Annotated in this window: 44 protein-coding genes and 1 pseudogene (2 of these 45 cut by a window edge); 19 read left to right on the forward strand and 26 right to left on the reverse strand. The window is 61.7% G+C overall.

Features of this window, described 5'->3' with window-relative positions:
• A protein-coding gene (locus PDR5_RS13560; RefSeq protein ID WP_064596246.1) for a LysR family transcriptional regulator crosses the window boundary here: on the forward strand, positions 1 to 172 show its end. The gene continues 806 nt to the left of window position 1, outside the view; the window shows 172 of its 978 coding nt (coding positions 807-978); its start codon lies off the left edge, out of view; its stop codon occupies positions 170 to 172.
• A 75-nt stretch (positions 173 to 247) separates the two neighbouring features.
• On the opposite strand, the pseudogene PDR5_RS30500 reads toward PDR5_RS13560, so the two are convergent.
• Positions 248 to 340: pseudogene (locus PDR5_RS30500) on the reverse strand (DUF6124 family protein); the annotation flags it as partial.
• Positions 341 to 467: 127 nt separating this feature from the next.
• Between PDR5_RS30500 and PDR5_RS13570 the strand changes: the two are divergent.
• Both PDR5_RS13570 and PDR5_RS13575 read left to right on the forward strand, forming a co-directional pair.
• Positions 468 to 977, forward strand: coding sequence for a GNAT family N-acetyltransferase (locus PDR5_RS13570; protein ID WP_064596251.1), 510 nt, complete (start codon positions 468 to 470; stop codon positions 975 to 977).
• Positions 978 to 1,092: 115 nt separating this feature from the next.
• Positions 1,093 to 1,584 (forward strand): hypothetical protein, encoded by a 492-nt coding sequence (locus PDR5_RS13575; protein ID WP_064596253.1) that lies wholly within the window; start codon positions 1,093 to 1,095, stop codon positions 1,582 to 1,584.
• A gap of 246 nt (positions 1,585 to 1,830) precedes the next feature.
• Here the strand turns inward: PDR5_RS13575 and PDR5_RS13580 are convergent, their stop codons facing one another.
• Positions 1,831 to 2,052: a hypothetical protein gene (locus tag PDR5_RS13580; protein ID WP_064596255.1), complete on the reverse strand. Its 222-nt coding sequence runs from the start codon at positions 2,050 to 2,052 to the stop codon at positions 1,831 to 1,833.
• A 15-nt stretch (positions 2,053 to 2,067) separates the two neighbouring features.
• Entirely contained in the window at positions 2,068 to 3,495 is a 1,428-nt protein-coding gene (ccoN, locus tag PDR5_RS13585; RefSeq protein ID WP_064600800.1) for a cytochrome-c oxidase, cbb3-type subunit I, read from the reverse strand.
• A 352-nt stretch (positions 3,496 to 3,847) separates the two neighbouring features.
• Between ccoN and PDR5_RS13590 the strand changes: the two genes are divergently transcribed.
• From PDR5_RS13590 to PDR5_RS13605, 4 genes are all read left to right on the forward strand, one after another.
• Positions 3,848 to 5,521, forward strand: a complete 1,674-nt coding sequence (locus PDR5_RS13590; RefSeq protein ID WP_064596257.1) for a nitrite/sulfite reductase — start codon at positions 3,848 to 3,850, stop codon at positions 5,519 to 5,521.
• Positions 5,518 to 5,997 carry a DUF934 domain-containing protein gene (locus PDR5_RS13595; RefSeq protein ID WP_064596258.1) on the forward strand — a complete coding sequence of 160 codons (480 nt, stop codon included), beginning with the start codon at positions 5,518 to 5,520 and terminating at the stop codon, positions 5,995 to 5,997. Before PDR5_RS13590 ends, PDR5_RS13595 begins: the two co-directional genes overlap by 4 nt.
• A gap of 129 nt (positions 5,998 to 6,126) precedes the next feature.
• Entirely contained in the window at positions 6,127 to 7,101 is a 975-nt protein-coding gene (locus tag PDR5_RS13600) for a hypothetical protein (protein WP_064381826.1), read from the forward strand.
• A 156-nt stretch (positions 7,102 to 7,257) separates the two neighbouring features.
• Positions 7,258 to 7,929 carry a DUF3313 domain-containing protein gene (locus PDR5_RS13605; RefSeq protein ID WP_064596259.1) on the forward strand — a complete coding sequence of 224 codons (672 nt, stop codon included), beginning with the start codon at positions 7,258 to 7,260 and terminating at the stop codon, positions 7,927 to 7,929.
• 49 nt (positions 7,930 to 7,978) lie between these two features.
• Here the strand turns inward: PDR5_RS13605 and PDR5_RS13610 are convergent, their stop codons facing one another.
• The 3 genes from PDR5_RS13610 to PDR5_RS13620 form a co-directional block, all read right to left on the reverse strand.
• Positions 7,979 to 8,974, reverse strand: coding sequence for a DUF3829 domain-containing protein (locus tag PDR5_RS13610; protein ID WP_064596263.1), 996 nt, complete (start codon positions 8,972 to 8,974; stop codon positions 7,979 to 7,981).
• 27 nt (positions 8,975 to 9,001) lie between these two features.
• Positions 9,002 to 10,630, reverse strand: coding sequence for a J domain-containing protein (locus PDR5_RS13615; RefSeq protein WP_237233847.1), 1,629 nt, complete (start codon positions 10,628 to 10,630; stop codon positions 9,002 to 9,004).
• 150 nt (positions 10,631 to 10,780) lie between these two features.
• Positions 10,781 to 11,206, reverse strand: a complete 426-nt coding sequence (locus tag PDR5_RS13620) for a YciI family protein (protein WP_064596264.1) — start codon at positions 11,204 to 11,206, stop codon at positions 10,781 to 10,783.
• A gap of 311 nt (positions 11,207 to 11,517) precedes the next feature.
• On the opposite strand from PDR5_RS13620, the gene PDR5_RS13625 reads away from it, so the two are divergent.
• The 8 genes from PDR5_RS13625 to PDR5_RS13660 all read left to right on the forward strand — a co-directional run bounded on the left by PDR5_RS13625 (position 11,518) and on the right by PDR5_RS13660 (position 25,086).
• A complete protein-coding gene (locus PDR5_RS13625; RefSeq protein ID WP_064596265.1) occupies positions 11,518 to 12,030 on the forward strand; it encodes a hypothetical protein in 513 nt (170 codons plus the stop codon).
• A 149-nt stretch (positions 12,031 to 12,179) separates the two neighbouring features.
• Positions 12,180 to 12,680: a thiol peroxidase gene (gene tpx / locus PDR5_RS13630; RefSeq protein ID WP_011333939.1), complete on the forward strand. Its 501-nt coding sequence runs from the start codon at positions 12,180 to 12,182 to the stop codon at positions 12,678 to 12,680.
• A 175-nt stretch (positions 12,681 to 12,855) separates the two neighbouring features.
• Complete coding sequence (locus PDR5_RS13635; RefSeq protein WP_064596267.1) at positions 12,856 to 14,163, forward strand: MdtA/MuxA family multidrug efflux RND transporter periplasmic adaptor subunit; 1,308 nt, start codon at positions 12,856 to 12,858, stop codon at positions 14,161 to 14,163.
• Complete coding sequence (locus PDR5_RS13640; RefSeq protein WP_064596269.1) at positions 14,160 to 17,264, forward strand: MdtB/MuxB family multidrug efflux RND transporter permease subunit; 3,105 nt, start codon at positions 14,160 to 14,162, stop codon at positions 17,262 to 17,264. Before PDR5_RS13635 ends, PDR5_RS13640 begins: the two co-directional genes overlap by 4 nt.
• On the forward strand, positions 17,261 to 20,368 hold the full coding sequence (locus tag PDR5_RS13645) for an efflux RND transporter permease subunit (RefSeq protein ID WP_064596272.1): 3,108 nt from the start codon (positions 17,261 to 17,263) through the stop codon (positions 20,366 to 20,368). Before PDR5_RS13640 ends, PDR5_RS13645 begins: the two co-directional genes overlap by 4 nt.
• On the forward strand, positions 20,365 to 21,834 hold the full coding sequence (locus PDR5_RS13650) for an efflux transporter outer membrane subunit (protein WP_064596274.1): 1,470 nt from the start codon (positions 20,365 to 20,367) through the stop codon (positions 21,832 to 21,834). Before PDR5_RS13645 ends, PDR5_RS13650 begins: the two co-directional genes overlap by 4 nt.
• Before the next feature lie 338 nt (positions 21,835 to 22,172).
• On the forward strand, positions 22,173 to 24,254 hold the full coding sequence (locus PDR5_RS13655) for a putative bifunctional diguanylate cyclase/phosphodiesterase (protein ID WP_064596276.1): 2,082 nt from the start codon (positions 22,173 to 22,175) through the stop codon (positions 24,252 to 24,254).
• Between the two features lie 85 nt (positions 24,255 to 24,339).
• On the forward strand, positions 24,340 to 25,086 hold the full coding sequence (locus PDR5_RS13660) for an SDR family oxidoreductase (protein WP_007955033.1): 747 nt from the start codon (positions 24,340 to 24,342) through the stop codon (positions 25,084 to 25,086).
• A 54-nt stretch (positions 25,087 to 25,140) separates the two neighbouring features.
• Here PDR5_RS13660 and mapR read toward each other — a convergent pair whose 3' ends face one another.
• The 3 genes from mapR to PDR5_RS13675 all read right to left on the reverse strand — a co-directional run bounded on the left by mapR (position 25,141) and on the right by PDR5_RS13675 (position 28,672).
• Complete coding sequence (mapR, locus tag PDR5_RS13665) at positions 25,141 to 26,550, reverse strand: GntR family transcriptional regulator MpaR (RefSeq protein ID WP_039772397.1); 1,410 nt, start codon at positions 26,548 to 26,550, stop codon at positions 25,141 to 25,143.
• A 247-nt stretch (positions 26,551 to 26,797) separates the two neighbouring features.
• Positions 26,798 to 28,228 carry a cytochrome c oxidase accessory protein CcoG gene (gene ccoG, locus PDR5_RS13670; protein WP_064596277.1) on the reverse strand — a complete coding sequence of 477 codons (1,431 nt, stop codon included), beginning with the start codon at positions 28,226 to 28,228 and terminating at the stop codon, positions 26,798 to 26,800.
• Positions 28,229 to 28,423: 195 nt separating this feature from the next.
• Positions 28,424 to 28,672 carry a DUF3203 family protein gene (locus tag PDR5_RS13675; RefSeq protein ID WP_064596279.1) on the reverse strand — a complete coding sequence of 83 codons (249 nt, stop codon included), beginning with the start codon at positions 28,670 to 28,672 and terminating at the stop codon, positions 28,424 to 28,426.
• 124 nt (positions 28,673 to 28,796) lie between these two features.
• Here PDR5_RS13675 and PDR5_RS13680 point away from each other — a divergent pair, with 124 nt between their 5' ends.
• Positions 28,797 to 29,333 (forward strand): MgtC/SapB family protein, encoded by a 537-nt coding sequence (locus PDR5_RS13680; protein ID WP_039768121.1) that lies wholly within the window; start codon positions 28,797 to 28,799, stop codon positions 29,331 to 29,333.
• Here PDR5_RS13680 and PDR5_RS29865 read toward each other — a convergent pair whose 3' ends face one another.
• On the reverse strand, positions 29,334 to 29,492 hold the full coding sequence (locus tag PDR5_RS29865; RefSeq protein WP_165369575.1) for a hypothetical protein: 159 nt from the start codon (positions 29,490 to 29,492) through the stop codon (positions 29,334 to 29,336). It abuts the gene before it with no gap.
• Between the two features lie 216 nt (positions 29,493 to 29,708).
• On the opposite strand from PDR5_RS29865, the gene PDR5_RS13685 reads away from it, so the two are divergent.
• From PDR5_RS13685 to glgB, 3 genes are all read left to right on the forward strand, one after another.
• Positions 29,709 to 31,703, forward strand: a complete 1,995-nt coding sequence (locus PDR5_RS13685) for an alpha-1,4-glucan--maltose-1-phosphate maltosyltransferase (RefSeq protein ID WP_064596281.1) — start codon at positions 29,709 to 29,711, stop codon at positions 31,701 to 31,703.
• 169 nt (positions 31,704 to 31,872) lie between these two features.
• Positions 31,873 to 35,214, forward strand: coding sequence for a maltose alpha-D-glucosyltransferase (gene treS / locus PDR5_RS13690; protein WP_064596283.1), 3,342 nt, complete (start codon positions 31,873 to 31,875; stop codon positions 35,212 to 35,214).
• Positions 35,215 to 35,216: 2 nt separating this feature from the next.
• Complete coding sequence (glgB, locus tag PDR5_RS13695; protein ID WP_064596286.1) at positions 35,217 to 37,448, forward strand: 1,4-alpha-glucan branching protein GlgB; 2,232 nt, start codon at positions 35,217 to 35,219, stop codon at positions 37,446 to 37,448.
• A 134-nt stretch (positions 37,449 to 37,582) separates the two neighbouring features.
• Here the strand turns inward: glgB and PDR5_RS13700 are convergent, their stop codons facing one another.
• From PDR5_RS13700 to PDR5_RS13775, 16 genes are all read right to left on the reverse strand, one after another.
• On the reverse strand, positions 37,583 to 38,653 hold the full coding sequence (locus PDR5_RS13700) for an autotransporter outer membrane beta-barrel domain-containing protein (RefSeq protein ID WP_064596289.1): 1,071 nt from the start codon (positions 38,651 to 38,653) through the stop codon (positions 37,583 to 37,585).
• Between the two features lie 391 nt (positions 38,654 to 39,044).
• Positions 39,045 to 39,842: an endonuclease/exonuclease/phosphatase family protein gene (locus tag PDR5_RS13705; RefSeq protein ID WP_064600802.1), complete on the reverse strand. Its 798-nt coding sequence runs from the start codon at positions 39,840 to 39,842 to the stop codon at positions 39,045 to 39,047.
• A gap of 91 nt (positions 39,843 to 39,933) precedes the next feature.
• Positions 39,934 to 40,695 (reverse strand): PIG-L deacetylase family protein, encoded by a 762-nt coding sequence (locus tag PDR5_RS13710; RefSeq protein ID WP_064596291.1) that lies wholly within the window; start codon positions 40,693 to 40,695, stop codon positions 39,934 to 39,936.
• 181 nt (positions 40,696 to 40,876) lie between these two features.
• Positions 40,877 to 41,536 (reverse strand): glycosyltransferase, encoded by a 660-nt coding sequence (locus PDR5_RS13715; RefSeq protein ID WP_064596293.1) that lies wholly within the window; start codon positions 41,534 to 41,536, stop codon positions 40,877 to 40,879.
• Positions 41,533 to 42,132 (reverse strand): class I SAM-dependent methyltransferase, encoded by a 600-nt coding sequence (locus PDR5_RS13720; protein WP_064596295.1) that lies wholly within the window; start codon positions 42,130 to 42,132, stop codon positions 41,533 to 41,535. Before PDR5_RS13720 ends, PDR5_RS13715 begins: the two co-directional genes overlap by 4 nt.
• Complete coding sequence (locus PDR5_RS13725; RefSeq protein WP_064596297.1) at positions 42,129 to 42,887, reverse strand: PIG-L deacetylase family protein; 759 nt, start codon at positions 42,885 to 42,887, stop codon at positions 42,129 to 42,131. The genes PDR5_RS13720 and PDR5_RS13725 overlap by 4 nt, the downstream gene beginning before the upstream one ends.
• Positions 42,884 to 43,882 carry an acyl-CoA dehydrogenase family protein gene (locus PDR5_RS13730; protein ID WP_064596298.1) on the reverse strand — a complete coding sequence of 333 codons (999 nt, stop codon included), beginning with the start codon at positions 43,880 to 43,882 and terminating at the stop codon, positions 42,884 to 42,886. The genes PDR5_RS13725 and PDR5_RS13730 overlap by 4 nt, the downstream gene beginning before the upstream one ends.
• Before the next feature lies 1 nt (position 43,883).
• Positions 43,884 to 46,043: a glycogen debranching protein GlgX gene (gene glgX, locus PDR5_RS13735; protein ID WP_064596299.1), complete on the reverse strand. Its 2,160-nt coding sequence runs from the start codon at positions 46,041 to 46,043 to the stop codon at positions 43,884 to 43,886.
• A 108-nt stretch (positions 46,044 to 46,151) separates the two neighbouring features.
• The gene (locus PDR5_RS13740; RefSeq protein WP_064596301.1) at positions 46,152 to 46,484 is read right to left on the reverse strand and encodes a DUF2934 domain-containing protein; all 333 of its coding nucleotides are present in this window, start codon (positions 46,482 to 46,484) and stop codon (positions 46,152 to 46,154) included.
• A 29-nt stretch (positions 46,485 to 46,513) separates the two neighbouring features.
• Entirely contained in the window at positions 46,514 to 49,291 is a 2,778-nt protein-coding gene (locus PDR5_RS13745; protein WP_064596303.1) for a malto-oligosyltrehalose synthase, read from the reverse strand.
• Positions 49,288 to 51,366: a 4-alpha-glucanotransferase gene (gene malQ / locus PDR5_RS13750; RefSeq protein ID WP_064596305.1), complete on the reverse strand. Its 2,079-nt coding sequence runs from the start codon at positions 51,364 to 51,366 to the stop codon at positions 49,288 to 49,290. Before malQ ends, PDR5_RS13745 begins: the two co-directional genes overlap by 4 nt.
• Complete coding sequence (gene treZ / locus PDR5_RS13755; RefSeq protein ID WP_064596307.1) at positions 51,363 to 53,165, reverse strand: malto-oligosyltrehalose trehalohydrolase; 1,803 nt, start codon at positions 53,163 to 53,165, stop codon at positions 51,363 to 51,365. The genes malQ and treZ overlap by 4 nt, the downstream gene beginning before the upstream one ends.
• Positions 53,166 to 53,183: 18 nt before the next feature.
• Positions 53,184 to 54,770 carry a glycogen synthase GlgA gene (gene glgA, locus PDR5_RS13760; RefSeq protein ID WP_064596308.1) on the reverse strand — a complete coding sequence of 529 codons (1,587 nt, stop codon included), beginning with the start codon at positions 54,768 to 54,770 and terminating at the stop codon, positions 53,184 to 53,186.
• 529 nt (positions 54,771 to 55,299) lie between these two features.
• Positions 55,300 to 56,253 carry a D-2-hydroxyacid dehydrogenase family protein gene (locus PDR5_RS13765; protein WP_064596310.1) on the reverse strand — a complete coding sequence of 318 codons (954 nt, stop codon included), beginning with the start codon at positions 56,251 to 56,253 and terminating at the stop codon, positions 55,300 to 55,302.
• A 13-nt stretch (positions 56,254 to 56,266) separates the two neighbouring features.
• Positions 56,267 to 57,292 carry an alpha/beta fold hydrolase gene (locus tag PDR5_RS13770; protein ID WP_064596311.1) on the reverse strand — a complete coding sequence of 342 codons (1,026 nt, stop codon included), beginning with the start codon at positions 57,290 to 57,292 and terminating at the stop codon, positions 56,267 to 56,269.
• 85 nt (positions 57,293 to 57,377) lie between these two features.
• Positions 57,378 to 57,671 carry the 3' portion of a YqaA family protein gene (locus PDR5_RS13775; RefSeq protein WP_064596313.1) on the reverse strand. It continues 141 nt past the right edge of the window, so the window shows 294 of its 435 coding nt (coding positions 142-435); the start codon falls outside the window, past its right edge — the gene reads right to left on this strand; the stop codon is at positions 57,378 to 57,380.

Here is a 57,671-nt window from a genome sequence, read left to right on the forward strand (position 1 = left end):
CATGAGCCGGTTTGATCGCGGGTTGGTGGCGTTGCCGGGGTTGTTTGAAGAGGCGATGCGGTTGCAGGCGTGGCTGGCGGTGAACAGTGAATCGCAGGCGGTTGAAGAGGTGCAGGTACTAGTGGAGTTGATACGGCGGACGTTCAATGAGCGACAGGAGTGGTTTGAATAGCTGCATAAATTTTGTTCTGGTTTTTTAAACAGACTCAAAAAACGGCCCATGCAGGGCCGTTTTTGGTTTCAGCACTCAGGGCCGTGGCTCAGCCGCCAACTCCAGATTATCCAGCGCCCGATTCACCGCCAGTTCGCCCAGCATGATCAACTGCGCAATCCCCAGCAGCACAGCAATGGCGCAAGGCGTTGTGGCTTGCTGGACGTTTCGGTCAACGGCTTTAAACAGTCGTGGCGAATCCGTGAAGAAGCGGTTTACAGTGACCGGCCACGCACTGATCCAGGAGGGATCTTTCATGCCTGAGCACAACCCCGCCATTCACCTCGAACGCTTCAGCGAGTCCCACGTCGAAGGCGTCACCGCGCTTTACAACGACCCTGCCGTGACCCGGCAGGTGCTGCAGATGCCGTTTCAGTCTGTCGAAATCTGGCGCCAGCGGCTGATGCCGGAAAACGAACGGATGGTGAAACTGGTGGCGCTGCATCAAGGTGCGGTGATCGGGCATCTCGGGCTGGAGGCTTTTTCGCGAATTCGCCGCAGCCACGCCGGCAGTCTCGGCATGAGCGTCGCGGTGGCGTGGCAGGGCAAGGGTGTGGGCTCGAAGCTGTTGGCGGCAGCGCTGGACGTCGCCGACAACTGGATGAACCTGCACCGGGTCGAGCTTTCGGTGTACGCCGACAACGAGGCGGCCATCGGCCTCTATCGCAAGTTCGGCTTCGAAACCGAAGGCCTGTTCCGCGATTACGCGGTGCGTGACGGGCAATGGGTCGACACTTTGAGCATGGCGCGTCTGCGCAAACGCTGACCTTCTGTCCGTCAATGGCCGACGAGGCGACCGTGCAGGCAAATGACTTGCACGGTCGTCACTGGCATCTGCCATGCTCGAAGTCCGCAGCATCGCTCCTTGAAGGAACACCGCAATGGACGACGTACAGCAACTGGGCGAAATGCTTCGCCACTATGCCGACAGCGAAGCGCACAAGAAGCAACTGTTCGAGACGCAATCGGCGACCTGGGCCACACGGATTACTGAACTGTTCGGGCAGATTCAGCAATGGCTGGAGCCGGTGCAGACGCCGGGGTTGCTGGAGGTCAGTCGCGAGGCTTATGTGGCGTTCGGGCCCAGCACTCCGGTTGAGACGTCAACCTTCAAGACTGAAAAACTGAGCATCGTGATTGCCGGCAAACCGGTGGAGTTCGTGCCGGATGTGATGGGCAGTGGCGGGCAGATTTCGCTGGCGGTGATGGGGCTGACGGCGGCGCGTTACGGGAGTATTTCGTTGGTGGGACTGCCGGGCGGGGAGTGGCAGTGGCGTAAGACCAATGGGTTGAAGGATCCGGACACTTTTGCCTTCGATGCGAATTTTCTCGCGCAGCAACTGCAGAGCCTCATCCCTCGCGACCGCACCTAAGATCAAAAGCCTACCCCCTCATCGGAACGCCGCCCGCCCAACCCTCTCCCCCAAGGGGGCGAGGGGGAAAGGGAGCAGATCTTCGTGGTTGTTAAAAACTCAGTTCACGGGGAAAGGGCAGTTCTTCGTTGTTGATATTGCATTCACCTTCGATTTTTCAGGTCGGCGTAACTCGAAAGTACAACCCGGTCAGTTCCCTCTCCCTCTGGGAGAGGGCTAGGGTGAGGGCCGCGCGGCTGACACACCTCACATCTCAAGATTCACCCACCCCGGCTTCGCCACCTCCGGCGCCACCGCTTTCACGGTTTTACCGGTAGCCAACTCAACCCGCCGAGCCACCTCCGGATCATCCGCAAACGGCGTCAGACTCGCCTCATCCAGACTCTCGGCCGTCTCGTGCCGCAGGCAGTACTCAACCGCCAGCCACAGAAACACCACGCCCAACACATTCAATAAAACATCGAACATGACCAGCTCCCTTGATCAGGCGATCTGCGCTTCACGATGGGCGAGTGCAACGTCGGCAACCCGCACCGTGCGCCACACGTTATAGGCCATCAGCAACATGCCGCTGAGGAAGACCACCCCGCCGGCAAAGCGCACGATGAACCCCGGATGACTGGCCTGCAGCGCTTCGACGAACGAATAGGTCAGCGTGCCGTCCTCGTTGATCGCCCGCCACATCAGACCTTGAGTAATGCCATTGACCCACATCGAAGCGATGTACAACACCGTGCCAATGGTCGCCAGCCAGAAGTGCAGGTTGATCAGCGGCGTACTGTGCATGCGCTCGCGGCCAAACACCTTGGGCACCATGTGATAGGTTGCGCCGAAGGTGATCATCGCCACCCAGCCCAGCGCCCCGGCGTGGACGTGGCCGATGGTCCAGTCGGTGTAGTGGGAGAGGGCATTGACGGTCTTGATCGCCATCATCGGCCCTTCGAAGGTCGACATGCCGTAGAACGCCAGCGACAAAACCAGGAAGCGCAGGATCGGGTCGGTGCGCAATTTATGCCACGCGCCGGAGAGGGTCATCATCCCGTTGATCATCCCGCCCCAGCTCGGCGCCAACAGGATCAGCGACATCGCCATGCCCAGCGACTGCGCCCAGTCCGGCAGCGCGGTGTAATGCAAATGGTGCGGGCCGGCCCAGATGTACAGGGTGATCAGTGCCCAGAAGTGCACGATCGACAACCGGTACGAATACACCGGCCGATTCACTTGCTTGGGCACGAAGTAATACATCATCCCGAGGAACCCGGTGGTCAGGAAGAAGCCCACCGCGTTGTGGCCGTACCACCACTGCACCATGGCGTCGGTGGCGCCGGAGTACACCGGATAGGACTTGAACCAGTCCACCGGAATCGACAGGTGATTGACCACATGGAGCATGGCGATCACCAGAATGAACGCGCCGAAGAACCAGTTGCCGACGTAGATGTGCTTGGTTTTGCGCTGCACCACGGTGGTGAAGAACACGATGGCGTACGCGACCCAGACCACCGCCATCCAAACGGCGCCGGAGAATTCGATCTCGGCGTATTCCTTGGTGGTGGTGTAGCCCATCGGCAGGGTGACCAGCATGATCACGATCACCGATTGCCAGCCCCAGAAGGTGAAGGCGGCGAGCTTGTCCGAGTACAGCCGCACCTGGCAGGTACGCTGCACGGCGTAGTAACTGGCGGCGAATTGCGCGCTGCCGGCGAAGCCGAAAATCACCAGGCTGGTGTGCAACGGTCGCAAGCGGCCGAAGGTGGTCCACGGCAAGTCCAGATTCATGTCCGGCCATACCAGTTGCGAGGCGATCCATACCCCCATCGCCATGCCCACGACACCCCAGAAAACAGTCGCGATGACGAATTGGCGGACGACCTTGTAGTTATAAGCCTGTCCGATTGTTGCTGTGCTCATGGTCAGTTCATCCACGGTTGCAAAGTCTTGCCAGGCCACCCGGTCTGGCACGAACTGCACTGTAGAAACCCCACCGGAAACAAAACAGGCTCAGGAATTGATCATTTATGCGGATCAGATCCAGGCGCTGCCTGCGGCCATCTGCCGCGTCCTGATACGGTTTTTATGCGTTCAGGTGAATCTGTTGTGCACTGCGCCGTTCGTCCATAGTCGTAAAAAATCCTGTGGGAGCGGGCTTGCTCGCGAATGCGGAGTGTCAGCCAACAAGTCAGTTGCCTGACACTCCGCATTCGCGAGCAAGCCCGCTCCCACAGTTCTTGACCGCGATCAAAACTGATGAGGTAGCCGCTGCATGTACCAGTACGATGATTACGACCGGGCGCTGGTGTTCGAGCGCGTTGCGCAATTTCGCGATCAGGTCGAGCGCTTCATGGCCGGGGAGTTGAGCGACGAGGAATTCCTGCCGCTGCGCCTGCAGAACGGTCTGTACCTGCAAAAGCACGCCTACATGCTGCGGGTGGCGATTCCCTACGGCACTTTGAGCGCCGAGCAGATGCGCACACTGGCAAGCATCGCCCGGGACTACGACCGTGGTTACGGCCACTTCACCACCCGGCAGAACATGCAGTTCAACTGGATCGAACTGCACGAGGTGCCGGACATTCTCGAGCGTCTGGCGCAGGTCAACATGCATGCGATCCAGACCTCGGGCAATTGCGTGCGCAACATCACCACCGAAGCCTTCGCCGGGGTCGCGGCGGACGAGTTGATCGACCCGCGTCCGCTGGCGGAAATCCTGCGGCAATGGTCGACGATCAACCCGGAGTTCCTGTTCCTGCCGCGCAAGTTCAAGATCGCCATCTGCTCGGCGAAGCAGGATCGCGCGGCAATCATGATGCACGACATCGGCCTCTACCTTTACCCCGGCCGTGACGGTCAGATGCTGCTGCGGGTGATCGTCGGCGGCGGTCTGGGGCGCACGCCTATCCTTGGATTGCAGATCCGCGACGGCCTGCCGTGGCAACACTTGCTGTCTTACGTCGAGGCGGTTTTACGGGTCTACAACCGCCACGGCCGGCGCGACAACAAGTACAAGGCGCGGATCAAGATTCTGGTCAAGGCGCTGGGCATCGAGGCGTTCGCCAAGGAAGTCGAAGAGGAATGGCAACACCTCAAAGACGGCCCGGCGCAATTGACCGAGGATGAATACCAGCGCGTCGCCAGTGCCTTCGTGCCGCCGAGCTATCGCACGCTGGCGGACACCGATCTGGATTACGGCACGCACCTGGCCGACAACCCGGCGTTCGCCCGTTGGGTCGCGCGCAACGTTCAGCCGCACAAAGTGCCGGGCTACACCAGCGTGGTGCTGTCGACCAAACCGGGCCTGGCTTCACCGCCGGGGGACGTCACCGATGCGCAGATGCAGGCCGTGGCCGAGTGGTCCGAGCGCTTCGGTTTCGGCGAAATCCGCATCGCCCACGAGCAGAACATCGTCCTGCCGGATGTGCCCAAGTCCGAGCTGTATGCGTTGTGGCAACTGGCGAAAGAGCACGGGCTGGGCGCCGCCAACGTCGGTCTGCTGACCGACATCATTGCCTGCCCCGGCGGTGATTTCTGCGCGCTGGCCAACGCCAAGTCGATCCCGATTGCCCAGGCGATTCAGGCGCGTTTCGACAACCTCGATTACCTGCACGACCTCGGTGACATCAGCCTGAACATCTCCGGCTGCATGAACGCCTGCGGCCATCACCACATCGGCAACATCGGGATTCTCGGCGTCGATAAGAACGGCAGCGAGTGGTACCAGATCACCCTCGGCGGGGCGCAGGGCAAGAACAGCGCACTGGGTAAAGTCATCGGCCCGTCGTTCAGCGCCGCCGAAGTGCCGCAGGTGATCGAGCGGATCATCGGCACCTTCGTCCGTTATCGCGAGGCCGAAGAACTGTTCGTCGATACCGTGGCGCGCATCGGGTTGGAGCCGTTCAAGGAGCGGGTCTACCCGAAAGCGCTGGAGGTGTCGGCATGAACAATCTGTTGCGCATGGAGGAGAGTGGGGCGCGGATCGTGCTCGATGATCCATGGACGCTGATCCGCTCGCCTGAAACAGAGCCCAGCGCCGGGATGTTGATTCTGCCGCTGGCCCACTGGCTCGAATCGCCTTCGACCCATGCGGTCTGGCTCGGCCCGGACGACGGCGTCGAAAACCTGCTGCCATGGCTGAGCTCGCTGCCACTGATCGCCCTCGACTTCCCGAGCTTTCGCGACGGCCGCGCCTACAGCCAGGCCTATCTGCTGCGCAGCCGTTTCGGCTGGAAAGGCGAGTTGCGGGCGATTGGCGACGTGCTGCGCGACCAGCTCAGCCACATGCGTCAGTGCGGTTTCGACAGCTTCGCCGTGCGCGAGGACAAGTCCGCCGAAGATGCGCTCAAGGGCCTGGCCGGAATGAGCGTGTTGTACGGGCGCTCGGTGATCGAGCCGCGACCGTTGTTCCGGCGCCGGTGATGCAGGGGAAACCCTTAGAACCCTGAGGAATCGGGGATTTTTCCTTGGGTCGATGGTGGCCTTTTGGTAGAGTCCCCGTCGCCAGCGGGTTTTCGGCTGGACGACGGAACGAAGAAGGGAGTCTGATCAGTGAGTCCGGGCAAAAAAATTCTGGGCATCACCGCGTTGCTGCTGATGGTGACGCTGTGGGCCGGTTACATCTATGTGTTCAACGAAAACCGCGGCGGTCAGCTCGGTGGCGTCGGCGAAAGTACCGCGTGGTGCGGCACGCCGCCGAACACCGAAGCGGCGCTGCTGGGCAAGGATCAACTGACCCTGCGCATCACCAACAACCTGCGCGGCGAGTTCATGCTCAGCGGCGCGGTGGTGGTGTCCGAACGTACCTTCAACCGCTATGACCTGGGCCGAAACGAACTGCGTCTGCGCCTGGAACCGTTGCAATGGTCGTTTGGCGTCACGCCGATCTTCCTCGAACAGGTGAAAGTCCTGCCCCTGAGCCGCAACCTCGCCTCGACCGACAAGAGCGCGTTCGCCGAACTCGAATCGCGGCCGATCAGCGTTCAGGGCAGGGTCACCGAGTTTCCCTTCGACACCTATCGCTACGGCTACAAACCGGTGCTGTATTACCTCAAGGGTAGCGAGCGCATCGACCTGCGCTTCAAGAACATCACCACGCTGATGGAGATGTCCAACACCTTCACGCCGATCCAGAAGTACAACCGCGCCGACTACATCAACGAGAAAAACTCGATGATCCGCGACGAGGACTACAAGGCCTACGGCCCCCACGAATGCGCGTTCAGCGTCGAGCGCAAAGGCTCGTTCAAGGTCGTGGTGCTGTTGATGCTGCTGGTGCTGTGCCTGCCGTTGCTGCTGGTGTTCTACCGCGATGAGCCGGGGATCGACTTCCTTGCCACGCTGGTGGGGATTGGCGTAGTGCGCACGGTGCTGGTGGGGCCGGTGCAGGATTTCCAGCTGTACAACATTGATTTTCTGTTCGGTGCGGCGATTTTGCTGGTGGGGACGGTGTCGCTGATCAAGGCGATGCGGGCCAACAGTCGGCGGGAGATGGCGTTGAGGAGTGGGGAGACTTCGAGCTGGTAGAAGAAAGCCTTGAGCGCCTGTGATGGTACGGACCTTTCAAAGGTCCGGACCCGACGTTGCGCAATGTTGGGGTTTCTGATCGCAAACGGCGCGAATTTAGCTATACCTGTAACTCCCCCGACGCAATAAATTCGGCCTTCCGACAGGAGTTACAGCATGAAGCTAGCCGTAATGATGAGCACCCTGTGCATTGCCACGCTGGGCGTGGTGGGTTGCTCCAGCAAAACCGTCGCACCCGACGAGTACTCAGGCTTCCTCAAGGACTACAGCCAGCTGAGGGAGGCCAAATCCCCGTCGGGGGCCGAAGTGATGCGCTGGATCGACCCGAAAGTCGACATCGGCAAATTCACCAGCTTCTACGTCGAACCGACCCAGCTCTATCCCAAACCGCAACCTACCGTGAAGATTCCGCAGCAGACCCTCAACGGCATCACCAGCTATTACGATCAGGCGCTCAAGCGTGAACTGGGTAAATCCCTGCCACTGGCCTCAGGCCCCGGGCCTGGTGTGATCGTGGTACGCGCGGCGATCACCGCCGTGAGCAGCAAGACCGAAGGCCTGCATGCCTATGAAGTGATTCCGGTGGCGTTGGTGGCGGCAGCGGTCAGTACCGCCAGCGGCATTCGCGATCAGGAAACCACGTTGGCGACCGAAGCGGTGTTCCTCGATGGCGGCACCAACAAGGTGGCGGCGCAGGTGGTGCGCAAAGGCACCGGCAAACCGCTGGAAAACGATTCGCAGGTGATGAAGGCCGATGACGTGAAAAGCGTGATCGATGGCTGGGCGGCGGATCTGCATCAGTCCTACCTCAAGCTCAAGGCCAAGTAAGACCGGCACGCCGGGTCGCCACGGAGGGCGATCCGGCGTGTGCACTGCGTCAGAAGCTGGCGCGGGCCAGGCGGTTGTAATGGCTGAGCAAGCCGTCGTAACGGCGGGTCACGGCGTAGTAGTCCTCGCTCAAACGCTCGGGCTTGGCGTGGTTCTGCCAGTCGGCTTGCAGGGTGTTCAATGCTTCGAGATAGTTTTGCCCCGGCTCGCCGATGCGCAGCCACAGGTCCCGTGCGGCATCGGTCTTGTTCTGGAATCCACCCGTGCGCGGCGCGAGGTAGGGTTCGCGACGGTTCCACGCCTGTTGCAGCTTTGCGGTGGTGTCGGCCAGCAACTTAGGGGTCAGGGTGCGGTTTTTCATCGCTTCGTCGAGCACATCCACGGTCTCCCGCGCCTGAATCATGTACGCCAGCAAGTCCCAGTGAATGTCCCTGCCCAGACGCGCCTCGATCAGCTTGAGCTGTTCGGGACGTTGCGCGGCGTCGAGCGGCAGCAGGTTTTGCCGCAGAGCGGTCGAGGCGCCGATGTACTCCTGTGACACACGCTCGATGGCAGCGAGTTCTCCAGAGGAGGGCTGTTGTGATCCGGAGATGAAGCTCGCCTCTCGGTAAAAACGCGTGGGGGCAATGGTGGTCGTGACGTGACTCAGCGCCCGGACGTACTCGTTCGCCTGTCGCGCCAGTTCAGGCTGCCAGGCCAACAGTTCGAGTTTTTCCGTGAGGTCCTGACCGCAGACATCGCGCTGAATGTCTCGCACATTGAACGCGTCGCTGTCGTCGAAATCATTGAGGCTCTTCAACCAGCGCTGGTCGCGGGGCAAGGGCGGTTGAGGGTTCTTGTAGCGGTCGTAGGCCACTCGCCATTGCACGTCGATCCGGTTGACGCAGGCAATCACCGGGCTCAGGGCATTGGCCTGGGCGGTGATCGGTGCATCGCGCTCGTCCAGCCAGAGGTCCAGCTGAAGGAACGGGCGGGTCGCGCCCGTCAGCCCCATGATCACCAGCGCGAAGAAGATCCCGACGCAAAACATCACTCTGGTGGTCATGGGCGCGCCTCCTTGCCGTACCACTGTTCAACGGTGGCTGGTGCGCTGCATTCGGCGGTGGTGGCCGGCAAGCGGCTGCACAAACGTTCGGTCCAGGGTTGCAGGCCCTGATTGCGATTGACCGTGCCTTGGCTGGCGACCACTTTGAATACGCCGAGCACGATGGCTAAAACCAAGATTCCGAGGATCGTCACGCCGACTTTCACGGCAGGTTGGTTCTCTTCCCAGGACCCCCGTGGCCTGGACTGCCAGCGGCGCACCAGTCCGAAGGTCGCCAGGGTCAAGGCATACACCCCGCCGGCAATCGGGCCGAAAAACCAGCTGAGCCCGGCCACCATCAACGCGCCGGGCACCAGGTCGCGCAACACGCCGAACGGCGGCGAGTCTTTGAGGGATCCGGGGGCAAAGAACAGCGCTGAGCCGGTCATCCAGCCGCCATACGCGATGGGCGACGTTGTGCACCAGCCAATTGAGCCCGGCCACGATCACGCCGAACACCACGGTCGAGATCAAGACGATATTGATCAGTCCACTGAGGCGCACACCCAACGGAATGTAATGGGTGAACGCGCCAATCAGGCAGGCCAGCACCACGCCCACATACGTCGGCCAGTCATTGAAGCTCAGTTCCCAGCTTTGCCAGAAAAACGCCGTGCCGCCGGGCATCTGCGCGCAGACCTTGGGGTGATTGGCGTACAGCTCCGAACTCAACTTGCGGCATTGCGCCCAGTCGTCCTCGCGCAGGCGTCGGGCCAGTGCGCGACGGGCGCTGAACGAGCCGGTGCCCAGCAGCAGGCGGGCGGCGCGGTGTTCGGGGGTGGCGGCGGGCTCCGTGGCCAGTTGTTGCTGGTGAGCCAGGAAAAGCGGCGCATTTTGTCGAGCCAGCAGGCGTTGCCATTCGCCGTCAGGGCAGGGATTTCCCGTGCAGCCGTGCCAGCCTTGACCGGCGCGCACCCGTTCGAAAATCTCGCCAGACCAAAAAGACGAATCCAGCAGCAAATGGCTCAGAGCATGGTTGAACCATTTCTGATGTTGTTCAGTTGTCAGCCAGTGGAAATCTGCGCAGCGGGCGTAGGCCTGGAGGAATCCGTCGACGTCTTCGCGTTTGAGGGCATCACGCATCGGCTGCGCAATACGATCGCGCTGCCAGGTGAGCACTAGTTCGATCGATTCCTCATCCAGCTCAAGACGTTGCCAGGCGCTGAACCACTGAAAGGCCTGCACCGCCCAGTCCACCAGCGAATCGGAGCAATCGGGGTGCTCGATGCAGTGATGCAGCACTGTGTCTTCGAAGATGTGCGCACAGCCTTGTTCGCGGGCGACGGTGTGGCGATGGTTCAGTTCTTCGACACTGAGTCCGTGCAGCGAACGGGTCGCGAGTTGCAGGGCATCGACCTCGACCACGGTCAGGCCGCTCAGGTCCCAGGATTCTTCAATGCGCTGATCCTGCGCTTGTTCTTGCTCTTCGTCCTGATTCTGCTCGTGATACTGCTGCCATTCCTTGTACGCCAGCGCCTGCTCATAGGCATCGCGCAGCCGCTGGAAACCCTCGGGGTCGTCGTCGGGGCGGGTCTGCTTGAGCAGGACGGCATATTGGCGTTTGATCGTGCGCACATCGGCGTCAGCCGACAGGCCAAGGACGGTCCAGCAACTCATTGCGATGACAACTCCATAAAAAACTACGACGCGATCCAGTGGTGGCATTGTGATGTTGCGCACCCTACCTGTTTCGCGTCGAAAAGTCCTCGTGTCTCGCTCAGTCGTCACCGGCCTTACGGAAAATGCTGACGTGCTCGATTCGGGGCTTCAGTGTTTTTTGGCTTGCTCGCGTATGCGTTCTTCCTGCTCGCGCAGTTCCGGGGTGAACTCGGCGCCGAAATCTTCCGCGCTGAACACCTGGCGAATCTCGATTTCCGATTCAGTGCCCGGCATGGGATTCGGGCAACGCTTGACCCACTCGATAGCTTCCTCTTTGGACTTGACGTCCCAGATCCAGTAACCGGCGATCAGCTCTTTGGTCTCGGCGAACGGGCCGTCGATCACGCTACGTTTTTCGCCACTGAAACGTACGCGGGCGCCTTTGCTGCTGGGGTGCAAACCGTCGGCTGAAACCAGGATGCCGGCCTTGGCCAATTCTTCGTTGTAGTTGCCCATGTCGGTCAGCAACTGTTCGCTGGGCATCACGCCGGCTTCGGAATCGTGGCTGGCTTTGACAATGATCATGAAGCGCATGGTGTTTCTCCGCAGGTGAGTGGGGGATTCATGGCTTAGTCGAACGGGCCGGGCTTGAATCGACAGATAGATCAAAACGTCAGCACTGTCATTCACCGGCTATGCCCCTCAAAAATGGCTTCCTCGGCGCTGGTTTTTAATGGTTATTGAAACGCTACTTAATATGCTTGGATGATATAAAAAACTGTCATTTATAACAGTTGGATAAACGCGTTGCTGGATATAGGTTGAACTTTTAACAGGCGAGTTTCAGTTTGCCGAAAATTTCCTGATGGTACATGTTGAAAACATCTACGCAAATGGAGAAAGTCATGAGCACGGACAGACCGAAAGATGATACTGCGCAAACCAGAAATGTACTGGTTCCTTTATTAAAGGAGGCTATCGCAGCCTCCCGGTACCAGGCTGTCGATATCACATTAACTCCGGCAACGGGAAAGGAAGGTCCCGGCGAACGGGAGCCGCTTCAAACCGGAGAGAGAATGCTTACGGCACAAACCGGCGGCATTCACCCATTTCGCGGAGAAATGTATTTCAAATGGCGATCCTTGGATGCAGGGGTTCGATTTGAAACAATTGAATACAGGATTGATAAGGGAAATAACAGCGGAGGAAACAGTGCCAATGTTGGAGCTATTCTCGCTGGCGGGTCTCTAGCCATTGCGGAAATAGACAACGGTATTCAAGACAGGGAATGGCATACCTTGGCCACCAATCTCGATGTCATCCGGTCCAGCACGATCCTGCTCGCAGCCACTTTCGTATTTGATAAAAGCTGGGCTGATGATCCCGAGGCTAGTGCAATCGATACTATTACCCCCTGACTTGGTGATGGCTTGAGTGGATGGGGAGCCGCCGATACTGATCACAGCATGCCACTGTTGGTTCAGTATCGGCATAGGCTGCAGACGTCATTTCGTGGTTAACTTCGGCCTCGAGATTCTCACCCATAACATTCAGAAGGACTCCGTTCATGGCTCAAGTCACGCTCAAAGGCAACCCGGTTCAAGTCAACGGCCAACTGCCACAAGCCGGTTCCAAGGCGCCAGCCTTTTCCCTGGTAGCCGGCAATCTGTCCGACGTCACCCTGAAAGACTTCGCCGGCAAGCGCAAAGTGCTGAACATCTTCCCAAGCGTCGACACCCCGACCTGCGCCACCTCCGTGCGCAAGTTCAACGCTCAGGCCAACGACATCAGCAACACCGTGGTGCTGTGCATCTCGGCTGACCTGCCGTTCGCCCAGGCTCGCTTCTGCGGCGCCGAAGGCCTGGAAAACGTACAAAACCTGTCGACCCTGCGCGGCACCGAGTTCCTCGAGAACTACGGCGTGGCCATCGCTGACGGTCCGCTGAAAGGCCTGACCGCCCGTGCGGTGGTTGTACTGGACGAAAACGACAACGTCCTGCACAGCGAACTGGTCAAGGAAATTGCCGAAGAGCCTAACTACGAAGCGGCGCTGTCCGTTCTCAAGTAAGCGCTTTTACAATTGTTAACGGCCTGGCTCTGTCCAGGCCGTTTTCATTTGTGTATCAGTGTTTTGCCTCACACCTTGAAACGTAAGTGGAAGGTAAATTGCCGGTAAAGCTGCTTTGCTAAATCCCCACCAGTGCTTATCGTTCAGCCTCCCGTAAAAGAAGCCCACGCGCCCAATGGTTAATCACTCCATGCAATCGTCTTCCCGAAACTCCCGTCGCTGGCTGCTGAGCCTGCTTGTCCTGCTGGTCATTGCCGGTCTGTGCTGGAAATTCTGGCCCGCTGGTTCGGCCCACAAGGAGGGCGGCGAGAAGGCGCAGGCCGGCCATACCGGTCGTTCGGGGATGATGCGTCCGGGCTTCGGCGGGGCGGCCGGGCCGATTCCGGTGCGCGTGGCGCCGGCAGTCACCGGGGACTTCCCGCTGTACTACAAGGCCCTCGGTACGGTCACGGCGCTCAACACCATCAATGTGCGCAGCCGGGTCGGCGGCGAACTGGTGAAGATTTATTTCGAGGAAGGGCAAATGGTCAAGGCCGGCGACCTGCTGGCGGAGATCGACCCGCGTCCGTACCAGAACGCCTTGCTCCAGGCTGAAGGCACCTTGCTGCAGAATCAGGCGCAGTTGAAAAACGCTCAGGTCGATGTCGAGCGCTATCGCGGCCTGTACAAGGAAGACAGCATCGCCAAGCAGACGCTGGACACCGCCGAAGCCCTGGTCGGCCAGTATCTCGGCACCGTGAAAACCAATCAGGCGGCGGTCAACGACGCCAAGCTCAATCTCGAATTCACCAAGATCCGTGCACCGATTGCCGGTCGCGTCGGCCTGCGTCAGCTCGACGTCGGCAATCTCGTGGCGGCTAACGACACGACCTCCCTGGCTGTGATCACCCAGACCCAACCGATCAGCGTCGCCTTCACCCTGCCGGAAAACAGCCTGGAAACCGTGCTCGCCCGCTACCGCAGCGGCGCCAAACTGCCGGCCGAGGCCTGGGATCGTGGCGATACCAAACTGCAGGCCACCGGTGTGCTGCAAAGTCTCGACAACCAGATCGACGTGACCACCGGCACCCTTAAATTCAAGGCGCGCTACGAGAACCGCGATCAGTCGCTGTTCCCCAACCAGTTCGTCAACGTTCACCTGCTGGCCGACACGTTGAAAGGTGTGGTGCTGGCTCCGTCGGCTGCCATCCAGTTCGGCACCAACGGCACCTTCGTTTACGCGCTGGACGGCGACAAGAAAGTCACCATCCGCCAATTGAAGATCGGTGCCAGCGACGGCGAAAACACGGTAGTCACCGAAGGTCTGGCCGCCGGCGACCGGGTGGTGCTGGAAGGCACCGACCGTCTGAAGGAAGGCAGCGAAGTGGAAGTGGTCAACGACAGCAAGGATGTGCCGACCACTCCGACCGAGCACCTGCAAGGCAAGTCAGCCGCCACCGCGCCTGACGCCGCCGTCACTGACAAGGCCAAGAAGGGCGCATGAACATTTCGCGTCTGTTCATCCTTCGCCCGGTCGCCACCACGCTGAGCATGCTGGCCATCGTGCTGGCCGGTCTGATCGCCTATCGCCTGCTGCCGGTTTCGGCTCTGCCGCAGGTGGATTACCCGACCATCCGCGTCATGACCCTGTATCCGGGCGCCAGTCCGGACGTGATGACCAGCGCCGTCACCGCGCCGCTTGAGCGCCAGTTCGGGCAGATGCCTGGCCTGACGCAAATGGCCTCGACCAGTTCCGGCGGTGCCTCGGTGCTGACCCTGCGTTTCAGCCTCGACATCAACATGGACGTCGCCGAACAGCAGGTGCAGGCCGCGATCAACGCCGCGACCAACCTGTTGCCGACCGACTTGCCGGCGCCGCCGGTGTACAACAAGGTCAACCCGGCGGACACCCCGGTGCTGACCCTGGCCATCACCTCGAAAACCATGCTGCTGCCCAAACTCAATGACCTGGTCGACACGCGCATGGCGCAGAAAATCGCCCAGATCAGCGGCGTCGGCATGGTCAGTATTGCCGGCGGCCAGCGTCAGGCGGTGCGGATCAAGGTCAATCCCGAGGCCCTCGCGGCCAATGGCCTGAATCTGTCGGACGTGCGCACGCTGATCAGTGCGTCCAACGTCAACCAGCCCAAGGGCAACTTCGACGGTCCGACCCGGGTGTCGATGCTCGATGCCAACGACCAACTGACTTCGCCCAAGGATTACGCCAACCTTATCCTGGCCTATGCCAACGGCGCACCGCTGCGGCTCAAGGATGTCGCGCAGATTGTCGACGGCGCCGAGAACGAGCGTCTGGCGGCGTGGGCCAACCAGAATCAGGCCGTTCTGCTGAACATCCAGCGTCAGCCGGGGGCCAACGTGATCGAGGTGGTCGACCGGATCAAGGCGCTGCTGCCGAGCATCACCGACAACCTGCCGGCCGGTCTCGACGTGGTCGTGCTGACCGACCGCACCCAGACCATCCGCGCTTCCGTCACCGACGTGCAACATGAACTGCTGATCGCCATCGCGCTGGTGGTGATGGTGACGTTCCTGTTCCTGCGGCGCGCCAGTGCCACCATCATCCCGTCGGTGGCCGTGCCGCTGTCGCTGATCGGTACGTTCGGCGTGATGTACCTCGCCGGCTTCTCGGTCAACAACCTGACGCTGATGGCACTGACCATCGCCACCGGTTTCGTGGTCGACGATGCGATCGTGATGCTGGAGAACATCGCGCGTTTCATCGAGGAGGGTGACAGCCCGATGCAGGCGGCGCTCAAGGGCGCGAAGCAGATCGGTTTCACCCTGATTTCCCTGACCCTGTCGCTGATCGCGGTGCTGATTCCGCTGCTGTTCATGGCCGACGTAGTGGGGCGGTTGTTCCGCGAATTCGCCATCACCCTGGCGGTGGCGATCCTGATTTCCCTGGTGGTCTCGCTGACCCTGACGCCGATGATGTGCGCGCGTCTGCTCAAGCGTGAGCCGGAAGCACATGAGCAGGGCCGTTTCTACCGCGCCAGTGGTGCGTTCATTGACTGGATGATTGCCGCTTACGGGCGCAAGTTGCAGTGGGTGCTCAAGCACCAGCCGCTGACCCTGCTGGTGGCCATCGGCACGCTGGCCCTCACCGTGTTCCTTTATATGGTGGTGCCCAAGGGCTTCTTCCCGGTGCAGGACACCGGGGTGATCCAGGGCATTTCCGAAGCGCCGCAGTCGATTTCCTTCGCAGCGATGGGCGAGCGTCAGCAGGCGCTGGCCAAGGTGATTCTGGAAGATCCGGCGGTGGAAAGCCTGTCGTCCTACATCGGCGTCGACGGTGACAACGCCACGCTCAACAGCGGCCGGCTGCTGATCAACCTCAAACCCCATGGCCAGCGTGATCTGACCGCTACCGAAGTGATTGCCCGCCTGCAACCGCAGCTGGACAAGCTTGTCGGCATCCGCCTGTTCATGCAGCCGGTGCAGGACCTGACCATCGAAGACCGCGTCAGCCGCACCCAGTATCAGTTCAGCATGTCGTCGCCGGATTCCGAATTGCTCAGTCAGTGGAGCGGCCGTCTGGTCGAAGCACTGGCCCAGCGCCCGGAGCTGACCGACGTCGCCAGTGACTTGCAGGACAAAGGCTTGCAGGTGTTCCTGGTGATCGATCGCGACGCCGCTTCACGGCTGGGCGTGTCGGTCTCGAACATCACCGATGCGCTGTATGACGCGTTCGGCCAGCGGCAGATCTCGACCATCTACACCCAGGCCAGCCAGTACCGCGTGGTGCTGCAGGCTCAGGCCGGAGAGAAGATCGGCCCGCAGGCGCTGGATCAGATTCACGTCAAGACCACCGATGGTGGTCAGGTTCGGTTGTCGAGCCTGGCCCATGTCGAGGAGCGGCAGGCGCAACTGGCGATTACCCACATCGGCCAGTTCCCGGCAGTGATGATGTCATTCAACCTCGCACCGGGCGTGGCGCTGGGGCATGCGGTGGACATCATCGAACAGGTGCAGAAGGACATCGGCATGCCGATCGGCGTGCAGACCCAGTTCCAGGGCGCCGCCGAAGCGTTCCAGGCGTCGTTGTCGAGCACCTTGCTGCTGATTCTGGCGGCGGTAGTGACCATGTACATCGTGCTCGGCGTGCTCTACGAGAGCTACATTCACCCGATCACCATTCTGTCGACCTTGCCGTCGGCGGCGGTTGGGGCGTTGCTGGCGTTGCTGCTCAGCGGCAATGATCTGGGGATGATCGCGATCATCGGCATCATTCTGCTGATCGGTATCGTGAAGAAGAACGCGATCATGATGATCGACTTTGCCCTCGACGCCGAACGCACCCAGGGCATGGCGCCTGAGCAGGCGATCTATCAGGCGGCGCTGTTACGCTTCCGGCCGATCCTGATGACAACGCTGGCTGCGCTGTTCGGCGCGGTGCCGCTGATGCTGGCCACCGGTTCCGGTGCTGAGTTGCGTCAACCGTTGGGTCTGGTGATGGTCGGCGGATTGCTGGTGAGTCAGGTGCTGACGCTGTTCACCACCCCGGTGATCTACCTGTACTTCGATCGTCTCGGCCGGCGCTGGGGCCGTGCTCCTTCGGCCGTGGAGCCGGTGGAACAGCCATGAACCTGTCCGGTCCTTTCATCAAGCGCCCGGTGGCGACCATGCTCCTGAGCCTGGCGATCATGCTGCTGGGCGGTGTGAGCTTCGGTCTGCTGCCGGTGTCGCCGCTGCCGCAAATGGACTTCCCGGTGATCGTGGTCCAGGCCAGCCTGCCCGGCGCCAGTCCGGAAGTCATGGCGTCTACCGTGGCCACGCCGCTGGAGCGCTCGTTCGGCGCCATCGCCGGCGTCAACACCATGAGCAGCCGTTCCAGCCAGGGCTCGACCCGGGTGATTCTGCAGTTCGACCTCGACCGCGACATCAACGGCGCGGCGCGGGAAGTGCAAGCGGCGATCAACGCCTCGCGCAACCTGCTGCCGAGCGGGATGCGCAGCATGCCGACCTACAAAAAGGTCAACCCGTCGCAGGCTCCGATCATGGTGCTGTCGCTGACCTCGGACGTGCTGGAAAAAGGCCAGCTCTATGACCTGGCGTCGACCATCCTGTCCCAGAGCCTGTCCCAGGTGCAGGGCGTCGGTGAAGTGCAGATCGGCGGCAGCTCGTTGCCAGCGGTGCGCATTGAACTCGAACCCCAGGCGCTGAACCAGTACGGCGTGGCGCTGGACGATGTACGCAAGACTATCGCCGAAGCCAACGTGCGCCGGCCCAAGGGCTCGGTCGAGGACGACCAGCGTCTGTGGCAGATCCAGGCCAACGACCAGTTGGAAAAAGCCAAGGATTACGAATCGCTGATCATCCACTACAACGGCGGGGCGGCCCTGCGTCTGAAGGACGTGGCCAAGGTCAGCGACGGCGTGGAAGACCGCTACAACAGCGGTTTCTTCAACGATGACGCGGCGGTGTTGCTGGTGATCAACCGCCAGGCCGGCGCCAACATCATCGAGACGGTCAACGAGATCAAGGCGCAGCTGCCGGCGTTGCAGGCGGTGCTGCCGGCCAGTGTCAAACTGAACCTGGCGATGGACCGTTCGCCGGTGATCAAGGCCACCCTGCACGAAGCGGAAATGACCCTGCTGATCGCCGTGGCGCTGGTGATTCTGGTGGTGTTCCTGTTTCTCGGCAATTTCCGTGCGTCCCTGATTCCGACGTTGGCGGTGCCGGTGTCGCTGGTCGGCACCTTTGCGGTGATGTACCTCTACGGATTCTCGCTGAACAACCTGTCGCTGATGGCGCTGATTCTCGCCACCGGGCTGGTGGTGGACGACGCCATCGTGGTGCTGGAGAACATTTCCCGGCACATCGACGAAGGCGTCAAACCGATGAAGGCCGCGTACCTCGGGGCCAAGGAAGTCGGGTTTACCTTGCTGTCGATGAACGTCTCGCTGGTGGCGGTGTTCCTGTCGATCCTGTTCATGGGCGGGATCATCGAAAGCCTGTTCCGCGAGTTTTCCATCACCCTGGCCGCGTCCATTGTGGTGTCGCTGGTGGTTTCTCTGACGCTGACCCCGATGCTCTGCGCCCGCTGGCTCAAACCCCATACGCCGGGCGAGGAAAACCGCCTGCAACGCTGGAGCCGCCGCACCAACGACTGGATGGTCGGCAAATACGCCACCAGCCTCGATTGGGTGTTGCGTCATCGGCGCCTGACGTTGCTGAGCCTGATCATCACCGTCGGGGTGAACGTTGCCCTGTACGTGGTCGTGCCGAAAACCTTCATGCCGCAGCAGGACACCGGCCAGTTGATCGGTTTCGTGCGCGGTGACGACGGCCTGTCGTTCAGCGTGATGCAGCCGAAAATGGAGACCTTCCGCCGCGCGGTGCTCAAGGACGAAGCGGTCGAGAGTGTGGCCGGGTTCATTGGTGGCACCAACGGCACCAACAACGCCTTCATGCTGGTGCGCCTGAAACCGATCAAGGAGCGCAATATCTCGGCGCAGAAGGTCATTGAGCGCCTGCGCAAGGAAATGCCCAAGGTAGCCGGTGCGCAGTTGATGCTGATGGCCGACCAGGACCTGCAATTTGGCGGCGGCCGCGAGCAGACCACTTCGCAGTACAGCTACATTCTGCAAAGCGGTGATCTGGGTGAGTTGCGCGAGTGGTACCCGAAAGTGGTCACCGCGCTGCGGGCCTTGCCCGAGCTGACCGCCATCGACGCCCGCGAAGGCGCGGGTGCGCAGCAGGTGACATTGATCGTCGACCGCGATCAGGCCAAACGCCTGGGCGTGGACATGGAAATGGTCACGGCCGTCCTTAACAACGCCTACAGCCAGCGACAGATTTCCACGATCTACGACAGCCTCAACCAGTATCAGGTGGTGATGGAGGTCAATCCGAAATACGCTCAGGACCCGGTGACGCTCAAGCAGGTCCAGGTGATCACCGCCGACGGTGCACGAATTCCGCTGTCGACCTTCGCTCACTATGAAAACAGCCTGGAAGACGACCGGGTCAGCCACGAAGGCCAGTTTGCTTCCGAGAGCATTTCCTTCGACATGGCCGAAGGCGTGACGGTGGAGCAGGGCAGTGCCGCCATCGAACGGGCGATTGCCAAGCTCGGTCTGCCGGAAGACGTGATCGTGAAAATGGCCGGCACCGCCGATGCCTTCGCCGCTACCCAGAAGAGCCAGCCGTTCATGATCCTCGGTGCGCTGCTGGCGGTGTATCTGGTGCTGGGCGTGCTGTATGAAAGCTACATTCACCCGCTGACGATTCTGTCGACGCTGCCTTCGGCCGGGGTCGGTGCCTTGCTGTCGATCTATGTGCTGGGCGGCGAGTTCAGCCTGATCTCGCTGCTCGGATTGTTCCTGCTGATCGGCGTGGTGAAGAAGAACGCGATCCTGATGATCGACCTGGCGCTGCAACTGGAGCGTCATCACGGCATGGCGCCGCTGGAGTCGATCCGCAGCGCCTGTCTGCAACGTTTGCGGCCGATCCTGATGACCACGCTGGCGGCGATCCTCGGCGCCTTGCCGTTGCTGCTGAGCCGGGCCGAAGGCGCGGAAATGCGCCAGCCGCTGGGCCTGACCATCATCGGCGGGCTAATTTTCAGCCAGGTGCTGACCCTTTACACCACGCCTGTGGTTTACCTCTATCTCGACAAGTTGCGCCATCGTTTCAACAAATGGCGTGGCGTGCGCACCGATGCCGCTCTGGAAACTCCGCTATGACTGACCGTTCGCTTATCAATCTGGCCACTGTCCGCGGCTCGCGCCTGCTGAGCCTGTCTCTGTGCGTGGCGATGCTCAGTGCCTGCGCCGTCGGCCCGGACTACCAGCGCCCGCAGACCGCCGAAATCGCCCAGTACAAGGAAGCCGAAGGCTGGCGTCAGGCCAACCCGAGCGATTCCCTGGCGCGCGGCGCGTGGTGGGAGCTGTATGGCGACCGCCAGCTCAACCAGCTGATCGAGAAACTCAACAGCTCCAACCAGACCGTCGCCCAGTCCGAGGCCCAGTACCGTCAGGCCCAGGCCTTGGTGCGCAGCGCGCGCGGCGCGTTTTATCCGAGTATTGATCTGAGTGCCGGCAAGACCCGTTCCAGCCAGGGCACCGGCAGCAGCAGTTCAAGCCTGAGCAGTTCCTCCAGCGGTATTCGTGACACTTACAGTGCGCAACTGGGCGTGAGTTGGGAAGCCGATGTCTGGGGCAAATTGCGCCGTGGCCTGGAAGCCAATGAGGCCAGCGCTCAGGCGAGCTATGCCGATCTGGCGGCGATGCGTTTGAGCCAGCAATCCGAGCTGGTGCAGAACTACCTGCAATTGCGGGTGATCGATCAGCAGAAACGCCTGCTCGAATCGACAGTGGCCGCTTACGAGCGCTCGCTGAAAATGACCATGAACCAGTACAACGCCGGGGTTTCCGGGCGGGACGCGGTGGCGCAGGCGCAGACCCAGCTGAAAACCACTCAGGGTGATCTGGTGGACCTGATCTGGCAACGGGCGCAGTTCGAAAACGCCATCGCGGTACTGACCGGCCAGCCCCCCGCCGAATTCAATATTGCCGAGACCCAGGACATTCCCAAGCTGCCGCAAATTCCGCTGAGCCTGCCGTCGCAGTTGCTCGAGCGCCGTCCGGACATCGCCTCGGCGGAGCGCTCGGTGATCGCCGCCAACGCCAACATCGGCGTGGCCAAGGCTGCGTACTACCCGGATTTCAGCCTGAGCATGAGCGGTGGCTACAGCAGCAGTACCTCGCAGAACCTGATCAGCCTGCCGAACCGCTTCTGGTCGGTAGGGCCGAAAATGACCCTGCCGCTATTCGACGGCGGCATCCGTTCGGCCGAAGTCGACCGCACCGAAGCGGTGTACGACCAGACCGTGGCCAAATACCGCCAGACCGTGCTCGACGGTTTCCGCGAGGTGGAAAACTATCTGGTGCAGCTGAAGGTGTACGAAGACGAAGCGGTCGTGCGCCAGGAAGCCCTCGATGCGGCACGGGATTCCCTGCGTCTGACCGAAAACCAGTACAAGGCCGGGGTGATTGCTTATCTCGATGTGGTGACGGTGCAGGCGACGGCGTTGAGCAACGAGCGCAGTGTGTTGAACGTGCTGCAGAGCCGTTTGATCGCCAGCGTGCAGTTGATTGCGGCGCTGGGCGGTGGTTGGGATGGGCAGTTGGAAACCACTGATAACCGCTAGCCTGTTGATCGTTCCCACGTCGAGGCGTCGAGGCGTCGAGGCGTCGAACCGTCCGCGCGGGAATCCCTCAACGGACGCTCCGCGTTCGGCTTTGGAAGGGACGCGGAGCGTCCCGGGCTGCATTCCCACGCAGAGCGTGGGAACGATCTGCGGGCGAGGGCGGACGCTCTGTCAAAGCAGCACTCCAGAGCCTTGTCCGACGATCAAACAAGCGTTTCATCGGGTTGATGGCCATTTGATTACTTTGTCAGTGCGTTCTTCTGCGCAATCAGTACAATCGGCGCATTTGGCCCCGCGGAGAACGGACGCAGTACGGCGGGGTGGTCACGAGAATTCCCATGCTCATCGGTAGCTACTCCTTCACGCTGGTTTTCATTTCGCTGTGTGTGGCGATCCTTGCTTCCTACACCGCGCTCGATCTCACCGGGCGCATTGCCACTGCCAAGGGCCGCGCCGTGCATTTATGGACGGCCGGCGGGGCGTTTGCCATGGGCATCGGCGTCTGGTCGATGCACTTCATTGGCATGCTGGCGTTCAAGCTGCCGATCAACCTCGGTTACGACATTTCGATCACGGCGCTTTCATTGCTGATCGCCGTGCTGTCCTGCGGTTTTGCCCTGTGGCTGGTCAGTCAGCCGAAACTGCCGGCCTGGCAACTGGCCTTTGGCGCGTTGATCATGGGCGCCGGCATCAGCGCCATGCATTACACCGGCATGGCCGCGATGCGCATGCAGCCGGGCATCGACTACGATCCGACACTGTTCGGCGCCTCGTTGTTGATCGCTGTCGGCGCTTCGGCGGAAGCGCTGTGGATCGCCTTTCGCCTGCGTCAGCATTCGCCTTACGTGCGGCTGTTTCGGGCCGGGGCGGCGATTGTCATGGGCGTGGCGATTGTCGGCATGCACTACACCGGCATGGCGGCGGCGAGGTTTCCCGACGGCAGTTTCTGCGGCGCGGCACTCAGCGGCCTGAACGGCAATGGGCTCGACAATCTGGTACTGATCACCACGCTGGCGGTGCTGGCCATCGCGCTGCTGACCTCGATTCTCGACGCGCGCCTCGAAGCCCGCACCGCTGATCTGGCCCATTCGTTGACCGTGGCCAACCGTGAGCTCACCCAGCTGGCGTTGCACGACACCCTGACCGGCCTGCCCAACCGCATGCTGCTGGATGACCGGATCAATCAGGCGATGAAAAAGGTCAACGAGCAGGGCGGCTGTTTTGCGCTGATGTTCATCGATCTGGACGGCTTCAAACCGGTCAACGACGCTTTTGGTCACCACATGGGCGATCAGTTGCTGCGCGAAGTGGCGGTGCGTCTGCGCGAAGATTTGCGCAGCCTCGACACGCTGGCGCGGATCGGTGGCGATGAGTTTGTCCTGCTGGTGCGCCTGACCGAACCCAACGATGCGCTGGGTCTGGCGGCGCGTCAGGTCGGCTTGATCGCCCGGTCGTTCCGGGTCGCCGAGCATGAGTTGCAGATTTCCGCCAGCGTCGGCATTGCCCTGTACCCCGGCAACGGGGAGAGCGCCCAGGAACTGCTGATGAACGCTGACGCCGCGATGTACCACGCCAAGGGCGGCGGCAAGAACGGTTACAGCTTCTTCGACGTTTCGATGAACAGCAACGCGCGCAAGCAACTGCAATTGCTGCAGGACTTGCGGGCGGCGCTGGAGCATGGCGAGTTCAGCCTGCATTACCAACCCAAATTCCATGCGGCCGACGGTCGTCCGGTCGGTGCCGAGGCCTTGTTGCGCTGGGAGCACCCGACCCAGGGCATGCTGATGCCGGACAAGTTCATCGATCTGGCGGAGAAGACCGGGCTGATCATTCCGATTGGCGAGTGGGTGCTCAATGAGGCCTGCCGGCAGATGCGCGAGTGGTACGTGCTGGGCTACACCGACTGGCGAATTGCGGTGAACCTGTCGGCGTTGCAGTTCTGTCATGCAGGGCTGGTAAGCAGCGTGGCCAAGGCCTTGGCCACCCACCATTTACCGGCCAACAGCCTGACCCTGGAAATCACCGAAACCACCGCCATGAGCGACGCCGACGCGAGCATGACGGTGTTGCAGGAACTGTCCGACATGGGCGTCGACCTGTCCATCGACGACTTCGGCACCGGTTATTCGAGCCTGATGTACCTCAAGCGTCTGCCGGCCAACGAGTTGAAAATCGATCGCGGTTTCGTCCGCGATCTGGAACACGACAGCGATGATGCGGCCATTGTCTCGGCGATCGTCGCCCTCGGTCAGGCGCTGGGGCTGCGCATCGTGGCTGAAGGCGTGGAAACCGATTCGCAGCAGGACTTCCTGACGCAACTGGGCTGCGATTCACTGCAAGGTTATCTGCTCGGTCACCCGATGCCGGCGGATCGCTTCCTGCAGGACATCGTGCGCGGCAAACCATTGGCGGTGAGCTGAGCCGCTAATCGCAGGTCATGCAAAACCCTGCAATGACGGTTATTCTTGCCCCGACTGTTACGTGTGCATCGGGGGAAAGGCCAGCATGGATAAAGTCATTGTGATCACCGGCGGCGGTCGTGGAATCGGCGCCGCCACTGCGCTGTTGGCTGCCGAGCAAGGCTATCGGATCTGCATCAATTACCAGACCGACGAACAGGCCGCTCACCACGTGCTGGACCAGGTGCGTGAGCGCGGCGCCACGGCCATCGCCGTGCGTGCCGATGTCAGTATCGAAGACGAAGTGATCGCGCTGTTCAACCGGGTCGACAGCGAACTGGGCCGCGTCACCGCCCTGGTCAACAACGCCGGCACCGTGGGGCAAAAATCCCGGGTCGACGAAATGTCCGAATTCCGCATTCTCAAGATCATGAAAACCAATGTGCTGGCGCCGATCCTCTGCGCCAAGCACGCGATCCTGCGCATGTCGCCCAAACACGGCGGGCAGGGTGGCAGCATCGTCAACGTCTCCTCGGTCGCCGCGCGGCTGGGCTCGCCGAATGAGTATGTCGATTACGCGGCGTCCAAAGGCGCGCTCGACACGTTCACCATCGGGCTGTCCAAGGAAGTGGCAGGCGAGGGGATTCGGGTGAATGCGGTGCGTCCGGGTTACATCTATACCGACTTCCACGCCTTGAGCGGCGACCCGGATCGGGTCAGCAAGCTGGAGTCGGCCATTCCGATGGCCCGGGGCGGGCGGCCGGATGAAGTGGCGGAGGCGATTGTCTGGTTGCTGTCGGACAAGGCTTCGTATGCCACCGGGACTTTTGTCGATCTCGGCGGCGGGCGCTAAGCCTCCAATGATCGTTTCCACTCTGCGTGGGAACGATCAACGATCAGCGGCCACTCAAAACGACCGCACAATCCGCCCCAGCGTCTCCATCGCCTTCTCTGCATCCTCGGTCCACGGGCTGCCGTAGTTCAATCGAATGCAATTCCTGAAGCGCTGGGTCGGCGAAAAAATCGGCCCCGGCGCAATGCTGATCCCCTGCGCCAACGCCATCTGAAACAACTTCAACGAATCCATCTGCGGTGGCAGTTCCAGCCACAGAAAATAACCGCCGGCGGGTTGGCTCACGCGTGTCTGCGCCGGGAAGTAGCGGGCGATGGCCGCGAGCATGGCGCTTTGCTGTTCTTCCAGGGCATAGCGCAGTTTGCGCAGGTGACGGTCGTAGCCGCCGTGTTGCAGGTAGTCGGCGATGGCTGCTTGTGCGGGCATCGAGGCGCACAGCGAGGTCATCAGTTTCAGTCGTTCGATTTTCTGTGCGTAGCGGCCGGCGGCGACCCAGCCGATGCGGTAGCCGGGGGCCAGGCTCTTGGCGAACGAGCCGCAGTGCATCACCAGCCCTTCGGTGTCGAAGGCCTTGGCCGGTTTCGGCGCCTGCTGGCCGTAATAGAGTTCGGCGTAGACGTCGTCTTCGATCAGCGGCACCTGATGCTGTTTCAGCAGTTCCACCAGTTCCTGTTTCTTGGCCTCGGGCATGGTCGCGCCCATCGGGTTCTGGAAACTGGTCATGCACCAGCAGGCCTTGATCGGGTGTCGTTCCAGTGTCTGGGCGAGCACGCCGAGGTCGATGCCGTCGCGCGGGTGCACGGGGATTTCCACGGCTTTGAGCTTCAGGCGTTCCAGCACTTGCAGGCTGGCGTAAAACGCCGGGGCTTCGATGGCCACCAGATCACCGGGCTCGGTCACGGCTTGCAGGCACAGGTTCAGCGCTTCGAGTGCGCCGTTGGTGATCAGCAGTTCTTCCATCGGCAGCATCAGGCCGCCGACCATGTAGCGCAGGGCGATCTGCCGGCGCAGTTGCGGGTTGCCCGGCGACATGTCGGTGACCACCATGCGCGGGTCCATCTCCCGGGCGGCGCTGGCCAGCGAGCGGGACAGGCGTTGCAGCGGGAACAGGGTCGGGCTGGGGAACGCCGAGCCGAACGGCACGGTGCTCGGGTCCTTGATCGATTCCAGTACCGAGAACACCAGCTCGCTGACGTCGACCTTGGTGGACTCGTTGACCTGGCTGCTGATCACCGGCTCCGAGAACGGGCTCGGGGCGTGGGTATTGACGAAGTAGCCGGAGCGCGGGCGGGCGCGGATCAGGCCGCGACGTTCCAGCAGGTAATAGGCCTGGAACACCGTGGACGGGCTGACGCCGTAGGTCTGGCTCGCGTAGCGCACCGACGGCACCCGCTGACCGGGGCCGAGGACGCCGGAGCGGATCAGTTCAGCGATGTCGTCGGCGAATTTTTCGTAGCGTTTCATCGGGGGCCTTGGTACGTGGTGTTTGGTGTTTTTGTGGTGGGTCAGTGGCATCAGCCCTCACCCTAGCCCTCTCCCAGAGGGAAAGGGGGACTGATCGTGGGATGCTTAAGAATTACGCCGACATGAACGTGCTGCAGTGAATCCATAATCGACTCGATTTTTCAGGTCGATGTACAACTCCTTACACCTCGGTCGGCTCCCTCTCCCTTTGGGAGAGGGCTGGGGTGAGGGGGGAGATTCTAACGGCTCACCGATTCATCGGCGCAACAAACCGGCTCTTCGCCACGCTATAAATCCCCGGCTCATCACTGTCGGCAATCTTGAAGCTCAAGGTCTGCGAGCTGCTGGCCGGGCGTTCGGAGGTCATCGCCACCGACACCGGCACATCGACGATCTCGCCCGGCGCCAGGCTCAGTTCGGTCTTGCCTTGCAACTGGAAGCCGTCGCCGTCCACCAGCGTCAGGTTGTAATCCTGGCGCTGCTGGGTTTTGTTGATGACCTTGAGGGTGTAGATGTTCTCGATCTGGCCCAGACCGTTTTCACGGAACAGACCACGGTCCTTGGTCACGTCCAGCGACACCATCGGCCGTTCGACCAGCGCCAGGGCGAGGGCACCGATCATCACCACCAGCACCGCGACGTAGCCGATCAGCCTTGGACGCAGCAGATGGGTCTTGCCACCCTGCAACTCACGCTCGGAGGTATAGCGAATCAGGCCGCGAGCGTAATTCATCTTGTCCATGATCGAGTCGCAGGCGTCGATGCATGCCGCGCAGCCGATGCATTCCATTTGCAGGCCGTCGCGGATGTCGATACCGGTCGGGCAGACCTGCACGCACAACTGGCAGTCGATGCAATCACCGAGGCCGGCCTCGGCCGGTTTGATCTCGCGTTTGCGCGGGCCCCGGTTTTCGCCACGGGCGGCGTCGTAGGATATTGCCAGGGTGTCCTTGTCGAACATCACGCTCTGGAATCGCGCATACGGGCACATGTGCATGCACACCGCTTCACGCAGCCAGCCGGCATTGATGTAGGTGGCGGCGGTGAAGAACAGCACCCAGAACAGACTGACGCCGCCGATCTGCAAGGTCAGCAGTTCTTCGGCCAGTGGCCGGATCGGGGTGAAGTAGCCGACGAAGGTCAGGCCGGTCAGCACGCTGATTGCCAGCCACAGCGTGTGCTTGGCCGCACGCCGCGCCAGTTTGTTCAGGCTCCACGGCGCCGCCTGCAATTTGATCCGCTGGTTGCGCTCGCCTTCGGTGATCTTCTCGCACCACATGAAGATCCACGTCCACGAACTCTGCGGGCAGGTGTAGCCACACCAGACCCGGCCGGCGAACACGGTAATCGCGAACAGGCCGAACGCGGCGATGATCAGCAGCGCCGAGAGCAGAATGAAATCCTGCGGCCAGAAGGTCGCGCCAAAGATGTGGAACTTGCTTTCGGAAAGGTCCCAGAGCACCGCCTGACGTCCGCCCCAGTTAAGCCATACCGTGCCGAAGAACAGCAGAAACAGAAACCCCGCGCCGCTCATGCGCAAGGTGCGGAACAGGCCGGTGAAGCTGCGGGTGAAGATCTGGTTGTCGCTGGTGGCGTGTTTCGCCTTCATTGGGCGCGCCGGTACTTTTTTTATCCGGGGAGATGCTTCTACGGTTCGGACGGGGATTCGTTCGCTCATGGTCGTTCGCTCATCAGCCTCCATCAGGCCAGGGAACTATGAGCGTCGATCTGTTTGCATAACAGACTCAGGTATTCCAATAAAAAGCGGATCAGATGGGTTCCGGATCAACTCCTGCGACAACTTGAAGCAGCCCGCAGGCCAAAGCGCAGAGGCCTATCCCAGAGCTCTGCGCCGGTTGTTGATCGAGGTCAGTCAAATCACCGAATCACTGTCGTCGGCCTTCAGGTGTTTGCGCCCATCCCGGGCGCCTGCGACGGTCAATGCGTCCGCTTCGGCTTCAGTGACGTAGATGCGCCGTCCTTCCACCTCGACGAACGACATGGCTTTTTCCCTATCTGTCCTGACTTCCAGCGTGTCGCAGATCCGGATTTCCTCACCATTCTCAACGGTGAAAAAACAGACTTTCGATTCCGGATTGCTTTCATCGATACGAAGGGGCATGGGGTTGTCCTTTTTTTCACGGGAGTCTGAGACGTTAGGGTGCGCGGTTCTGCAGATCGTTCTACGCAACCGATTAATGGTCGGCGCTGTCCATCCTTTATCAACTCATAACAAGGACTGGACGATGAACGCCTGGTGGCATGAAGTGTGGGAAACACTGCAAGCGGAATTCGCCGACATCGGCGATGCGTCGCAGCTGACCCGGATCACCGTGCGCCTGTTGATGGCGGCCATATTGGGCGGGATTCTCGGGTTTGAGCGCGAGCACAAGGGCAAGGCCGCCGGGGTGCGAACGCACATGCTGGTAGCCCTTGGCGCGGCGTTGTTCGTGCTGGTACCGCAATTGTCCGGTTCCCAGGCCGACGCGATGAGCCGGGTGGTGCAGGGCGTGATTGCCGGGATCGGCTTTCTCGGCGCCGGCACCATCCTCAAGAACCATGAAGGCGACGAAGGCCACGTCAAGGGCCTGACCACCGCCGCCGGTTTGTGGATGACCGCCGCCATCGGCGTCGCGGCCGGTCTGGGCCGCGAGGCGACGGCGGTGCTCAGTACGTTGCTCGCGTTGGGAATATTCAGTGTCATGCCGCGGATCGTCAGGGTCTTTGAAAAGGATCACATCGAGAAGGACCGCATCGAGAAAGACCACAACGACCTACGCTGATCAGACGATTACCGGCGGCATGGTCGTCGGCGGTTCTTCCTTGGGCGGTGGCGTGGTGCCAGGCGGCTCCTGTTCAGGGATCGGTTGCGGTTCGGTTTCGGGCAGGGTCGGTTTGTCGATGTTCGGATCGGGTGTTTCAGCGGGAATTGGAATAGTCATCGGGTGAACCTCCGTGTGGCACTTGGCGTGGGACGTGCTTAAGTGGATTGACCACTTCACTGCGAAATCGATCCGATTTTGTAGCGCGGCAAATCCCTGTGAACTTTTCCCGGCGACGGCCGCTCGGAACCTGAGAGAGTTCATCCGGGCCCAGGCCCGACCGTGACCGCCAAACAGGCAAACGAGCGTCCTTGGGGCGTTAAGGAGAGATGCTCAATGACTGCTGAAAAACCTTCCGAACAGAGCTACAACCCGCACATGCCGCTGTCGCAGGCCTTGCTGTTGCCGCGCATCGTCATTGAAAACACCATGCCGACCCTCGACGGCGGGCAGTTTGCCGTCAAGGCGATCGCAGGTCGGGAGATCGTGGTCACCAGCAAGGTGTTCGCTGACGGTCACGACAAACTGGCGGTGCGCATCCGCTGGCGCGAAGAGGGTGACGAGGCCTGGCAGACCGAAGTCATGAGCGATCAGGGCAACAATGGCTGGCGCGGTGTGTTTCAGCCGCAGCGCATGGGCCGTTATCTGCTCCTGATCGAAGCCTGGATCGACCAGTTCGCCAGTTTTCAGTACGAACTGGAGAAAAAGCACACCGCCGGCGTCCCGGTCAGCCTCGAGCTGCAAGAGGGACGCACCATGGTGCAGCAGGCCGCCGAGCGCAGCGAAGGTCAGCTCAGCGAACAACTGGCCGGCTTGCACCACGAATTGTCCGGCCTGCTCGAAACCGAGCAGGTCGCGTTGTTTCTGCACTCGCGCAGTGCGCAACTGATGGCCGAGGCCGATCACCGCGCCTACCTGAGCCTCAGCCCGGAATTCCCGGTGGACGTCGAGCGCGAATTGGCGGAATTCGCCAGTTGGTACGAACTGTTTCCCCGCTCGATCACCGACGATCCCACCCGCCACGGCACCTTCAATGACGTGCACTCGCGCCTGCCGATGATTCAGGACATGGGCTTCGACGTGTTGTATTTCACGCCGATCCACCCGATTGGCCGCAGCCACCGCAAGGGTCGCAACAATTCCCTGACCGCCGGCCCGGACGATCCCGGCAGTCCGTATGCGATCGGCAGCGAGGAGGGCGGCCACGAAGCGATTCACTCGCAACTCGGCACCCGTGAGGACTTCCGTCGGCTGGTGGCCGCTGCCGCTGACCATGGTCTGGAAATCGCCCTCGATTTCGCCATTCAGTGTTCCCAGGATCACCCGTGGCTCAAGCAGCATCCGGGCTGGTTCAACTGGCGGCCGGACGGCACGATCAAATACGCGGAGAACCCGCCGAAGAAATACCAGGACATCGTCAACGTCGACTTCTATGCGCCGGAAGCGATTCCGAGCCTGTGGGTCGAGTTGCGCGACATTGTGGTCGGCTGGGTGCAGGAGGGCGTGAAGATCTTTCGCGTCGATAACCCGCACACCAAGCCGCTGCCGTTCTGGCAATGGTTGATCGCCGATGTCCGTACGCTGTACCCGGAAGTGATTTTCCTCGCCGAGGCTTTCACCACCCCGGCGATGATGGCGCGGCTGGGCAAGGTCGGTTACACCCAGAGCTACACCTATTTCACCTGGCGCAACACCAAGACCGAACTGGCGACCTATTTCAGCGAGCTGAATGAGTCGCCGTGGCGCGAGTGCTACCGGCCCAACTTCTTCGTCAACACCCCGGACATTAATCCGGCGTTCCTGCATGAGTCGGGACGTCCCGGATTCCTCATTCGCGCCGCGCTGGCGACCATGGGCTCGGGCCTGTGGGGCATGTACTCGGGGTTTGAACTGTGCGAATCGGCGCCAGTGCCGGGCAAGGAGGAATACCTCGATTCCGAGAAGTACGAGATCCGCGTCCGCGACTTCAACCAGCCCGGCAACATCATTGCCGAGATCGCCCAGCTCAACCGCATCCGCCGCCAGAACCCGGCGCTGCACAGCCATCTGGGCCTGAAGATCTACAACGCCTGGAACGACAACATTCTGTATTTCGGCAAGCGCAGTGCGGACGGCAGCAACTTCATTCTGGTTGCCGTCAGCCTCGATCCACATAACGTACAGGAGGCGAATTTCGAGCTGCCGCTGTGGGAAATGGGCCTGCCGGACGATGCCACCACCCACGGCGAAGACCTGATGAACGGCCATCGCTGGGACTGGCACGGCAAGTACCAGTTCATGCGGATCGATCCGGCGTATCAGCCGTTCGGAATCTGGCGGATCACTGCCTGAACACAGATCCCCTGTGGGAGCGAGCCTGCTCGCGAATGCGGGCCAACATTCAATACATAGCTTGCCTGCCAACTCGAATTCGCGAGCAGGCTCGCTCCCACAGGGTGCTCATCGTTTGCGAGCCAAGTGATCGGCTCACCGTGTTTATAGAATTGAACAGGAGTTTCACATGGCGAAGAAACCCAAGGCTGCCACCTTCATCAAAGACCCGCTCTGGTACAAGGACGCGGTTATCTATCAGGTTCACGTCAAATCCTTTTTCGACTCGAATAACGACGGGATTGGCGACTTTCCCGGCTTGATCGCCAAACTCGATTACATCGCCGATCTTGGCGTCAACACCATCTGGCTGTTGCCGTTCTACCCCTCGCCACGCCGCGACGATGGTTACGACATCGCCGAATACCGGGGCGTCCACAGCGATTACGGGACGATGGCCGACGCCAAACGGTTCATTGCCGAAGCACACAAGCGTGGCCTGCGGGTGATCACCGAGCTGGTCATCAACCACACCTCCGATCAGCACCCGTGGTTCCAGCGAGCGCGCAAGGCCAAGCCAGGCTCGGCGGCGCGGGACTTCTACGTGTGGTCGGATGACGACCAGAAATACGACGGCACCCGGATCATTTTCCTCGACACCGAAAAGTCCAACTGGACCTGGGACCCGGTGGCGGGCCAATACTTCTGGCACCGCTTCTATTCGCACCAGCCGGACCTTAATTTCGATAACCCGCAAGTCATGAAAGCCGTGCTGTCGGTCATGCGCTACTGGCTGGACATGGGCATCGACGGCCTGCGCCTGGATGCGATTCCGTACCTGATCGAGCGCGATGGCACCAACAACGAAAACCTCCCGGAAACCCACGACGTCCTCAAGCAGATCCGCGCCGAGATTGACGCCAACTATCCGGATCGCATGCTGCTGGCCGAAGCCAACCAATGGCCGGAAGACACCCAGCTGTATTTTGGTGACACCGACGCCGAGGGCGTGAATGGCGACGAATGCCACATGGCGTTCCACTTTCCGCTGATGCCGCGCATGTACATGGCCCTGGCCCAGGAAGATCGCTTTCCGATCACCGACATCCTGCGCCAGACCCCGGAGATCCCGGCCAACTGCCAATGGGCGATCTTCCTGCGCAACCACGATGAACTGACGCTGGAGATGGTCACCGACAAGGAACGCGACTACCTGTGGAATTACTACGCGGCCGACCGTCGCGCACGGATCAACCTCGGCATCCGCCGGCGTCTGGCGCCGTTGATGGAACGTGACCGCCGCCGCATCGAACTGCTCAACAGCCTGCTGCTGTCGATGCCCGGCACGCCGACCCTGTATTACGGCGATGAGATCGGCATGGGCGACAACATCTACCTCGGCGACCGCGACGGTGTGCGTACGCCGATGCAATGGTCGATCGACCGCAACGGCGGCTTCTCTCGCGCCGACCCGGCCAGTCTGGTACTGCCGCCGATCATGGACCCGCAATACGGCTATCAATCGGTCAACGTCGAAACCCAGGCCGGCGATCCGCATTCGCTGCTGAACTGGACCCGACGCCTGCTGACCGTGCGCAAGCAATCCAAGGCGTTCGGTCGTGGCACCTTGAAGATGTTGTCGCCGGCCAACCGTCGCGTTCTGGCCTACACCCGCGAATACACCGGGCCGGACGGCAAGCACGAAATCATTCTGTGCGTGGCCAACGTGTCACGCAGTGCACAAGCGGTGGAACTCGACCTGTCGGCTTACGTCGGCATGGTGCCGGTGGAAATGCTCGGTGGTAACGCGTTCCCGCCCATCGGCCAGTTGAGTTTCCTGCTGACCCTGCCGCCCTACGGTTTCTACTGGTTCGGTCTGGCGGCGGAAAACCAGATGCCGAGCTGGCACGTGGAACCTGCGCAGAGCCTGCCGGACTTCACCACGCTGGTGCTGAAAAAGCGCATGGAGGAACTGCTCGAAGCACCGTCCCGGGCCACCCTCGAACAGGCGATTCTGCCGAGCTGGCTGCAGAACCGCCGCTGGTTTGCCGGCAAGGACGCTGCCATCGAACAGGTGAAACTGGCCTACGGCGTGCGCTTCGGCGATGCGCAGCATCCGGTGTTGTTCAGCGAAATCGAAGTGCAGAGCGGCGGGCAGACCAGCCGGTATCAACTGCCGTTCGGGTTCATTGCCGAAGATCAGGTCGGGCCGGCATTGCCGCAACAACTGGCCCTGGCCCGAGTGCGCCGGGTTCGCCAGGTCGGCTTGATTACTGATGCCTTCAGCCTTGAAGCATTTGTTCGCGCGGTGCTGCAAGGTATGCAGGGCGGTACGGTGCTGGAGTCCAGTGATGGCGAGATCCGTTTCGAGGCGACGCCGCAACTGGAAAAACTCGGCCTCGGCGCGGAATCCGAAGTGCGCTATCTGTCCGCCGAGCAATCCAACAGCTCGGTGGTGATCGGCAACAGTCTGGTGCTCAAGCTGATCCGCAAAGTCGCTTCCGGCGTACACCCGGAGCTGGAGATGAGCGCTTACCTGACCGCGGCCGGATTTGCCAATATCTCACCGCTGCTGGGTTCGGTAATTCGCCGCGGCGCCGATGGTGAAGACAATCTGTTGATGATTGCACAGGGCTATCTGAGCAATCAGGGCGACGCCTGGGAATGGACGCAGAACAACCTCGAACGTGCACTGCGCGACGAACTGGCCGACGCCGTGTCCGAGCAGGCGCAGCACTACAACGCCTTGGGTGAGCTGAAGGATTTCGCCGGGATGCTCGGCCAGCGTCTGGGGGAAATGCATCAGGTATTGGCAGCGCCGAGCGACAACAAGGACTTCGCGCCGCAAGTCAGTTCGGCCAAGGATGCCCAGGCGACCGGCAAGGATGTCGCGGCGCAGGTCGAACATGCCCTGAAGCTCCTGAAGCAACATCAGGGCGAACTAGACGCGGCGGATCAGAAGCTGGTCGCTCGTTTGCTCGACAACAAGAAAACCATCCTTGCCCACGTGCAGGAACTGGCCAAGCAATCCGCCGGCGGTCTGCGGATCCGTGTCCACGGCGACCTGCATTTGGGGCAGGTGCTGGTAATCAAGGGCGATGCTTACCTGATCGACTTCGAAGGTGAACCGGCGCGGCCACTGGCCGAACGCCGAGGCAAGCACAGTCCGTACAAGGACGTCAGCGGGGTGCTGCGCTCCTTCGACTATGCCGCGGCCATGGCGCTGAATGTGCACAACGTCGACAACAGCCCGGAGGCCGAAGCCGCGCGTCGGCGGGTCACGGAGCGGTATCTGCGTGAAGCCCGGGAAGCCTTTCTCCAGGCATATCGTCAGGCAGCAGCTAGTCTTGATCATGCCTGGCAAGATCCTGAAGGTGCCGACGCCGCACTGGCGTTGTTCGGTCTGGAGAAAGCGGCCTACGAAGTGGCCTATGAAGCCGAAAATCGCCCCACCTGGCTGCCCGTGCCGCTGCACGGTCTGTATGGGTTATTGACGGGGCTCAAACCCTTTTCCGATCTTGGTGGAGAGTAGTCATGAGTTTCTCGAACAGGGAACAGGGTCACGCTAAAGAAAGATTGCTGCCCACTGCAAAAGACATTGATGCTTTAGTGCGCGCAGAACACCACGACCCGTTTTCCATTCTTGGCCCCCACGGTGATGGCGCCGGCGGGCAGTTTATCCGGGCGTATCTGCCCGGCGCGTTGAGTGTTTCTGTTGTCGATAAAAACAGTGGCGAAGAACTCGGTCCGCTGGAGGCTACCGAGACGCCGGGGCTGTTTGTCGGGCATTTCGAGGGCGCGCGGCCGTACCTGTTGCGCACCCGCTGGGCCGGTGGTGAACAGGTCGCGGAAGATCCCTACAGCTTTGGTCAGTTGCTCGGTGAAATGGACTTGTATCTGTTCGCCGAAGGCAATCACCGCGACCTCAGCAGCTGCCTCGGCGCGCAGCTGAAAACCGTCGATGGCGTCGACGGTGTGCGCTTTGCCGTGTGGGCGCCGAATGCCCGGCGGGTGTCGGTGGTCGGCGATTTCAACGTCTGGGACGGCCGGCGGCATCCGATGCGCCTGCGACATCCGTCTGGCGTGTGGGAATTGTTCATTCCGCGCCTGCAGGCGGGCGAGCTGTACAAATACGAAATCCTCGGTGCTCACGGCATCCTGCCGCTCAAGGCCGACCCGATGGCGCTGGCCACCAGCCTGCCGCCGGACACTGCGTCAAAAGTCGCCGCACCGTTGCAGATCGACTGGCAGGATCAGGACTGGATGAACGGCCGCCACGAGCGTCAGCAGCACAGCGCGCCGCTGTCGATCTATGAATTGCACGCGGGATCCTGGCAGTGTGAACTCGATGATCTGGGCGAAGTGGCGCGTCAGTACACCTGGCCGGAACTGGCCGAGCGTTTGATTCCGTATGTGAAGGAGCTGGGTTTCACCCACATCGAACTGATGCCGATCATGGAGCACCCGTTCGGTGGTTCCTGGGGTTATCAGTTGCTGTCGCAATTCGCTCCGAGCGCGCGTTACGGCACACCGGAACAGTTCGGTGACTTCATCAATGCCTGCCACCAGGCCGGCATTGGTGTGATTCTCGACTGGGTGCCGGCGCATTTCCCCACCGATACCCACGGTCTGGCGCAATTCGATGGCACGGCGTTGTATGAGTACGGCAACCCGCAAGAAGGTTTTCATCAGGACTGGGACACGCTGATCTACAACCTGGGCCGCACCGAAGTGCACGGCTACATGCTGGCGTCGGCGCTGCACTGGTTGAAGCATTTCCACGTTGATGGGCTGCGGGTCGATGCGGTGGCGTCGATGCTCTATCGCGATTATTCGCGCAAGGCCGGCGAGTGGGTGCCGAACCGTCATGGCGGTCGCGAGAACCTGGAAGCCATCGATTTCCTGCGGCACTTGAACGACGTGGTGGCACTGGAAGCACCGGGCGCGCTGGTGATCGCCGAGGAGTCCACGGCGTGGCCGGGCGTCAGCCAGAGCACCCAGCAGGGCGGGCTCGGTTTCGCTTACAAATGGAACATGGGCTGGATGCACGATTCGCTGCATTACATCCAGCAGGATCCGGTGTACCGCGCCCATCACCACAACGAGTTGAGTTTCGGTCTGGTCTACGCCTGGTCCGAGCGGTTCATCCTGCCGATTTCCCACGACGAGGTGGTGCACGGCAAGCATTCGCTGATCGACAAGATGCCCGGTGATCGCTGGCAGAAATTCGCCAATTTGCGCGCCTACCTGAGCTTCATGTGGACCCATCCGGGCAAGAAGCTGCTGTTCATGGGCTGCGAGTTCGGCCAGTGGCGCGAGTGGAATCACGATCAGCAGCTGGATTGGTATCTGCTGCAGTACTCGGAACACCAAGGCGTGCAGAAACTGGTCGGCGATCTCAACCGGCTCTACCGCGAAGAACCGGCGCTGCACGAGCAGGACGATGCGCCGCAAGGCTTTCAGTGGTTGATCGGTGACGATGCGATCAACAGCGTTTTCGCATGGCTGCGCTGGAGCAAGGACGGCACGCCGGTGCTGGTGGTGGCCAACTTCACTCCGGTGCCGCGCCAGTCGTACCGGGTCGGTGTGCCCTTTGCCGGGCGCTGGAAGGAATTGCTCAACAGTGATGCCGACACCTACGCCGGTTCCAACTATGGCAATGGTGGCGGGGCGTTCACCGAAGAGGTGGCCAGCCATGGGCAGGCGTTGTCGCTGGAGCTGAATTTGCCGCCGCTGGCAGTTTTGATCCTCAAGCCTGAGGGCTGACCTCACGCGAGATCGTTCCCACGCTCCGCGTGGGAATGGCTTTGGGGACGCTCCGCGTTCCAGCTCTCGAAGGGACGCGGAGCGTCACGGGCTGCATTCCCACGCAGAGCGTGGGAACGATCATGCAGAAGAAGTTACCAGCGCATCCGGATCCCCAGGCTGCCAATCAACCCGTTCAGGTCGTTGTCGTCCACGTCGCTACTGTAATCGGCGCTGACGTACAGGCTCACCGTCGGTGTCATTCTCGCCACCAGCCCCAGGCCGACTTCCACGGTCGAGGACTTGCGGCTGCTGCTGATCTTGTCCACCTGATCCAGCGTCACCGTGTTGCCGGTATACACCGTGTGCCACAGGTTCGTGCGCACGTAGGGTTCGACCGGCAAGCCGTTCAGGTCATAGCTACCTTTCAAGCGCGCACCGACTCGGCCGCTCCACGATGAAATGTCGCTGGAAGACGCATTGCCCGAGCCCGCATAGGGTGTGTCCAGGGTGATGCGCTGGTTGATCAATTGCGCCTGCGGTTCAACCACCCAGTTTTCACCCAGACCGATCGGGAATCCGCCTTCCACCGACAGCGTCATCGCGCTGCCTTCGGTGGCCAGGCGTGCGCCTTGCTCGTTACGGCTGAAACCGCTGACCCGGCCGCCACTGGCCGACAAGTCGACGTGCCAGCCTTGTGGGCCGATCAGGCTGTAGTAAGCGCCCAGGCTCTGGCCTTGCAGGTTGAGAGTGTCGGTGGTCGGGTCGGCGAGGGCGCGGCTGGTGATCAGGCCGTTGCCATTGCCCCGGATCTGATTCACACCGCCGATCAGGCCGACTTGCTGGGTGTGCCCACTGCTGCTTTTCAAGGTCAGCACGGCGGGCCCCTTGAAGTCGCCGGTGCCGGGTGTGGCGAAGCCCGGGCTGAGGACGTCGGTTTGCGCCTGACGGGACGTCGGACCGTAAAGCTGCTCCCAGGCCGAGGGGGCGAGGTCTTCGGTAATCAGGTTCGTCCCGCGTAGATCCGGCTGTGGGCTGAGCCGTTGCGGGCCTGGTGTCACGACCGTGGCGGGGAGGGTCATGACGGGAATGTCCTGGCGATACCAGGGTGTTGCTTCGTCCGCCACAGGACCCGCCTGCGCCTCCATGGACGAGCACAGCAAGATAGAACTTGAAACGGTGCAAAAGGTAACTTTGATCTCTTGTGGGGTGAGTGAGGTTTTCATGGAGGTCTACCTTGCTAGCGCATGCAGTATCTCGCCTTGGCGTCTCTCCTACCCCGAACGAGGGGCGACCGAATGGAGCGTGGCGAATCCGTGGCCGCCCGTTTTTGACGAGTGACCTGGGGTTCGCCCCGAGTAGTGTTTCCGGGGGTAGTAAGGTAGAGCTAAGAAGACCCGAGCCGCTGCGTCAAGAAATTGAACGATGAGCGGTCGATTCAAAACAGGTGATGCAAGTTTTTGTTTTTGCGTATTTATCTAAGTTCTTGTTTGTAGGGCTAATCGCTGTGGAAGCCGCGAGGCAGAGACTTTTTGCAACCGACAGTCGGTCTGCGGAACCGGGCCTGGCGACCAATTTCGCATCGTTGCGTATGTAAGGACAGCTGTCAGTATCGCGCTATAAATGCACTTCAACCGCCAGCGGCAAATGATCCGAAAGATGCGTCCACGGTTTGTTGCCGAGGATCTGCGGGTCGTGGCTGCTGGCATTGCGCAGGTAGATCCGATCCAGGCGCAGCAACGGGAAGCGCGCGGGATAGGTCTTGGCCGGGCGGCCGTGGTGGCGTTCGAAGGCTTCGTGCAGGTAGTCGCGGCGGGCGAGGGCGACGTTACCCTGCAACTGCCAGTCATTGAAGTCGCCGGCGATGATCACTGGCGCATCGTCGGGCAGGGATTCGAGCAACTGGCAGAGCAGCTGCAACTGCAATTGCCGATGGCTTTCGAGCAGGCTCAGGTGTACGCAGATGGCATGCACTTCGGCATGTCCCGGCACATCCAATATGCAGTGCAACAGCCCGCGCCGTTCCGGGCCGGTGATCGAGACGTCGAGATTGCGATATTCGCGGATCGGGTACTTCGACAACAGGGCGTTCCCGTGATGGCCATCGGGATAGACCGCATTGCGGCCGTAGGCAAAGTCACTCCACATACTGTCGGCAAGGAATTCGTACTGCGAGGTTTGCGGCCATTCGTGGTAGCGGCTGGAATGCCGCTCGTGTTCGCCCACCACTTCCTGCAGAAACACCAGATCGGCCGAGGTGCTGCGCACCGCTTCACGCAGTTCCGGAAGGATGAAACGTCGATTGAGCGCGGTGAAACCCTTGTGCGTGTTGACCGTCAGCACCCGCAGGCGATGGATGGAGGACGGGGTGGAAGTCTGCGCGTCGACGACATGACGCTTGGGATCGCTGGACACGTTCACTCCTCTGAATCATGACTGCCTGTTCATGCGACTGATCCGGGCGCGGGCAGTTCACTTTGACTGGCTGCCCGCGCCCGATGGACAGTCAATCGACGAAGACGATCTCGTAGGGCAGGCGCATGCGTTCCAGTATCGACTTGGGCAACAGTGGCGCGATTCCGATCGCCGGTTCGCCATTGAGCTGGCTGGCGTAGGCATGGGTGGCGTGGCTCTTGCGCGCGACGGTCCAGGTGTCGAGGCGCAGCTTGCGCGCGCGATGCCACGGAATCTGTCCCTGATCGCGTTCCGGCCAGTGCCAGGCCCAGACCGGCACGTCGTGGTAAGTGGCGCCGACCTGTTGCGCCGCTTTGGCACTGGCCCGGCCGACCACTTCATGATCGGCGGTGCCATCTTCGCACCAGGTGCTGAAGACCACATCACCGGGGCGCAGGTAGCGGGCGATGAAATCGGTCAGTTGGGTTTCCTGGTCGAGCAGGGCCTTGTCGGTAAAACCGCCGCGCACCCATTTCAGGCTGTGCATCGGCAAACCGAGGCGGCGCAGGGCTTCGACGCTTTCCTGCGGGCGGAAAACGCTCAGGCGTTTTTCCGACCACTGGCGCGAGCCCGGATGACTGGCGCTGCCATCGGTGATCGACAGCAGTTGCAAGGGATGTCCGAGGCTGGAAAGCAGTTGCAGCAAACCGCCGCAGGTCACCACTTCATCGCCGGGGTGCGGGGCGATGACCACGGCACGGGCGCCGGGTGGCACCAAGGTGTGGGTATTGATGACGGGAATGTTGTCGAGCTGCGGGGCGCTGTTCCAGATCTGCGCCGGCAGGCCGTTTTCGCTGAGGGATAACGGTTTCATGAGTGATACGTCCTTGTTGTGTCTCGCCCTCAGTCGCACAAGCGCCGGTCTCCAGGCGTGTTCGACCCGTGAAGGCTGGTGGATAGCCCTGCAGCGCTCCGAACCCTGGATTGCTGCGCAGCAGAGTATTGCTCAAGACGGGCGGTTCGTCGCGTCACAGATCAATCTGATCCGCTTTTTTTTATTCAGTCTGTGCCAACTGTCGCAGATAGTCGCCAAAACCACCGCGTGCGCGGCTGTCCAGACGGGCGCTGGTAATGACCTGCGGCCGATGACTCCAGGCGATGCTGGCCCCTGAACGTTCGAGCTGACGCACCAGCTGCACGTCTTCATCGCAGGACAACGGCTCGAAGCCGCCGGCGCGGACGTAGGCTTGTGCGCTGACACCCAGATTGGCGCCATGGATGTGCCGGTGACCCTCACAGGGCTGGTAATGACCGTGATAACGAATCTGCGCTGCTTCATCGAACCCGTCATGCCAACGCTCGACCGTCACCGTGCCGCACACGGCATCGGTGCCCAGCCCCAGTTGCGCCACCAGCCAATCCTCCGCGACGCGGCTGTCGGCGTCGGAGCAGGAAATCCAGCGCGCACCGCGCTCAAGCAATTGCTGCGCACCGATGGCCCGCGCCTGGCCGACATTGCGCGCTTCGATGCTCAAAGCTTGCACCGGGTATTGGCTGACGATGTGCGCCGAACGATCGGTGCAACTGTCCAGAACCACCAGAATTTCCACCGGCTCACCCGCCAGCATGGGATGTCCGCCAGCCCGCAGTGCGGCGTGCAGGCATTCATCGAGCCACTCTTCTTCGTTGTGTGCCGGGATCAGGATGCCAATCATCGCAACCCCTCCAGCGCGGCCACCGAACGCGGTTCGCGGCTCCAGACTTCCAGCAGGAAATCTGCCTCCTGATGCAGGACCAATCGTGACAGGTGCAACTGTTCATGAATCAGGTCATGGACCTGGCGAGCATTGAGCGGGCAGCCATCGATGGGCGGGCGCCAGTGACAGGCCAGCAATTGACCGTCTGCCGTCAACGAATCGCTGATGCGACGGATGACCTCTGTCAGATCCTGTCGATCAAGGTAGTAGCCGATTTCGCTGAATACGATCAGGTCGAATTTTTCCTCAGGCCAGTCAACAGGGAGGCGACCCTGCCGCACCTCGGCGTGGTCGAACAGGCTCAGCCGGGTACGCGCCAGATTCACCGCGGCGGCGCTTGTATCGCAGCACAACAGTCGATCACAGCGTTCGGCCAGCGCGGCACTCAGTTCACCGTTGGCGCAACCCGGTTCGAAGATCGCGCGGTAATGCGGGCGGGGCAGTGCCGCCAGGGTCACCAGGCGTTTACGCTGCTCGTACCAGCGCTGGCGAAATCCCCAAGGGTCGTTATTGCCGGCGAACAGGCCTTCGAAGTAACGATCCTCGACGCTCATAGAAAGACCACCTCGAACGGTTGCAGCAAACGGTCGATGACATAGGGCGCGAGCACCGGTGCCAGGCCTGCGTCGGGATCGCCTTCCAGCTGACTTGCGAACGCATGCACTGCGTGACGCTTGCGCGCGACCTGCGCCGGGTTCAGCAGAATCTTGCGCGCCCGCTCCCAGGGCACGATGGCGTCTTCCGGCGTCGCCCAGTGCCAGGTCCAGACCGGCAGCTCGTGGCAAATCGCACCCACGCGGTACGCTGCTTCGACGCTGGCGCGGCCGACGGCCTCATGGTCGCTGTGGCCGTCTTCGCGCCAGGTGGTGAAGATCACGTCGTCGGGTTGCAGGTAGCGGGTCAAGTAGTCACACAGCATCGACTCGCGCGCGGCGACCTGAGTGTCGGGGAATCCGCCGCGCAGCCATTGCACCTGATGCATGGGCAGGCCAAGGCGACGCAGGGCCTCGGCGGACTCCTGCGGGCGCACCACGCTCAGGCGCTCCACCGGCCAGCGCTCCGAGCCAGGGTGACTGGCACTGCCATCGGTGACCGAAATCAGTTGCAGGGTGCGGCCCGCCGCTGCGAGCTGTTGCAACAGCCCGCCGCAACCGAGCACTTCATCATCCGGATGCGGCGCGATTACCACGGCCCGCGACCCCGGCGGAACCAGGTCGAGAATGTCGATGCTCTCCACCGCTGCCAGATGACGCGAGCCCTGCCACTCATGCAAGGAGGTTCCTTCACCGATGATCGGATTGCGCTTCATAGGGCCCAACCCTCGCGCGGTTGCTGCGCAGCCAGTTGGCCCAGTACAGCCAGATCCCGTTCGGCATGGCTCTGGCGCAGATACACCGGCAGGTCGGCCGCCAGGCGGGCAAAGTGCAGGTCCTTGCAGAACGGCCCGGCGCCAAGTGCCCGGCCAGTCTCGCGCATGACCTGTGCAGCGGCGTCCTCGACCACGGCACGCACACGCCGGGCCAACAACTCGGCGTCGGCTCCGGGATTGCTGTCGATGTTCAGGGCACTGACGCGCAGCACCTGTGCGGCGCCGTGCAGCGCGCTGTCGACGGCGCCGAGACTGGCCAGTGCGTGCGGGTCCTCACGCCGCGCACAGTGCTGGCGCAAGCGTTCGCCGATCGCCCTCGCGGCGCCGTACCAGCACGCGGCGATCCCGATCCCGCCGTGCCAGAAACCCGGACGTTGCAGGTAGTCGCCAGGATCGCCGATCGCCTGCGCCTCGACCTCATCGAACAGCACCTCGACGCTGCCGGTGGCGGCCATGCCGACCGCTTGCCAGCCTTGATCGGTGACGGTCACGCCCGGTTGGTCGAGGGCCACGGCCACCAGTTGCTGATGATCGTCCTCATCCCACGCCGTCAGCAGGGCATGACTGAGCACTGCCGCCCCGGAGCACCAGGCCTTGCGTCCATTCAACCGCACCATTTGCCCCGAACGGCTGACCCGAACCCGCGCCTGCGGTGGTTCAGCCGCCCACATGCCCCACGTGCTGCCGGGCGTCGGTGAGCCACCGAGTTGTTCGATGATTGCCAACGCATCGGTATGGCCTTCGTAGAGTTTGCACAGCCCCAGATCGTGCCCACCGACCTCGGACAGCCTCTGCCAGCGCTCCAGCGTACGACCGCTACCGGGTAACGGCAGGCGATCGAGGCCGGCCTCGACCAGTTGCCGCAGACACAGGCCGAGGGCGGCAGTGTCGCGGTAGTCCGGCGCGTGCCGTGAGAGATAGACGGGCAAGTCCATGTCAGTCCTCTTCTTCGCGTTGCAGTTCAAACAGCAACAGCGAGCGTCCGGTGACCGAGTACTCATGACCGAACTCAAAACGCTCCTGGCCACGGATCGATGGCTGGTTGGTATCGATCATGCACGTCCAGAAACTGCCTTCAGGCACTTCCGGCAAGGTGAAGTTGACGATGTCGTGATGGGCGTTGACCACCAGCAGCAACGTGGCGTCGCCACCCTTGCGGCGGATCCCGGTTTCCTGGGCACGACCGTCAAGCAACATGCCCATGCAGCGATTCTGCGCGTCATGCCAGTGTTCGGTGGTCATTTCCGTGGCGTCCGGCGCAAGCCAGGTCACGTCCTTGACGCCGATGTCCTCGTTGTATTCGCCGACCAGGAACCGCCCGCGTCGCAGGATCGGATACGCCAGGCGCAACTTGATCAGGCGTTTGACGAATTTCAGCAGCGCCTTGCCGTCCTCGCTCAGGTCCCAGTTGACCCAGCCGATTTCGCTGTCCTGGCAATACGCATTGTTGTTGCCGTCCTGGGTACGAGCGAATTCGTCGCCGGCCACCAGCATCGGTGTGCCCTGTGACAACAGCAGGGTGGCGAAGAAATTGCGCATCTGCCGGTGGCGCAGCGCATTGATTTCCGGATCGTCGGTAGGGCCTTCGACGCCGTGGTTCCAGGACAGGTTGTTGTTGCTGCCGTCCTGATTGTTTTCGTCGTTGGCCTCATTGTGCTTGTCGTTGTACGACACCAGATCGTTGAGGGTGAAACCGTCGTGGGCGGTGACGAAGTTGACCGACGAATAAGGCCGCCGACCCCGCTGGTTGAACATTTCCCCGGAGGCGGTCATGCGGCTGGCGAAGTCGGCGAGCTGGCCGTCGTCGCCTTTCCAGAAGGCACGCACGGTGTCGCGGAACTTGTCGTTCCACTCGACCCAGCCCGGCGGGAAATTGCCGACCTGATAACCGCCGGGGCCACAGTCCCAGGGCTCGGCGATCATTTTCACTTGGCGCAGCACCGGATCCTGGCGGCAGGCCACGAGGAAACTGTGCCGTTCATCAAAGCCGTCGTGATAGCGACCGAGGATGGTCGCCAGGTCGAAGCGGAAGCCATCGACATGCATTTCACTGGCCCAGTAGCGCAGCGAGTCGGTGACCATTTGCAGCACGCACGGGTGGCTCAGGTCGAGGGTGTTACCGGTGCCGGAATCGTTGATGTAGAAGCGCTTGTCGTCCGGCATCAAGCGGTAGTACGAGGCGTTGTCGATCCCGCGCATCGACAGGGTCGGGCCTTGCTCGTTGCCTTCGGCGGTGTGGTTGTAGACCACGTCGAGAATCACTTCGAGATTGGCGTCGTGCAGGTGCGCGACCATTTCCTTGAACTCGGCAATCTTGCCGCTGGCCAGGTAGCGCGGATCCGGGGCGAAGAACGCGATGCTGTTGTAGCCCCAGTAATTGGTCATGCCCTTGTGCAGCAAGTGCTGGTCATTGACGAAGGCATGGATCGGCAACAGTTCGACGGTCGACACGCCCAACTTGCGGATGTGTTCGAGCACATCGTCGACCATCAACCCGGCAAACGTGCCGCGCACATTCTCCGGCACCGAAGGGTGGCGCATGCTGATGCCGCGCACGTGGGTCTCGTAAATGATGGTCTTGTCCCACGGCACGCTGACGCGATGGTCGTGGCCCCAGGTGTGCGCCGGGTCGATGACCTTGCACTTGGGGACGAAGGGCGCGCTGTCGCGCTCGTCGAAACTGAGGTCGGCGTCCGGGTGGCCGATGGTGTAGCCGAACAGCGCTTCGGACCATTTCAATTCGCCCACCAATTGCTTGGCATAGGGGTCGATCAGCAACTTGTTGTGGTTGAAGCGGTGGCCGTTGGCCGGGTCATAGGGTCCGTAGACCCGGTAGCCGTAGATCAGTCCCGGATGCGCATCGGGCAGATAGCCGTGGTAGATCTCGTCGGTGTATTCCGGCAGTTCGATGCGTTCGAGTTCGACTTCGCCGGCATCGTCGAAAATGCACAGCTCGACCCGGGTGGCGTTGGCGGAGAACAGCGCGAAGTTCACCCCCAGACCATCCCAGGTCGCGCCGAGCGGGAAGGGCAGGCCTTCACGGATGCGCGAGGGTTCGGCGTGCGCGGCGGGCTCGGCTTTCTTTGGACGGGTCATAGGTGCTCCTGCAAAAAATCGGGGGGTAGGTGTTTTTCGAGGACGAGCGAGCCCTCGGTGGCGAGCGAACCCGCCACACGGTTATTCAAATCAATGGTTCGGGGAGCGTCAGACCGCAGGCGGCTTGCGCGGCGCGCGGGGCTTTTTCTCGGCGGCTTTTTCGCCCGGGGGAATCACTTTGGCGGCACCGGCAGGCTTGGCCTTGGCCGTCGCGGCCTTGGGCTTGGCAGCGGGCGCCTTGCCATCGACGGCTTTGCTGGTGGTGGTCTTGCCGGCGGTTTTACTGCCGGCGGCTTTTGGCGATTTTTTCGGCGCCAATGCTTCGGCTTCGGCCAGTTTGCGCGCCATCTCCCAGTGGCGGGCGTCCTGGCCCTCGGGTTTACCTTCGGATTCCCAGATCTGATAGGCGAATTCGCGGATGCGTTTATCGTCGGTACTCATCGCAATGCTCCTGAACTGAACTCATGCTGCTAGACGTGTTGGATAAGCAGATTGACCGGGAAATCCCCCAGCGCGGCGCTGACCTGCAGCTCCCTGTTTTTTGTGACTGCGGTGCTCGAAAAAAGTCCCTTCGGATTTTCGTCAGAGGCGTCGAACGGTAAAACCACCCGTGTATCGCCCCAGCGCAGCGCGTCAACCATCGGCACAGCACTGTTTTCCAGCAAGGTTGCGCAACGGATCGGCACGATCACGATGATCCGTCGCTCCCCATGCTCGCGGGCAAACGCGAGCACGTTGTGCGCCTGGCTGCCCAGCACCTCGAGGGCCTGGTACGAACCCTGGCGAAACAACTCGGTGTGGTCGGCGCGCAGGCGCAGCACCTCGGCGATCAAAGCTTGCTTGATTCGCCCGTCGCGCCAGTTCGCCAACAGTTCCTGAACCGGCCCGGGTGCCTCCAGCGCCTGCTGCCTGGCGGCGTAGTCCACTGGCCGGCGGTTGTCCGGGTCGACCATGCTGAAGTCCCAGAACTCGTTGCCTTGATACAGATCCGGCACTCCCGGCACGGTCATGCGCAGCAAGGTTTGCGCCAGACCGTTGAGGGCGCCGGCGGCGGCGATGCTGTTGACGGTCTTGGCCAGCGCCCCGCGCAGCAGTTCGCCTTCAGGAGCCAGCAGTAATTGTTCGGTGAACGCCTGGGCTGCGTTTTCGTAGGCTTCGTTCGGCGCGCTCCAGCTGCTTTGCAGCTTGGCTTCGCGCAGGGCTTTCTGCTGCCACTGCCAGACACGTTTGGCGTAATCGGCGAAGCCCGCCTGATCGTCGTCACGCAACTCCAGCGGCCAACTGCCGAGCAGCGCCTGATAGAGGATCAGTTCGTCCGCAGACGACGGCAACTGATCGTCATTGCGCAGCGGTCGGGCGAGGGCGCGCCACAGCTCGATCTGTTCGGCGTACCAATGGCTGCGCTCGCTGAGCACGGCCAGCCGCGCGCGGGTGTCTTCCCCGCGTTTGTGGTCGTGGGTGGCGGTGGCCAACAGATTGTCGGGAAAGCTCTCCAGACGTTGCAGGTTCACCGCGTGAAAGTCGCTGACCGGCGCACTGAACTGCTCGGTGTTGTAGCCGACGTCATTGCGCGACAGCAGCACCGCCGAACGATACAGCGCGGTGTCTTCCACCGCTTTGGCGGCGGCCGGCGAAGTGAGCTGTTGAAAGCGCACGCAGGCATGGCGCAGGATTTTGCGCGAGCGCCCACGGGGTTTGCGCCGCCATGGCTGACCACCGAGCCAACCGGCTACGGAGTCCAGCACTGGCCAATCGGCTTCGCTCAATGTCTGCCGTGCACCGTCCATGGCCTGCTGGAAAAACACCTCGTCCCGGGCCGAGCGGCCCATCGGGGTGATGTAGGTGCGATAGACCGGGAAGTGCACGATCAGCGCCTGCAACACCCGGCGGATCGAGCCGAGCGTGAGGTCGCGGGTCATCAGGTCGTCGCGTGCCACTTGCAGCAGGGCCTGGGCGACGCTTTCGCAATCGCTGGCCAGCGAGCCGTTGAGGATCTGCTGGCGCGCCAATTGGGCTTCTTCGATGAACGCGGCGGGGCGCTCGGTGCGGCGTTGCCACAAGTCACCGAGCACGTGTTCGCCGTCCGGGTCGTGCTGCAGCAGTGATAGCTGGTTCATGAATTCGTAACCGGTGCTGCCGTCCACGGCCCAGTCGGTGGGCAGGGTTTCGCCGTCGCCGAGAATCTTCTCGACGTAGATCGGCAAGTGCCGGCCCGGCGCCAGGTGATCGAGGCGGCGGCGCAGCTTGCGGCAGTAACCGCGTGGGTCGGCGAGGCCGTCGATGTGGTCGATGCGCAAGCCGTCGATCAAGCCCTCGCCGATCAACTGGAAAATCTTGCCGTGGGTGGCCTCGAACACTGCCGGACGCTCGACCCGCAAACCGCCGAGTTCGTTGATGTCGAAGAAGCGCCGCCAGTTGATGTCATCCGCTGCCGTGCGCCAGCTCGCCAGACGATAACTTTGCCGCTCCAGTAATTGGTGCAGGCGCTGAAAACCGTCTTCGGTCTTCGAATCGTAGTGCGTCAGGTTGCGCTCAATGGCCTGCAGAATCTGCGGGTCGCTGGCCAGTTGCTGAAGTTCTTCCTTGAGCGGAATCGCCAGCGCGCGAGCGTCGGTCTGATAACTGAGCGCGCTGAAACGTTCAGCGAGGGCCCTGAGGGCTTCGTTCGGTGTGTCAGCGGACCTGAGCAGTTCGCCGTAGTCGCCGGGGCAGATGGGGAAGTGATGCTCGTAATGCTCGACATGGAAGGTGCCACTTTCGGCGTTGAACACCAGCGGCAGAGTCGCGTCCTGCAACGCGACGCCATAGTCACTGCCGAGAAACGGCAACAGCAACTGGCCTTCCATCAATGGGTCGGGCGAGTGCCACTGAATGTCGAAGAACTCGCCGTAGGGGCTGAGCCGTCCCCATTCCAGCAGATCGAGCCACCACGGGTTGTCCCCGCCACCGACTGCCATGTGATTGGAGACGATGTCGAGGATCAGCCCCATACCGTGCTCGCGCAGGCTGGCGACCAGACGACGCAAGGCTGGCTCGCCGCCAAGCTCCGGATTGACCCGGGTCGGGTCGACCACGTCGTAGCCATGGATCGAGCCCGCACGGGCGGCGAGCAACGGCGAGGCATAAATGTGGCTGATGCCGAGTCGGGAGAAATAAGGCACCAGCGGCACCGCCTGATCAAGGGTGAAACCGCGATGAAATTGCAGGCGAACCGTGGCGCGCAGTGTCGGGATAGGCAATGCACTCATTGGTCACGCTCGGCTGCTTGAAGGCGGGCACACGCCAATAGTTCCAGGCGTCTTGCGGCGTCTACACCGTCGAGCAGTGTCTCACTGGTGGCCGGCAAGCGGCGCGACCAGTTCGGGTGGGTGTCGATGGTGCCGGGCAGGTTGGCCTGTTCGTCGAGCCCCAGCGCATCTTCCAGCGGCAGCAATACCAGCGGCGCGCGGGTGTGGCCGAGGAAACGCACAGCGGCGTCGACCACCTGATCGGCCTCGTGGGATTCCTCGCGAAAGTTCTGCGGGTCCTGGCTCAAGGCACTGCGCAGGCCTTCACGCTCGCGTTCGCGGTAACGGCGCCAGTCGATTTCGCCGTTGGCATCGACCAGCCCGAGCCGCGCGTTCCAATCGATGTCGCGGCCATGCCACCAGCCGTTGAGCGTCGGCAGATCGTGGGTGCTGGTAGTGGCCAGTGCGTTGTCCGGCCAGTCGAGGATCGGTTTGAAATGGGTGTTGTCCTGTTCGAACAACAGCACGCGCATGCCGAGCATGGCGCGGGCGATCAGTTTCTCCCGCAGGCCGTCGGGTACGGTGCCGAGGTCTTCACCGAGCACGATCGCTTGATGACGATGGGATTCGAGGGTCAGCAGACGCAGCAAGTCGTCCACCGGGTAATACAGGTACGCACCGTCTGCCGGGGCGGAACCGTTGGGGATGACCCATAACCGTTGCAGGCCCATGACGTGGTCGATGCGCAGCCCGCCCGCGTGGGCGAAGTTGGCGCGCAGCATCTCGATAAACGCGCGAAAACCGTTGCGCACCAGGCCTTCCGGGGAAAACGCGGAAATACCCCAGCCCTGTCCGGAGCGATTGAGAATGTCCGGAGGCGCACCGACGGTCAGCGAGGCGAGCAGTTCGTCCTGAAAACTCCAGGCCTGGCTGCCAGCGCCGTCGGCACCCACCGCCAGGTCAGCGATCAGGCCGATGCCCATGCCGGCGCTGCGAGCGGCGCTCTGGGCACGTTCCAGGCAGCGGTGAATCAACCATTGGCAGAACGCGAAGTAACTGATGCGCTCGGCGTATTCCTCGGCAAATGCGCCGAGCGCTGCGCCGCGCGGGTCGTGCCATTGTTCCGGCCATTCGCGCCAGTCGAGGCTCTCGCCACGGGCGGCGCGCATTTCCTGGATGGCTTCGAAGCGGCAGTGGTTTTCCAGCGCTTCACCGCCGGCATCGCGGAAACTGGAGAAGTCGGCGTGCAACGGGTGTTCGCCGCTGATGAAGCCGTCGTACAAGGCTTGCAGCAGTTTCAGTTTGGCCTCGGCCGCTTTCGGCCAGTCGACCAGTTTCAGGTCTTCCAGTTGCTTGAACTGGTCGGTCAGGCCGGCGGCGTCAATCGCATCACGCAGCGCGCGCTCGCCGAGGATGGTCCCCGGTGCGGCATACAGCGGATTGAGAAACAGCCGACTGGACGGCGAGTAAGGGCTGTAGCGCCCGGTGTCGGCGCTGAACATCGCGTGCAATGGGCTGATCGCCAGTGCATCGGCACCCCGTTCGCCGGCCACCCGGGCCAGTTCTTCCAAGGCCTGGGTATCGCCGAAACCGCCATCGCCAGGGCGACGCAAACCATAAAGCTGCACGCTCAGGCCCCAAGCGCGCGGGATCGGACTGTCCACCGCGTCACCCACGCTGAAGCAGCGTTCCGGCGCCACGGCCAGGGTGAATTGCTGATCGGCGATGTGCACTTGCTGATAGCCGACCGGAATCTCTCCGGGCAGTATCGACTCCGCATCAAGCCGCAGGCTCAAGCGCGAGCCATCTTCAAGGTGAACCTCACAAGGGGTTTCTGGTTCGAAATAGCGGGCCAGATCCAGGCCCTTGCCGAGATCGGCAGTAAGCAGTGGCGGCAGTTGGCGATTTTCCTGTACCTGTTGCAGTTCAAGCAGGCTGGCGTCGATTTCCTGGGCAGTGCTGGCCGGGTGGCCGAGACCGATCAGCACATTGCGAAGCACGGCCGGGGCGACTTTTTGGGCTCGCCCGTTGGCGTCGATCCAGTCGACGGCAAGGCCGGCTCGGCTGGCGAGAATTTCCAGTTGCGCATCGCTCATAGGCGCTCTCCATCCAAGGGGGGCAAAGGGGTTGCGGCCGTGAGGCTGACGAGCGCGCAATACGGGGGCAGAAGGCCCTTATCCGACATCTCGGCAGCGGGGGGCTGTTGAAACAGCCACACCGCGCCGGTCCGTGGAGGGTTGACCACTGCCGTCTCGCTGAGGTTCAGGTCAATTCGCAACTCACTGCCATCGCCCAGACGCCAGCGTGCGCTGACCGCACCACGGCCCAGCATTTGCGCGCCAAGGGCCTGGGTGCCGGACAGGTTCGGGATGATGTAGCGGTGACGCAATTGCAGCAGGTGACGATAGAGCTCATTCGTTGCCTGCTGGCGCGGTGTGCCATTACCGGACCGCGTTGGCCGCGAGGCGTGGAAGGTCGATTCGGCGTTGGGGTCGGGTATCCGTTCGCGCTTATGCGGGTCGGTGAACGCACTGAATGCAGCGAACTCGTTGCGACGGCCTTCTCGTACCTGTTTCGCCAGTTCGCCGTGGTGGCTGGTGAAGAACAGAAACGGTTGCTCGGCGGCATATTCATCGCCCATGAACATCAGCGGAATCATCGGCGACAGCAACAGCAGCACCGTCGCCGCCTCGAGCGCGCGCGGATCGGCCAACTGATGCAGGCGCTCGCCGAAGGCACGGTTGCCGATCTGGTCATGGTTTTGCAGAAACAGTACGAAGGCAGTGGACGGCAGATGCTCGCTGGGTTCGCCCCGTGGTTCGCCGTGGCGGGTGATATGCCCCTGAAACACGAAGCCCTGGCTCAGGCAGCGGGCCAGTTGTTCGGTCGGTTGCAGAGCGTAGTCGGCGTAGTAGGCATCGGTTTCGCCCGTCAATAACACATGCAAAGCGTTATGGCCGTCGTCATTCCATTGGGCGTCGTAATTTTCTTCCAGCAGGCTCGATTGGTTGAGTTCGTTCTCGACGGTCAACCATACATGACGGGCAGGGTCGACCTGCTGGCGGACACGCTGCGCCAGTTCGGGCAGGAAGTCCTGACTTTCTATTGCATGGACGGCATCCAGGCGCAAACCGTCGAAACGGTATTCCAGCAGCCACATCAGTGCGTTTTCGACGAAGAAGTCCCGCACCTCACGACGGCGAAAGTCGATGGCCGCGCCCCACGGGGTGTGTTTGTCTTCGCGGAAAAAGCCCTTGGCGTAGCGATGCAGGTAGTTGCCGTCCGGACCGAAATGGTTGTAGACCACGTCGAGAATCACCGCCAGACCGTGGCCATGGGCGCTGTCGATCAGATGCTTGAGCTGTTCCGGAGTGCCATAGGAGGCTTGTGGCGCAAAATGCAGTACGCCGTCATACCCCCAGTTGCGATAGCCGGGGAATTGTGCGATCGGCATCAGTTCGATAGCGGTGATGCCCAGGGCGGCCAGTCGGGCCAGATCCTTTTCGACCTCATCGAATCCGCCTAGCGCACCCACATGCAACTCGTAGATCACCGCTTCATTCCACGGCCGACCTCGCCACGTTACGTGTTGCCATGGATAGGCGTGGGGATCGACCACCACGCTGTGACGGTCGATATCACCGTCCTGCGCCCTGGAGGCCGGGTCGGGCACCTCCAGTTCACCGTCGATGTTGAAGCGGTAGCGGCTGCCGGCAGGGCAGCGGGTCTTGATGACAAACCAGCCATCGCCCTGAGGCAGCATAGGCAGCGACTGGCCGTTGCCCAGCTCGACGCTGACGTAAAACGCATCCGGCGCCCACAGCGCAAATTGTGTGTGGTCGGCATCCAGCATGATCGCGCCGTGGGGCCAGCTTTCAGGTGTCCGTGACGGCATTGTTGTAAAGCTCCCTGGTTATTTGTGGTGCGTTTTTCCCAGCGACTTGGCCACCAGTTGTTCGTAGAGTTCGGCGTAGGGTTCGACCGCCTTGGACCAGTTGAATGGCGCGGCCATTGCCCGGCAGCGCATGGCGTTGAGCAGTTCGGGAAAGGCAAATACCTTGAACGCGCGGCTCAGGGCTTCGCGGTAGCTGTCGGCGGTCGATTCGTTGAACAGGAAACCGGTAACACCGTTTTCGATGGTGTCGGCCAGCCCGCCAGTGTTGCGCGCGACCGGCAACGAGCCGAAACGCTGGGCGTACATCTGGCTCAGACCGCACGGTTCATAACGCGACGGCATCAGCAGGAAATCGCTGCCGGCGAACATCCGCCGGGCGTCGGTTTCGTTGAAGCCGATGCGCACGCCGATCTGGCCGGGGAAGCGCAGCGCCAGTTCGCGCATGGCTTGTTCTTCTTCCGGCTCGCCACGGCCGATGATTGCGATCTGGCCACCGTTCTGCACGATGTATTCCGACACCGCCTCGGTCAGGTCGAGGCCTTTTTGATAGACCAGCCGCGAGACCACGGCAAACAGCGGACCTTCCGATTGTTCCAGGCCGAACAGTTCGCGAACGTGGGCGGCATTGACCGCTTTGCCTTCCCAGTCGCCGATGGCGAACGGTGCGAACAGGTGCGGGTCGGTGGCGGCGTCCCAGCTTTCATCGATGCCGTTGGGGATGCCGCTGAGCAAACCTTGCTGGGTCTTGGCGGCGAGAAAACCGTCGAGACCGCAGCCGAAATCCGGTGTGGTGATTTCCTGCGCGTAGGTAGCGCTGACCGTGGTGATATGGCTCGAATAGGCCATGCCGGCCTTGAGGAACGACATTTTGCCGTAGAACTCCATGCCTTCCTGTTGCAGGGCGTGGGCGGGAATCCCGAGTTCCGGGCACGAGCCCAGGCTGGTCACGCCTTGATAAGCGAGGTTGTGAATGGTGAACAGGGTCGGCGTGCGTTGCCCGCGCCAGTGCATATAGGCAGGCGCGAGACCGGCCGGCCAGTCGTTGGCGTGCACCAGATCCGGGCACCAGTGGATTTGCGCGAGGTTGGCGGCGATATCGGCTGCGGCCAGACCCAGACGAGCGAAGCGAATGTGGTTGTCCGGCCAGTCGCGACCATTGTTGGCGCCATACGGGCCACCGTCACGGGCGTAGAGTTCAGGGCAGATCAAGACATAAATGACCAGACCGTCGGGCATGTCCATGCGCCCGATCTTGCAAGGTGGCAGCGCGGCGTGGCCACCCAGTTCACCGATGATGTGAATCGGGTTTTCGCTGTTCATGACCTGCGGGTAACCCGGGATCAACACCCGCACGTCATGCAGATGTGCCATCGCGCGGGGCAGGGCGGCAGAAACGTCTCCCAGACCGCCGGTTTTCACCAGATCGGCGATTTCCGAGGTCACGAACAACACTTTTTTCTTGTTGGGGTTCTGACTGGCTATCGGCGTCAGTGTCTTGGTGATCGGGACGCTGATCGATCGGCTGCCGGGAACGCTTAAAGTGCTCGATTCACCCATCGGCTGATGAGCCCGTTCTCCCTGAATTTCCAATGCCGCACTGATCATATGAATCTCCCGTCTTTTTGATCTGATTCTTGTCTTGAACATGCGATGTCCATGGCCAGGTCCTGTGGCCGGGCGCAAACACGCCACGCATGAGTGAGCAAATCGCTACCCAACACGTGCAAGCAGAATGGGTGAGGGGGCCATTGCAAGACTTGAACCAGTCGCTTTGGCCCTGCCTATCAGATGACCCGCCGCGATCTGCAAAAGTTTCGACGAATTTTTGACTTTGTGACCGGCCGGTTTTACCCCGCGAAAACCAGTCTAGGCCAGATCCTAGAGCGGGCCAGGGCAATTGGATGAATTGTTCGACAATCTGTTGCAGGCTCACGAAATCCGTGGCTTCGGAAGGGGGTGCGCCCCGACGAAGTGCATGTCTGGCGGGTTCGGTGACGCAAAATGGTGACCGGCCAGTCACGATTTCGGGCGCCGGGAAAGTGCGGGCGCACTGTTGCGGTGCGGACAGTTGTGTTGGCGGGCAGACAGTGGGTGCTGCCTCGCGGGCAGGGATTGCCCGCGAAGGCGAGATGACTCAGTTGAGCAGGCGGATAGGTTCCCCGGCTGACCACCCTTGAATGTCTTCGATCATCTGCGAAAAGAACAACTCATAGTTCTGGCGGCTGACGTAGCCGACATGAGGCGTGGCCAGCACATTGTCGAGGGTGCGAAACGGGTGCAGGGTCGGCAAAGGCTCCTGATCGAACACGTCAAGGGCCGCACCGCCGATACGCTGTTTCTGCAAGGCCTTGATCAGCGCCGCTTCGTCGACAATCGGCCCGCGCGCCGTGTTGACCAGCAGGGCGGTCGGCTTCATCCAGTCCAGCGCCTGGGCATCGACCAGGCCCCGGCTGCGATCGCTGAGCACCAGGTGCACCGACAGCACGTCAGCCTGTTCGAACAATTGCTGCTTGCTGACATAGGTGACGCCAGCCTGTTCGGCGCGTTCGGCGGTGAGGTTTTCGCTCCAGGCGATGACGCGCATGCCGAACGCCTGACCGAACTGCGCCACCCGCTGGCCGATGCTGCCGAGCCCGAGGATGCCCAAGGTCTTGCCGTGCAGATCGCCGCCCAGACCTTGCTGCCACTGGCCGGCGCGCAGGGCGTTGGCCTCGTTCAGCAGATTGCGGCTGGCGGCCATGATCAGCGCCCAGGTCAGTTCCGGCGCTGCGTGTTTGTAGCTGTCGGTGCCGCAGACCTTGATCCCGAGGCGGGCCGCGGCCGGCATATCCAGCGCCGCGTTACGCATGCCGCCGGTGACCAGCAGCTTCAGGTTCGGCAAGCGTTTGAGCAGGTCTTCGTCGAAGCGCGTGCGTTCGCGCATCACGCAGATCACTTCGAACCGGCCCAGACGTTCGGCCAGCGTGGCGTTGTCCGCCGGGTACTCATGGACGAAGGTGACTTCGCCGAGACTGTCGAGCACCGACCAGTCGACTGCGCCCCGCGCGACGTCCTGCCAGTCATCGATCACCGCAATCTGCACCGCCATCAGCGTTACCTCTTCAACGAACGGGATTGGTTTTGTCCAGCCAGCCGAGCAGCGCCTCGTGGAATTTCGCCGGCTCTTCCATCTGCGGGGCGTGGCCCATGCCGGGGAATTCCACCAGCGTGGACTGAGGAATCAGTTTCGCCACCTGCTTGCCCAGCACCTCGTAGTGACCGATTTTCGCCTTCACTTCGGGCGGCGCGATGTCCTTGCCGATGGCGGTGGTGTCGGAGGTGCCGATCAGCAGCAGGGTCGGCATCGTCAAATCCTTGAACTCGTAGTACACCGGCTGGGTGAAGATCATGTCGTAGATCAGCGCCGAGTTCCATGCGACCTGAGTCTTGCCCGGACCGTTGCTCAGGCCGGCGAGCATGTCCACCCAGCGGTCGAATTCGGGTTTCCAGCGGCCGTCGTAATAGGTCGTGCGTTCGTAGTCGCGAATGCCCTGAGCAGTGACTTTCAATTCGCGCTGATACCACTGATCGACGCTGCGGTAAGGCACGCCAAGGGCTTTCCAGTCTTCCAGGCCGATCGGGTTGACCAATGCCAATTGCTCGACCTGATCCGGGTATTGCAGCGCGTAACGGGTGGCGAGCATGCCGCCGGTGGAGTGGCCGAGCAGGGTGGCCTTCTGGATGCCCAGCGCCTTGAGCAATTGCTGGGTGTTGGCCGCCAGTTGCTGGAAGGTGTACTGATAATGATCGGGTTTGCTGGAGGTGCAGAAACCGATCTGATCCGGGGCGACCACCCGGTAACCGGCTTCGCTGAGGGCCTTGATCGAATTGTCCCAGGTCGCGCCGCAGAAATTCTTGCCGTGCATCAGCACCACGGTGCGCCCGTTGGCCTTGCCGTGGGCGGCGACGTCCATGTAACCCATCTGCAGCGACTTGCCCTGAGACTGAAAGGCAAAGTGCTTGAGGGTGTAGGGATACTCGAAACCCTGCAATTGCGGGCCGTATTGCGGGCCTTCGGCGTGAGCGAGCAGGGGCAGGGCGGCGGTCAGCAGCAGGCCGGGCAGCCAGCGGGTCAGCGATACGGACATAGGACAACTCCACAAGAAATCGGCCGATGCTGGAACGGCCGGATTAGGGCGACGTTAAACACAGGCAATCCCCGGGCCCGATCGTTCAACCGAGCCAGCCGAGGGTGAGCATCGCCAGCACCCCGTAGCGGGCGCCTTTGGCGAGAGTGACGATCAACAGAAAACGCCCGAGAGGTTCGCGCATGACCCCGGCGATCAGCGTCAGCGGATCGCCGATGACCGGCAACCAGCTGAGCAGCAACGACCAGTGACCGTAACGCTGATAGTGAACGCGGGCTCGCTCCATATGCCTGGGGCTGATCGGAAACCAGCGCCGGTCCTGAAAGCGTTCCAGCCTGCGCCCCAGCCACCAGTTCACCAGCGAACCGAGGACGTTGCC

This window comes from Pseudomonas sp. DR 5-09 (assembly GCF_001655595.1).
In the GTDB taxonomy this organism is placed as follows: Bacteria; Pseudomonadota; Gammaproteobacteria; order Pseudomonadales; family Pseudomonadaceae; genus Aquipseudomonas; species Aquipseudomonas pharyngis.

Coding starts and splice junctions, on each gene's coding strand:
- PDR5_RS13570 (WP_064596251.1), top strand. CDS start 468: ATGCCTGAGCACAACCCCGCCATTCACCTCGAACGCTTCAGCGAGTCC.
- PDR5_RS13575 (WP_064596253.1), top strand. CDS start 1,093: ATGGACGACGTACAGCAACTGGGCGAAATGCTTCGCCACTATGCCGAC.
- PDR5_RS13580 (WP_064596255.1), bottom strand. CDS start 2,052: ATGTTCGATGTTTTATTGAATGTGTTGGGCGTGGTGTTTCTGTGGCTG.
- ccoN (WP_064600800.1), bottom strand. CDS start 3,495: ATGAGCACAGCAACAATCGGACAGGCTTATAACTACAAGGTCGTCCGC.
- PDR5_RS13590 (WP_064596257.1), top strand. CDS start 3,848: ATGTACCAGTACGATGATTACGACCGGGCGCTGGTGTTCGAGCGCGTT.
- PDR5_RS13595 (WP_064596258.1), top strand. CDS start 5,518: ATGAACAATCTGTTGCGCATGGAGGAGAGTGGGGCGCGGATCGTGCTC.
- PDR5_RS13605 (WP_064596259.1), top strand. CDS start 7,258: ATGAAGCTAGCCGTAATGATGAGCACCCTGTGCATTGCCACGCTGGGC.
- PDR5_RS13610 (WP_064596263.1), bottom strand. CDS start 8,974: ATGACCACCAGAGTGATGTTTTGCGTCGGGATCTTCTTCGCGCTGGTG.
- PDR5_RS13615 (WP_237233847.1), bottom strand. CDS start 10,630: ATGAGTTGCTGGACCGTCCTTGGCCTGTCGGCTGACGCCGATGTGCGC.
- PDR5_RS13620 (WP_064596264.1), bottom strand. CDS start 11,206: ATGCGCTTCATGATCATTGTCAAAGCCAGCCACGATTCCGAAGCCGGC.
- PDR5_RS13625 (WP_064596265.1), top strand. CDS start 11,518: ATGAGCACGGACAGACCGAAAGATGATACTGCGCAAACCAGAAATGTA.
- tpx (WP_011333939.1), top strand. CDS start 12,180: ATGGCTCAAGTCACGCTCAAAGGCAACCCGGTTCAAGTCAACGGCCAA.
- PDR5_RS13635 (WP_064596267.1), top strand. CDS start 12,856: ATGGTTAATCACTCCATGCAATCGTCTTCCCGAAACTCCCGTCGCTGG.
- PDR5_RS13640 (WP_064596269.1), top strand. CDS start 14,160: ATGAACATTTCGCGTCTGTTCATCCTTCGCCCGGTCGCCACCACGCTG.
- PDR5_RS13645 (WP_064596272.1), top strand. CDS start 17,261: ATGAACCTGTCCGGTCCTTTCATCAAGCGCCCGGTGGCGACCATGCTC.
- PDR5_RS13650 (WP_064596274.1), top strand. CDS start 20,365: ATGACTGACCGTTCGCTTATCAATCTGGCCACTGTCCGCGGCTCGCGC.
- PDR5_RS13655 (WP_064596276.1), top strand. CDS start 22,173: ATGCTCATCGGTAGCTACTCCTTCACGCTGGTTTTCATTTCGCTGTGT.
- PDR5_RS13660 (WP_007955033.1), top strand. CDS start 24,340: ATGGATAAAGTCATTGTGATCACCGGCGGCGGTCGTGGAATCGGCGCC.
- mapR (WP_039772397.1), bottom strand. CDS start 26,550: ATGAAACGCTACGAAAAATTCGCCGACGACATCGCTGAACTGATCCGC.
- ccoG (WP_064596277.1), bottom strand. CDS start 28,228: ATGAGCGAACGAATCCCCGTCCGAACCGTAGAAGCATCTCCCCGGATA.
- PDR5_RS13675 (WP_064596279.1), bottom strand. CDS start 28,672: ATGCCCCTTCGTATCGATGAAAGCAATCCGGAATCGAAAGTCTGTTTT.
- PDR5_RS13680 (WP_039768121.1), top strand. CDS start 28,797: ATGAACGCCTGGTGGCATGAAGTGTGGGAAACACTGCAAGCGGAATTC.
- PDR5_RS29865 (WP_165369575.1), bottom strand. CDS start 29,492: ATGACTATTCCAATTCCCGCTGAAACACCCGATCCGAACATCGACAAA.
- PDR5_RS13685 (WP_064596281.1), top strand. CDS start 29,709: ATGACTGCTGAAAAACCTTCCGAACAGAGCTACAACCCGCACATGCCG.
- treS (WP_064596283.1), top strand. CDS start 31,873: ATGGCGAAGAAACCCAAGGCTGCCACCTTCATCAAAGACCCGCTCTGG.
- glgB (WP_064596286.1), top strand. CDS start 35,217: ATGAGTTTCTCGAACAGGGAACAGGGTCACGCTAAAGAAAGATTGCTG.
- PDR5_RS13700 (WP_064596289.1), bottom strand. CDS start 38,653: ATGAAAACCTCACTCACCCCACAAGAGATCAAAGTTACCTTTTGCACC.
- PDR5_RS13710 (WP_064596291.1), bottom strand. CDS start 40,695: ATGAAACCGTTATCCCTCAGCGAAAACGGCCTGCCGGCGCAGATCTGG.
- PDR5_RS13715 (WP_064596293.1), bottom strand. CDS start 41,536: ATGATTGGCATCCTGATCCCGGCACACAACGAAGAAGAGTGGCTCGAT.
- PDR5_RS13720 (WP_064596295.1), bottom strand. CDS start 42,132: ATGAGCGTCGAGGATCGTTACTTCGAAGGCCTGTTCGCCGGCAATAAC.
- PDR5_RS13725 (WP_064596297.1), bottom strand. CDS start 42,887: ATGAAGCGCAATCCGATCATCGGTGAAGGAACCTCCTTGCATGAGTGG.
- PDR5_RS13730 (WP_064596298.1), bottom strand. CDS start 43,882: ATGGACTTGCCCGTCTATCTCTCACGGCACGCGCCGGACTACCGCGAC.
- glgX (WP_064596299.1), bottom strand. CDS start 46,043: ATGACCCGTCCAAAGAAAGCCGAGCCCGCCGCGCACGCCGAACCCTCG.
- PDR5_RS13740 (WP_064596301.1), bottom strand. CDS start 46,484: ATGAGTACCGACGATAAACGCATCCGCGAATTCGCCTATCAGATCTGG.
- PDR5_RS13745 (WP_064596303.1), bottom strand. CDS start 49,291: ATGAGTGCATTGCCTATCCCGACACTGCGCGCCACGGTTCGCCTGCAA.
- malQ (WP_064596305.1), bottom strand. CDS start 51,366: ATGAGCGATGCGCAACTGGAAATTCTCGCCAGCCGAGCCGGCCTTGCC.
- treZ (WP_064596307.1), bottom strand. CDS start 53,165: ATGCCGTCACGGACACCTGAAAGCTGGCCCCACGGCGCGATCATGCTG.
- glgA (WP_064596308.1), bottom strand. CDS start 54,770: ATGATCAGTGCGGCATTGGAAATTCAGGGAGAACGGGCTCATCAGCCG.
- PDR5_RS13765 (WP_064596310.1), bottom strand. CDS start 56,253: ATGGCGGTGCAGATTGCGGTGATCGATGACTGGCAGGACGTCGCGCGG.
- PDR5_RS13770 (WP_064596311.1), bottom strand. CDS start 57,292: ATGTCCGTATCGCTGACCCGCTGGCTGCCCGGCCTGCTGCTGACCGCC.